The organism is Henriciella mobilis, from assembly GCF_003576315.1.
GTDB classification, from domain to species: domain Bacteria; phylum Pseudomonadota; class Alphaproteobacteria; order Caulobacterales; family Hyphomonadaceae; genus Henriciella; species Henriciella mobilis.
Window position 1 is genome coordinate 56645 of record NZ_QWFZ01000009.1, and the last position, 57671, is coordinate 114315.

Sequence of the window (57671 nt, forward strand, 5' to 3'; positions counted from 1 at the left end):
CATCGCCTCGGCCTCTTCATCGCCGGGGTTCTGGTCCGGATGGTATTTGAGGGCAAGTTTGCGGTAAGCGCTCTTCAGGGCTTTCGCGTCGACATCCTTCGCGACGCCCAGAATCTCATAGTAGTCCCGTTTGCTCATGGCAGTGGTTTGGTTTCCGCTGTTTGGCAGTTAGGGGGAAAGTTGGGTAGCGCCGCCCCCGGTTGCAAGGGCGGCGCTACAGGCAAGTCAGTCAGCTAGCTCGCTTTTGCAGCGGGTGCCTCGCCCAGGATCATGCTGGCCACTTCCTTGGGCACGATCAGCCAGGTGTCAGACAGGGTCTGATCCCAGTTCTCCAGCAATTTGGCGGCCCGCTTCGAGCCGGTGCGTTCTTCGTGCATTTCCAGCATCAGGCGGAAGCGTCCGACATGCTCTTCCGGCATGTCGCTCAGCGGGTACCAGTCGATGGAGTCGGGGTTGGCAACGCGCTCGAATCTCTTGCCCGGATCCCAGACCCAGGCGATGCCGCCGGTCATGCCGGCCCCGAAATTGTCGCCGACAGGACCGATGATCGCAACGCGGCCGCCCGTCATGTATTCGCAGCCATTCGCGCCGCAGCCCTCGACCACCGCTTCGGCGCCCGAATTGCGCACAGCGAAGCGCACGCCCGCCTGCCCGGCCGCATAAAGCCGGCCAGAGGTCGCGCCATAAAGGCAGGTATTGCCGATGATCGTGTTCTCCGACGCCTCAAGCTGGGAGCGCCGGCCCGGGCGCAGCTGGATCGTCGCGCCTGAGAGGCCCTTGCCGACATAGTCATTGGCATCGCCATAGACATCCAGCAGCAGGCCCTGGACCGAGAACGCCCCGAGCGACTGGCCCGCACTGCCCGTCAGGCGCACGCGCAGGCGGCCTTCCGGCAGGGCCTTCTCACCGAACTTGCGCACAATGGCCGAGCTGGACCGTGCGCCGATGGAGCGCTGGACGTTCTGGACATCATATTCCAGCTGCATCTTCTCGCCCCGCGTGAAGAAGGGCTCGCCGTCGCGCAGGATCTGCGCATCGAGCGTATCCCACACTTCGGTGCGGTGGCTCGGGCGGTAGACGACCGGCTTGGTCGTCTCGACTTTCACCAGAAGCGGATTGAGGTCGAGGTCGTCGAGGTGCGAGGCACCGCGGCTGACCTGGCTCAGGAGGTCGGTGCGGCCGATGGCTTCGTCGAGCGAGGTCAGGCCAAGGCTGGCCAGGATACGCCGGACGTCTTCGGCCAGGAAGGACATCAGGTTGACGACCTTTTCCGGCGTGCCGGTGAACTTCTTGCGGAGCGCTTCGTCCTGCACGCAGACGCCGACCGGGCAGGTGTTCGAGTGGCACTGGCGCACCATGATACAGCCCATCGCGACGAGCGAGGCCGTGCCGATGCCATACTCCTCGGCACCGAGCATCGCAGCGATGACGATGTCGCGGCCCGTCCGCAGCCCGCCATCGGTCCGCAGGGTGACCTTGTCGCGAAGATTGTTCAGCGACAGGACCTGGTGCGCTTCGGCAAGGCCCATCTCCCATGGCAGGCCGGCATACTTGATCGAGGTCTGCGGGCTGGCACCCGTGCCGCCGACACCGCCGGCGATCAGGATCACATCCGCCTTGGCCTTGGCCACACCGGCGGCCACCGTGCCGACACCGGACTGGGCGACGAGCTTCACGCAGACCCGGCAGTCCGGGTTGATCTGCTTCAGGTCGTAGATCAGCTGCGCCAGGTCCTCGATGGAATAGATATCGTGGTGCGGCGGCGGCGAGATGAGCGTCACGCCCGGCGTCGCATGCCGGTTCTTGGCGATCAGCTCGGTCACCTTGAAGCCGGGCAGCTGGCCGCCCTCGCCGGGCTTGGCGCCCTGCGCGATCTTGATCTCCACCTCGCGGCACTCATTGAGGTATTCCGCCGTCACGCCGAAGCGGCCCGAGGCGACCTGCTTGACGGCCGAATTCATGTTGTCGCCATTCGGCAGCGGGCGGTAGCGCTCGCGGATTTCGCCGCCTTCACCAGAAACCGACTTCGCGCCGATCCGGTTCATCGCGACATTCAGCGTGCCGTGGGCTTCCGGGCTGAGTGCGCCGAGCGACATGCCGGGCGTCACGAACCGCTTGCGAATCTCGTTGACCGACTGGACCTGTTCCAGCGGGATCGAGGTCTGCTGGTCGGTCTTGAAGTCGATCAGGTCGCGCAGCTGGATCGGGTCACGGCCGCTCAGCGCAGCGACGTATTTCTCATACAGCGTATACTCGCCCCGGTCGCAGGCAGCCTGCAGCATGTGGATCAAATTGCCGTCCAGCGCATGCGGCTCGCCGGAGGCGCGCAGGCGGTAGAACCCGCCAACCGGCAGCGAGATGACATCCTCGTCGAACGCCGTCTCGTGGCGCTCCACCGCATTGTCCTCAAGGCCAGCCAGGCCGATCCCGGAAATACGGCTGGTCATGCCGGGGAAGTAGTCGGCAACCAGCGCGCGCGACAGGCCGAGCGCCTCGAAATTGTAGCCGCCGCGATAGGAGGAGATCACCGAAATGCCCATCTTGGACATGATCTTCAGCAGGCCCGCCTCGATCGCCTTCTTGTAGTTGCGGACATAATGGCTGAGCGGCTCGTCACCGAGCAGGCCGCGCGCATGGCGATCAGCGATGGCTTCCTGCGCGAGATAGGCATTCACACAGGTCGCGCCGCAGCCGACGAGGACAGCGAAATAGTGCGTGTCCAGGCACTCTGCCGAGCGCACAGTCAGCGAACAGAAGGTTCGAAGGCCCTGCGAGACCAGGTGAGAGTGGACCGCGCCGGTCGCCAGGATCATCGGAATGCCGACATTGTCGGGATCCTGGTGCTCGTCGGTGAGAACGATGTGTTCCCGTCCGGCCCGGACAGCCTCTTCGGCTTCGGCCTGGATCCGCGCCAGCGCAGCCTTCAGGGCCCGGCCGTCGCGCATCACATCGTCCAGCTTGAAGGTACAGTCGATATGCTCGACGCCCTCGCCCAGCGTCTCCATCAGGCGCTGGTACATGCCGGTCGACAGGAAGGGGCTTTCCAGCACGAAGACGTTCTGCTGGGTCTCGTCCGTGGTCAGGATATTGCCGAGGTTCTTGAACCGCGTCTTCAGCGACATCAAGCGGTCTTCGCGCAGCGGATCGACCGGCGGGTTGGTCACCTGGCTGAAATTCTGGCGGAAAAAGTGCGACAGCGGACGGCACTCATTGGAGAGAACGGCCACCGGACTGTCATCGCCCATCGAGCCGATCGCTTCCTTGCCCGTCTCGGCCATCGGCGCGAGAATGAGTTCGGAGGTCTCCAGCGTGAAGCCCGCCACCATCTGGCGGCGCATCAGGGCTTCCTTGTCGTAAAGGCGCGGCTCCTCGCCCTGGATGATTTCCTCTTCCAGCTCCTTCACATTCTTCAGCCACTTGTCATACGGGTGCTCGCCAGCCAGTTCGTCGATGATCTGGTCGTGCTCGTAGAACCGGCCTTCCTCGAGATTGGCCGCGATCATGCCGCCGGCGCGCACATGGCCGCGGCGGACGACTTCATGGCCGGTCAGCGGGCACATGCCGGTTTCCGACCCGACCGCCAGGATGCCATCGGCCGTCAGCGCATAGCGCAGCGGGCGCAGGCCATTGCGGTCCAGCCCGGCAATCGCCCAGCGTCCATCATAGGCACAGATGGCCGCCGGACCGTCCCACGGCTCCATGACGGAGTTGCAGTAGGCATAAAGGGCGGCGTGATTGTCCGGAATGATCGAGGCGCGCTTCGACCAGGCTTCCGGGATCAGCAGCGCCTTTGTCATCGGCGCGGTGCGCCCGGCCTTGCAGAGGATTTCGAAGACGGCATCGAGGGCGCCAGAGTCCGACAGGCCCTTCGGCACGACGGGTTTGACGTCTTCCACATCATCGCCGAACGCGCCGGAGACCATCTTGATCTCGTGGCTCTTCATCCAGTTGAGGTTGCCGCGCAGCGTGTTGATCTCGCCATTATGGGCGAGCATGCGGAAAGGCTGCGCCAGCTCCCAGCGCGGGAAGGTGTTGGTCGAGTAGCGCTGGTGATAGATCGCGATCGGCGAGACGAAGCGTTCGTCCTGCAGGTCGAGATAGAAATTGTCGATGTCCTGGGCGAGGAACATGCCCTTGTAGATCAGCGACTTGTGGCTGAGCGAGCAGATATAGAAGCCCGGAATGCCGGCCTCGCGGGCCTTGCGCTCGATCCGGCGGCGGCAGAGATAGAGTGCGCGCTCCAACTCGTCCGGGGTGCGGCCCCGGCTGTCGCGGAACATGACCTGCTCGATCTCGGGCCGCGTGTCGGCCGCCTTCTGGCCGATCACGGTGATATCGACCGGGGGCTGGCGCCAGCCATAGATATAGAAGCCGAAGTGCAGGATCTCCGTCTCGACAATGGCGCGGGCGGCTTCCTGTTCGGCAAGGTTCGTGCGCGGCAGGAAGATCTGGCCGACACAGATCGGATCCTCGGTCGGATTGTGGCCGGTGCGCCGGGCCTGCTCACGGAAAAAGTCCTGCGGGACCTCGATCCGGATACCGGCGCCGTCACCTGTCTTGCCGTCGGCATCGACTGCGCCGCGGTGCCAGACATTCTTCAGCGCCTTGATGCCCATCTCGACGATTTCGCGCTTCGGCTTGCCATCAAGCGAGGCGACGAGACCGACGCCGCAGGCATCCTTCTCATGCTCTGGATCATAGGCATGCGCCTCGATCAGCTTCTGGCGCTCGATGAGATACTTGTCGATCGTGTCGGTCATGAATGTGCCCCCTTGAGGGATGTTTATCTTTGTAATCTGCAGCAGGCTGGCCGGGCTTATTCCGCCGCGACGGGCTCTCGGGCCGGCGCCTTGTCGCGGGCCATTTCGCGCATGCGCTTGTGCATCTGCTCGGCGGCGTCGCGGCCATCCTTGATCGCCCAGACGACGAGCGAGGCGCCGCGGACGATGTCACCGGCAGCGAACACGTTCGGCAGGCTGGTTTCGAGCGTCGCGAAGTCGACCCGGATCGCGCCCCAGCGGTTCACCTTGAGAGCCGCTTCACCGAACAGTTCCGGCAGGTCTTCCGGATCGAAGCCGAGCGCCTTGATGACCATGTCGGCCTTGATGTCGAACGTATCGCCGGTTTTCTCGGGCGACTGGCGGCCGGACGGGTCCGGCGGGCCAAGCCGCATGCGAGCGGCGCGAACCGCTTTCAACTTGCCGGCCTTGGTGTCGAGAATGGCTTCCGGGGAGGCCAGCCATTCGAAGACGACGCCCTCTTCCTCGGCATTGGCCACTTCGCGCTGCGAGCCCGGCATGTTGGCCCGGTCGCGGCGGTAAAGGCAGGTCACCGATTTGGCCCCCTGGCGAACGGCTGTGCGCACGCAGTCCATCGCCGTGTCGCCGCCGCCAATCACGACGACGCGCTTGCCCTCGGCATTGTGCGTGCCGTCATCGAAACTCGGCACCGCATCGCCAAGCCCGCGGCGGTTCGACGTGGTCAGGAAGTCGAGCGCCGGCAGGACGCCCTTTGTGCCCGAGCCCGGCACCATCAGGTCGCGCGCCTTGTAGACGCCTGTCGCGATCAGCAGCGTGTCATGCTTGTCGCGCAGCTTGGCGAGCGTCACATCCGTGCCGATATCAGTGTTGAACTTGAACGTCACGCCGCTGTCTTCGAGCCGCTTGATACGGCGCTCGACGATATGTTTCTCCAGCTTGAAGCCCGGAATGCCATAGATCAGCAGGCCGCCGCCGCGGTCGTAGCGGTCATAGACGGTGACCTTGTAGCCCTTGCGGCGCAGCTGTTCGGCCGCGGCGAGGCCGCCCGGACCCGCGCCGATGATGCCGGCGGACTGGTCTTTCTCGCGCGGCGGCTTGATCGGGGTGACCCAGCCCTGCTCCCAGGCATTGTCGGTGATGTGGCGCTCGATGGCACCGATGGTGACGGTGCCGTGGCCGGACTGCTCGACCGTGCAGATACCCTCGCACAGGCGGTCCTGCGGACAGATACGGCCGCAGATTTCCGGCATGTTATTGGTCGCCGACGAGACCTGGTAGGCTTCTTCCATCCGGTCTTCCGCAACAAGCTTCAGCCAGTCGGGGATGTTGTTCGAGAGCGGGCAGCCCTGCTGGCAGAAGGGGACGCCGCATTGCGAGCAGCGGCCCGCCTGGTCTTCAGCCGCTTTTTTGGCGTAGTCGGCATAGATTTCCTCGAAATCGTGCGCGCGCGCCTTTGCATCGCGCTTTTCCGGCATGGCGCGATCGATACTCGTGAATTTCAACATGCGACTGGCCATGGGGACGGTCCTCGGCTCTTAAAATTTTTTGCCTTATGAGCCGCAAATCTCGAAAGCGCAAGGTAAATTGCACCCCAAAGTATCAAAATGATATGCTTCTACGGCTATTTGTTCAATATATAGCAAATTTCGTGAACAGGCAAATCCACATCATATCATTATGATATATATTGATGGGCGTGCGTTCGCGGGCGAACCATGTCAGACAGTCGCCCACAGCCTTCAAATCTAGCGCGGACACGCGAAATGTCACTTTTCCAGCTTTTCATTATCGCGGCGATACAGGGCGTTACGGAGTGGCTGCCGATCTCTTCGTCGGCCCATGTGCTGCTATTGTCGGACACCTTCGGCGCCGTCGGTCGTGATGAGCTGCTGATCAATGCCGTCTCGAACCTCGGAACGCTGGCGGCCATGCTGCTCTATTTCCGCAAGGATGTCGCGAGCGCCCTGGTCGGCGGGGTCGAACTGGCCATGGTCCCGGTCACGAAGAAGGCGCTCTCGCCGGGCGCGCGGCTGGCGGCCTGCGTGATCGTGGCAACGCCGATCGCGCTGGTTGCAGCGATCGCCTACGAGGCGCTGCTGCCGCCGGGCGCACAGGACGCCCTTCGCAGCGTGCAGACCGTGGCCGGCGCCACGATCGTCTTCGGCATCCTGCTCTGGATCGCTGACGTGTACGGCCCGCGCACCCGCAAGGAGGAGGACATGACGCTCCTCCACGCCCTGATGATCGGCGCGACGCAGGCGGTGGCCGCGATCATCCCCGGCACCAGCCGTTCCGGCATCACGATGACGGCGGCCCGCGCGCTGGGCTATGACCGCACCGAAGCGGCGCGGTTCTCGATGCTGATCGGCGCGCCGATCCTCGCCGCGGCCGGCCTCTATGGCGCCTACGGGCTGCTTGAAGCCGACGCCAATGGCGACAATCTTCTCAGTTTCCAGGACGGCATGGTCGTTGCCCTTGTCGCCTTCATCACGGGCCTCGCCTCGATCTGGGGGCTGATGGCCCTTCTGAAACGGATGAGCTTCCTGCCTTTCGTGATCTACCGGCTCATTCTGGGTGTGGCACTGTTCGTGTTCATGCCGTTTCTTGCGGTAAGTTAAGGCGCCGCAGCGCGACAGGCCCGGAACTCTGAGATACAGCTAATCGTTTGCCGGTCTTTCCAGAAGGGAAAGGATGAGGTTCATGCAAAGACTTTTACTCGCGAGCGCAGCCATGATGCTGCCGATGATGATGGCAGCCTGCACCACGGCCACGCTGCCGCCCGAAAAGCAGGCGGCTGTCGACCAGAGCCAGGCGGTTCGCACGGAAATCGACGAGCTGAACCAGCTGACGAGAATCTATATCGACTCGGTCACGATCTATCAGGAAGCGGCGAACAAATCGAACGACCTGCACGGGCTGAAGCCGGCCGTCATCGAGATCGCCCAGGAACGCAATCGCCAGCGGGTCCAGTTGCAGGACCGCGTCATCGCCCTGGGTGGCTCCCCCGCGCAATACGGCGAAGCGTCGGGCACCGTCCGTCGCTCAATGTCGTCCATTCGCTCGATCCTGCAGGACGACAACAAGGTCGCGCTTGAAGAGGTCCTTCGCACCGAGCGCTATATCCTGCGCGAAGTGAATGAGGCCATGAGCAAGACCGTCACGGCACAATCGCGGCAATTGCTTGGGCAGCTGCGCACCGATGCGGACCAGCAGATCGCGCGCCTGGAGGCCATCGGGAATCCGGGCTGATCCGGTACCCTGCCCCCAATAGACGACGCGCGCAGTGAGCTGCCTGGCTCTCTCCGCACGCCGCCCTTCCCGCGTGTGCGTCCCATCGCCTGCGGAAAGCCCTCTTTCATGACTTTCTTGTCATGAAATGCGCCAGCAAGCCGCTCGCTTTGTGATCATTTGCGGGCGGTTTTGTTCATCTCCCGTTGGCAAGGCGAAAGGACGCCCGGACTCGCTGTCCGGACACGCTATCGCTGGCGTCCTCACGAAGGAGAGGTTTCAATCCCGGCAGGGCACTGCTCCACTTGGCAGCGCCGCAAATGTGCGAAACTCAAACGAGCGCGAGCGCCGGCAGCAGCCTCAGGCTTCGCCCTTCTGGTGGAATTCGCCATAGGCGCGGTACGGCCAGAGATAGGACGGCACGATCGACTCGACGCTCTCGATATCGTCGATGCCGAGATCGGCGAGCGTCAGGGCGTCATCGGCCACGACATTGTCGCTCTTCAGCATCTCGACCTGGTCGCCGGTGATCGGCGGGTCGCCGAAGAAGCCCCAGGCGAGCGGCGGAACGCGCCACAGCGCCCCGAAGGTCAGCCCCATCGGCTTGGCGATGAAGTTCGGGATCGGGAAGGCATAGCGCTTGCGGTCGATGGTCTCGCCGATGAAGTCGTAGAGTTCCTTGAACGTGTAGACGCGCGGGCCGCCAAGCTCGAACGTCTTGCCCTCGACATCGTCGCGGTTGACCGCAGCGGCGATGGCATCGGCGACATCACCGGCATAGACCGGCTGCAGCTGCGTCTTGCCGCCGCCAATCGCTGGCAGGAAAGGCAGCACGTTCGACACCGGGCTCGATGCCATGGCGGCGAACTTGTTGAAGAAACCGTCTTCCGGGCCGAACACGATGGACGGGCGCAGGATGACCGCTTCGGGGAAAACTTCGCGCGCGGCCTTTTCGGCTTCGGCCTTGGTGCGGGCATAGTCCGACTTCGAGTCTTCATCCGCGCCGATCGCCGAGATCTGGACGAGGCGCTTGACCCCGGCCTTCTTCGCCGCTTCGGCAACATTGATGGCGCCTTCGCGCTGGGCCGCCTCGAAATTCTGCGGGCCCTTCTCGAAGAGGATACCGACCAGGTTCACGACCGCGTCGGCGCCTTCGACAGCCCGCTCCACCGACATGCGGTTGCGGACATTGGCCTGGGCGAGGTCGACCCATCCGGGCGGGCCTGCCAGCTTTGCATCACCGGCAAGGTGCGGCTTGCGGACCGCGACTCGCACGCGCCAGCCATCGCGAACCAGCGCCCGCGCAGCATACCGCCCGATGAAGCCGGACCCGCCGAATATCGTAACCAGACCTTTGGACATGAAGCCTCAACCCCGCACTCGAAAGCCAAGCATGAATCGTCTGCGCGCCTTTCATCATGCCTTTCGCGGCTTGTCCATGCGACGAATGGCAAAAGCCGCAGCCAGACCGGCGGGCCGGTCAAATCCGATGCACGAAGGTAATTGCGTATTCATTCAAAGCCGGTAAGGCGTTCGCCATGAATAATATCAAGCTGCACAAGGGCGATCTGCCCGCCGATGTCGACCTCGGCCCGGAAATCGCGGTCGATACCGAGGCCATGGGCCTCAATCCCTTCCGTGACGCGCTGTGTGTGGTCCAGCTTTCAGCCGGCGATGGCAAGGCCCATGTCGTGCAGCTCGACCGCAGTTTCGACTGCCCGAACCTGAAAGCGCTCCTGGCTGACAAGAGCCGGCTCAAGATCTTCCATTTTGCCCGCTTCGATGTGGCGATGATGAAGCATTGGCTCGGCATCGACTGCACGCCGGTCTGGTGCACCAAGATCGCCTCGAAACTGGCGCGCACCTATACCGACCGCCATGGCCTGAAGGATGTCGCGCGCGAGGTCGCCTCGACCGACCTGTCCAAGACCCAGCAATCCTCGGACTGGGGCGCCGACACGCTGACCGACGCGCAGCTGCAATACTGCGCAAGCGACGTTCTCTACCTGCATGAGATCAAGGCCGGGCTCGAAGCGATGCTTGTCCGCGAGAACCGGCTGGAGCTGGCCCAGGCCTGTTTCGACTTCCTTCCGACGCGTGCCCAGCTCGACCTGGAAGGCTGGCCGGACACTGACATTTTCGCGCATAGCTGAGATTTCCCTGCTCCTGCCACAATTCGTCACTGAAAGAACATGGCCGGACAGCTATCTTTCGGGGCAATTCATACCTAAATAATTGCCCATGCCGATGGAAATCACCGCAGAAACTGAAAAGGCCCTGAGCCTGTGGGAGCCGCGTCGGCAGATGACGCTCGAGCAGGCCCGCCAGCGCTCATCCATGGTGTCCTTCCTGCGGCTTGCCTTTACCGCGGGTGCCGCCATCTCTGCGGGCATGATGATCGGCCACCTCGCAGCCAATGCGGTTTCGGCTTCCCCGTCCCAGATCGAACGCCTTTCGGGCGACGAAATCGTGACCATGGTCAATCCGCGCTTCACCGGGCGCGACATTGCCGGCAAGGCTTTCGTGATCACCGCCGACACCGCACAGAGACGGATTGGCGGCGGGGAAAAGATCGACCTCAAGAACCCCGAACTCATCAGCGAAGACGGCACGCGCGTTGCCGCGCCGGCCGGGCTTTACAACCAGGACGACCAGACGCTGGAGCTTTACGAGGCGGTCGAGGTCGAGAACGCCAAGGGCTACAAGTTCAACTCGACCTCGGCAAAAATGTTCATCGAAGAAGGCCGTGTCGAGGGAATTGACCCGCTTAGCGGTCGTGGCCCCCTTGGCGATGTGCGGTCTGACACGTATGAAATTGTGGACGAGGGGGATCGCGTACTGCTGAGCGGTCGCGTAGAAATGACAATTATTCCGGGCGGGCAAGATGGTGCCGGGACGGAAGCTGGCACGGACGCCGGCGACGAGGAGCTTGGTGGTGAGAATTAGGTGTTCGCTTGCTTTTGCAGTCCTGGGCATGTGCCTGGCCGGTCATGCTGCAGCACAGGTATCGGGACAGGGCGGCCCCATCCGCGTCAATGCAGACCGCAGCGAGGTCATCGAGCGCCAGCGCCAGGTCGTGCTGATCGACAATGTCGACATCATGCAGGGCGATGCCCGCCTGCGCGCCAATCGCGTGACGATCAACTATGCCGGCTCCGGCCAGACCGAGACCAGCGGCCTGACGGGCTTCGGCGACATTTCCAGCATGGAAGCGGTCGGCGAGGTCTATTACGTCACGCCCGAAATCAAGGCGACCGGCGACCGCGGCAATTATGACGCCGCCTCCGACACGATCACGCTGACCGGCGACGTCGTGCTGATCCGCGGCGAGGATGTCGCGACCGGCAAACGCCTGGTCATGAAGCTGTCGGAAGGGCGCACGGTCCTTGATGGCGGGGACGGCCAGGTCCAGATGCAGATCAATCCGAGCCAGAATAATGACGGTTCAGCCGGAAATGAGACAAATTGAACAGACCGTTCTAAACGGATTTTAAGCCTATTGCCCTAGCAACGGAAACGGGCAGCGCAAACCGCGCGAGTGGGAGGTTTTACAGGTATGACGGACACGGCCAGCGGCCTTGTAGCGACGGGACTAGCCAAGTCATTTGGCAAGCGCCAGGTCGTGAAAAACGTCTCCCTGTCGCTCCAGCGCGGTGAGGTGGTCGGTCTGCTCGGTCCCAACGGGGCCGGCAAGACGACCTGCTTCTACATGATCATGGGCCTTATCGGGGCAGACGCCGGAACCATCACGATCGATGGCGCCGATGTCACCGCCCTTCCCATGTATCAGCGTGCCCGTCTGGGTGTCGGCTATCTTCCGCAGGAAGCCTCGATCTTTCGGGGCATGACGGTGGAACAGAACATCCTGGCAGTCGTGGAACTTGTCGAAAAGAACAAGGACGCCCGCCAGGCCGAAGTTGATGCCCTTCTGGACGAGTTGCACATCTCGCACCTGCGCAAGCAGTCTGCGACATCCCTGTCCGGTGGCGAACGCCGCCGTGTGGAGATTGCCCGTGCCCTCGCCTCCAGACCTAGTTTCATGCTTCTGGACGAACCGTTTACCGGTATCGACCCACTCGCCGTTTCGGATATTTCCGATCTGGTTGGCTACCTGAAGCAGCGCGGCCTTGGCGTGCTGATCACGGACCACCAGGTGCGAGAGACACTCCAGATCGTTGATCGGGCATCCATCATCTATGATGGCGGCGTCCTCTTTGAGGGCGTACCGGACGATGTCCTGACCAATGAGGATGTGCGCAGGGTCTATCTCGGCGAGCGGTTCGCTGCGTAGAGAATAATGGCCATTTCACAACGCCTCGACATGCGCCAGGGAACGTCCCTGGTGATGACCCCACAGCTCCAGCAGGCCATCAAGCTGCTGCAGCTCTCCAATGTCGAACTGGCAGAGTTCATCGAGGCCGAGATCGAGCGCAATCCGCTCCTCTCGCGTGCCGAAGGCGGCGAGCGCGATGAGTATGCGCCCGAAGAAGTGGCCGCCCCCGCCAAGCGCGAGGAACTTTCCCTCGACGATACAAGCGGGATGAACGAAGCCCGCGAGGCCATGGATGCCTCGCATGAGGATCTCTACGAAAGCGGCACCAATTCCGACAGCGGCAAGACCGCCGACCAGATGGCCGGCCCGTCGGCCAAGACCGACTGGTCGCAGGCCGGCTCCGGCGGCAGCTTCTCCGGCGACGATTATGATTTCGAAGGCAGCGTCAGCAGCGAGAAGTCGCTGCACGAGCACCTGCACGACCAGCTGACCATGTCCGGCCTGTCCCTGGCCGACCAGCTGATCGGCGCGCGGCTGATCGACGAGACCGATGATGCCGGCTACTGCAAGGTCGACCTTGAAGAAGTCGCCAGCGCGCTTGGCGCCGATCCGGCCAATGTCGAGGCGGTGCTCCAGGTCTGCCAGGGCTTCGAGCCGACCGGGGTCATGGCCCGCGACGTCCAGGAATGCCTGGCGCTGCAGCTGAAGGAACAGAACCGGTTCGACCCGGCCATGGCGGCCCTGATCGAGAATCTCGACCTCGTGGCCAAGCATGACATCAACGGGCTGTGTGAGGCCTGCGGCGTCGACAAGGAAGATGTCCGCGACATGATCTCCGAGCTGCGCGCGCTGACGCCGCGCCCGGGATCGGCCTTTTCGAGCGGCACCACGATTGCGGTCGTGCCCGACGTCTTCGTGCGTGAATTGCCGAACGGCATGTTCGCGGTCGAGCTGAATTCGGACACGCTGCCGAAAGTGCTGATGGACAAGGCCTATTATGCCGAGGTCAGCACGCTCCCGATGCGCGCGAACGAGAAGGAATTCATCAGTGAGTGCGCCCAGAACGCATCTTGGCTGATCAAGTCGCTCGACCAGCGCGCGCGGACCATCCTGAAAGTCGCCAGCGAGATCGTGCGCCAGCAGGACGCCTTCTTCGCGCATGGCGTCGCGCATCTGCGCCCGCTGAACCTGAAACAGGTCGCCGACGCCATCCAGATGCACGAGTCCACGGTCAGCCGGGTGACGTCCAACAAGTATATGGGCACCCCACGCGGCCTGTTCGAACTCAAATATTTCTTCTCAGCCGCCATTCCGGGCACGGCGGGCGGCGACGCCCACTCGGCCGAGGCGGTCCGCTACCGCATCAAGCAGCTGGTCGACGACGAAGGTCAGAACGTGCTGTCCGACGATCAGATTGTGGAAATTCTGACCGAATTTGGCATAGAAATAGCAAGACGCACCGTAGCCAAGTACAGGGAAAGCCTGAACATTCCTTCGAGTGTGCAGCGGCGCCGGCGTCTCAAGGCGAGTGCGTAGGCCCTGCTGACGGGTTGTTGACTCAGCCCCACAGCATTTTAAGGAACCGCGGTCTCGATTTCCCCGCCCGGGGCGTTATAGTAAGAGCTCGTCAACGGAGAGTTCCGTGCAGATACAGATTGCAGGACGGAAGATGGATCTAGGCGATGCGCTTCGCACGCGTATCGAGGAAGGTCTGGAAGCTGCCGTCACAAAATACTTCGACAGGGAATTTGATGGTCATGTGACTGTCTCTCCCAACGGCCATGAAACCGAGATCGACTGCAACGTACATTTGCCATCAGGCATTATCCTGCAGTCGACGGGCAAGGCGGACGACCCCTATGTGGCGCTCGACGAAGCCTTGCAGAAGATGGAAAAGCGGGTCCGCCGGTACAAGCGGCGCCTGAAGGACCATCACAAGAACGGCCGGGATCCATTCCCGAGCGAACCGGCTGCATCCTTCGTCCTGAAGTCCACCCCGGAAGATGACGAGCCTTCGCAGACCGGTGAATCCGGCGAAGCGCCTGTAATCGTGGCAGAAACTGCTTCTCAAATTCGCACGATGACTGTTTCCGAGGCTGTTCTTCAACTCGAACTTGCCGACTCACCTGCCCTCATGTTTCGCAATGCGAAGCATAAGGGATTGAACATGGTGTATCGGCGCGCAGACGGAAACATTGGCTGGGTCGACCCGGCTACTGACAGCAAATCCTCCTGACGAAACTTTGGCAGGCTCATGGCGACTGATTTAACAAGCCTTCTTGGCGAAGGCGTCATCCTCGATCCTGTTTCGGTCGAGAACCGGAAGCAGGCGCTGACAACCCTTGCTGGCGCGCTGGCGGAAAAGACCCGCCTCGACGCACGCGACATCTTTGATGCCGTGATGGAACGCGAGCGACTTGGGTCGACCGGCGTTGGCGAAGGCGTTGCCATTCCGCACGCCCGGATCGACAAGCTGTCCAATCCGATTGGCGGCTTCGTCCGCCTGCGCGACGGCGTGGACTTCGATGCCGTCGATGACCGGCCCTGCGACCTCATCTTCATGCTGATCGCGCCTGTCGGCTCCGGCGCAGACCATCTGCGCGCGCTGGCCCAGGTCAGCCGCACGCTCCGCCAGCCTGACCTGCGCAGTGCCCTGCGCAAGGCCGAAACGGCGAGCGAAATGAAGGTCATCCTGTGCCCTGAAGCGGCCAACGCGTCAGCCGCCTGACCGGATTTCAGGCTTAGAAGATTTCCAGTTCTAACGGATTGTCCGCGGCCCGAGAGGCTCAGCGCGGACGCATGCCGCCGCCGGTCACCTGGTTCGAGGCGGGCACTTCGGTGAGCGCCGGGCCATCGGCCGATCCACCAGCCCCTTCAGCGGCGCCCGCCACCTTCTGGTCGAGGAAGGCCTGCAGGTCGGCAACGCTCTCCTGCCAGACTTCTTCCTGCGGCAAGTGCCCTGCATCGGGATAGATGATGGCCACTGCGTTCGGGATGGCCTCCTCGAAGCGCGCAGCGTCCGAGACCGGGATGATGCGATCCTGCTCTCCCCAGAGGATGAGTGTCGGCACACTGATGGCTTCCAGTTTCGCCTTGCTGGCCTTTTCGCGCTGCGGGCTGCCCGCCAACAGGCTCAGCAGCGCATCGCGGTGTCCGGGCGCACGCGACAGCGCCGCATAGCGCTCTGCCATGTCCGTGCTCACGAAAAGCGGGTCCGCCACCGACTTCCTCAACCCGTCCTCGATCAGGCCCGACAGGTCGAGGTCCCTGATCAGCGTGCGGGCCACGGGAATGCGCAGCAGACGGAAAATGAGCGGCCGCTCCTCAGCCTCGCTCTCCGGCCAGCCGGCGGCATCGACAAGGATCAGGCTGTCGAGCTGTCCGGGATGGGCGAGCGCATACTCCCATGCGACCTGGCCGCCCATCGACGAGCCGGCCAGCGAAACACTGGAGATGTTCAGTTTCGACAGCAGCGCGTCAACGGCGTCGACATAATAGTCGATCGATACGTCTCCGTTTTCCGGCACGCGCGAGAGGCCATGTCCCGGCAGGTCAAGCGTGATCACACGATAGGTATCGTCCAGCTCCCTGACCCAATGCTTCCATGTGTGGAGCGAGGCGGCAAAGCCGTGAACCAGCACAATGACCGGCGCATCGCGCGGTCCGGTATCGGTATAGTGGAGCTTGAGATCGTCGCGCACCGTCAGGAAGCGCGAGTCCTGCAGCGCATAGGTCGATTCCAGCGTTTCATAGGGAATGTCGGGACGGCGAAGCGCCAGCCATCCAGCCGCCAGAACGGCGACCGTCGTCAGAAGTATCGCAGCAAATTTGCGAAGCATCTGCCCTCACCGATCACTCAACACGCCTGTCGTAAAACCGTCAAAGCGCGGCCATGTCAAAGGAAAGATTCAGGCAGAGCAGACAGGACAGTCCGTGTCCTGACGAAGTTTCACGGCACGCGATACACCGCTCAGCCCGTCGAGGATCAGGACCTGCCCCATCAGCGGCCGGCCAGCCCCTGTAATGATCTTCATGGCTTCGAGTGCCATGTGGCTCGCAACGATGCCGGTGACGGGGCCGACAACGCCGACATCCTCGCACGCTTCCGCCATGGGCGGGGCTTCGGGAACAAAACATTGATAGCAGGGCTGGCCGGTCTCCACACCCGATGCAAAGACCGAGACCTGGCCGGACCAGCGCGTCGCCGCGCCGGATACAAGCGGCCGGCCGCTGGCATGCGCGACACGGTTCAGCGCGAACCGCGTCTCGAAATTATCGGTGCCGTCGATGAGGACGTCGCCGGACAGGGCATCGGCCTCGCTCCAGCGCCTGGCCTGCCGGATGATCCTGCAGTCAGGCGCTGATGCGTTGAGCCGCTCGGCCAGCCGGTCGACCTTGAGGTGGCCGGTATCGGCTTCTGTAAACTGCACCTGGCGCTGGAGGTTGGAGCGGTCGACGGTGTCAGCGTCCCACAGCTCGATTTCCCCGACGCCGGCGGCGGCAAGATACATCGCACACGGACCGCCCAGCGCACCGGCGCCGACTATCGATACCCGCGCCGCCGCGAGCTTCTGTACGCCCGGCCCGCCAATCTCCTTGAGGAGAATATGGCGCGACTGGCGCTCAAGCTGTTCAGGGGTCAGGGCCATGCTCTCGCTTAGCAGGGCGGATGCGGTTAAGGCTACAGGCAATGAGCGACTCGGTTCCATCCAACGTGCCCGACACGATCTATGCCGCCCCGGCCGAATGGGTCGCGAAAGGGGCTGGCGCCCAGGGCAATCTCTTCCTCACAGGCCGCGCCGGTACGGGCAAGACGACGATGCTGCGCCGCTTCCTGGCCGAGGCCGGCGAGAACACCGTCGTGCTGGCGCCGACCGGGGTCGCGGCAATGAATGCCGGTGGTCAGACGATCCACTCCTTCTTCAAGCTGCCCCCGCGCCTCATCGAGCCGGCAGACATCAAGCGCCTGCGCGGGGTGCGCCTGATCAAGGCGATCGAGACGATGATCATCGACGAGATCTCGATGGTGCGCTCGGACATGCTGGACGCGATCGACAAGAGCCTGCGCCTCAATCGTGGCTCGAAACGCCCATTTGGCGGTGTGCGGATGATCCTGTCGGGCGACCTGCACCAGCTGCCGCCTGTGGCGCGCGGGCCGGAAGCGGAAATCCTGAATGAGCGTTATGGCGGGCATTATTTCTTCAACGCGCCCGGCTTCAAGGAAGCCGAGTTTGCCCTGCTCGCCCTGAAGCATGTCTTCCGCCAGGCCGATCCGCGCTTCCTGGCCCTGCTTGGCGCCATGCGGCAGGGTCGCCTGACGCCGCCGGATGAGCGCCTGCTGCAGACACTCGTCAGCAAGCGAACAGCCGTCGAGGCGAGCGCGACCCATGTCGTGCTGACGCCGAACAATGCCAATGCCTTCCGCATCAACCAGGCGCGCCTCGATGACCTGCCGGGCAAGCCGAGGACGCTGCCCGCCAAGGTGCAGGGCGACTTCGACGAGAAGTCCTATCCCACAGAAGCCGACCTTGAACTGAAGGAAGGCGCCCGTGTGATGCTGATCAAGAACGATCCGGAAGGCCGCTGGGTCAACGGATCGCTCGCCACGGTCGATGGCTTCAAGGGCGACAATGTCCTCGTCGAGCTGGACGGCCACATCTACGAGATCGAGCCGGCGGCCTGGGAGAAGTACAAGTACGACCTGGACCCGGAGACCAAAAAAGTGTCGCGCGAAGTGGTCGGGACCTTCAAGCAGGTGCCTTTGCGGCTCGCCTATGCGGTCACGATCCACAAGGCGCAGGGCCTGACCCTGGACAAGGTCTTCATCGATTTCGACAGGGGGATGTTCGCCCACGGACAGGCTTATGTGGCCTTCTCGCGGGCACGCTCACTGGAGGGGCTGGAAATCTCGCGGGCGCTGCGCCCGCGTGACCTCGTCATCGACCGCAGCGCCTTCGCCTTCGGGGAGCTGGAGACGATCGAGAATACGGACGCGTACCTGCTGGCCCGGTTCGCGAAAGGGGAGGATGTGCTGCTCTAGGCCAGCCGGCGGAATTCCTCGCGCAGGCGTTCGTCCTTGTCGGTCGCAATAGTCTCCAGGACGCCCACGCGTTCGGTCAGGCGCTCCACTTCGCGGCGCATCTTCTCGAGTTCGGCCCTCGTCTCGGCATGGGCCTTCGCCTCGGCATCAGATGCTTCCCGGTTGCCTTGCGTCTTGATCCAGTTGTTGAAGACGCCCGCACCCACGGCAATCAGCACGATGAAGACGACCATGGTGAATGGACTATCGATTTCGAACATAGGACCCTCGGCTTGTTATCGTAAATCGATAATAAGGCCTCGCCGGTCAAAATACAAGGGAAATCCGTTCATCGTCCCGTGGAGCCGAATCCGCCCTCGCCGCGAACCGTCTCCGGCAGCGTGTCGACCGCGACCCAGCCGATACGCGTCACCGGTGCCAGGACCATCTGACCGATGCGCTCTCCGCGCGCGATGGTGAAAGTCTCCTGACCATGATTGATCAGGATCACCTTCAGCTCGCCGCGATAGTCGCTGTCGATCGTGCCGGGCGTATTGAGGCAGGTAATGCCATGCTTGGCGGCAAGACCTGAGCGCGGGCGCATCTGGATTTCATAACCTTCAGGGATCGCGACAGAGAGCCCGGTCGGCACCATGGCCCGCTCGCCAGGCTTCAGCGAGAGGGGCTCGCCATCGGGCACAGCGGCGCGGACATCCATGCCGGCGGCGCCATCCGTCTCATAAGCGGGCAGCGGCAGGCCTTCGAAATGCGGGAGCGTTTTAACGGCAACATCAACGGTGGTCATGCCCGCCTATGCGCGGGAGTCGGTGGCCGGTGTCAACTTGAAAAAGGCCTCAGGCGCCGGACTGGGCGAGCTGGGCTTCCTTTGCGCCGGCTGCGGCGTCGCCCTCTGCCGCATTGGCCTGGCTGCCAACCCCGGCAAGGCCGATGACGAGAACGCAAACGAAGGCGAAATATCCAATGATCAGGCGCATGGGCAGGTTCCGTTCCTGAGCGGACATATAGCTAAAGCTGAAATTGCAAACAAAGTGTTCAAATCTGTTAATTTTAACAAAGCCGATCATGACCGGAAGTTCCGGCAGGAATGTGACCGGGATGCGGCCTTATCTGTAAATCGCAATGAAGATCGAGGCCGCTGACACCACCAGCGACAGTCCGGCCAGCCGCGTCGAGACGATAAAACGTTTCCGTTCATCCTGAAGGTCCGACAGGACCGAGGCGAGCAGCGGGAAGTTCACGCAGTGCCGATCCCCGCCAATCCGCATCGAGAAGAAGTTCACCTGGTCGCCGGAGCCCGTGTGCGAGCCGTACTTGGCGTTCATGTGATAGTAGAGCCGCCCGAAGATCAGGTCCTCATCGCACCGGAATCGCTTGGCGAGCGCCATGGTGTCGATCGGCACCCAGACCTTGGCAGACCGCGTCTTGTTCTCGTCAGAATACTCGGAGAATGGACGCAGATAGCGCTTGTAGATCTCGCGCAGCAGCCTCTCATCGGTTGGAATAACGGCCACCCTCTGTCCTCCCACCTGCTGAAAGCAGGCCAAGGATTGGCCGAACGGGCCTCAAGGTCAATGTCGGCGAGGGCAGGTTCGGGCGATTTCGCCTATTCAGCCGCCAGCTGGTTCTTGCCGGGATGGCCGATAGTCTGGGCGATGCGGTCGGCAAGCTGGCGGGCAACGGCGAGCTTGTCCATGCGCGGCCAGCGTTCGATCTCGTCCTTGGTGACAAGCGCGATCTCGTTTTCCGAACCACCCATCACATCGCCGGACACATCGTTCGCCACGATCCAGTCGCAGCCCTTCCGCTTCATCTTGGCGCGGGCCAGCTCTTCGACGTCATGGGTCTCGGCGGCAAAGCCGATCACCAGGCCGGGGCGGTTCTTCCGCTTCTTCGACAGCGTGGCAAGGATGTCCGGATTTTCCGACAGGGTCAGGGAGGGCAGCGTCTCGCCAGCATCCTTGAGCTTGAGTTTCTTCGAAGAGGAAATGGCCGGGCGCCAGTCGGCCACGGCAGCAACCGAAATGAAGACATCGGCCGGCAGGGCGGTCTCGCAGGCCTTCAGCATGTCGCGTGCGGTCTCCACCGGAACCATGTCGACCCCGCGCGGCGGCGCGATCGAAACCGGTCCGGAGACCAGGGTCACGCGCGCGCCAAGATCGGCGAGCGCACCAGCTATCGCATAGCCCTGCTTGCCGGAGGAATGATTGGACAGGAAACGCACCGGATCGAGCGGCTCACGTGTCGGGCCGGCCGTGACAAGCACATGGGCGCCCGTCAGCGGCTTCGGGCCGGAATGCCGGTCCAGCTGGGCCTCGATTTCATCAGCAATCGCGAGCACCTCCGGCAGGCGGCCGGGGCCAAACTCGCCGCATGCCATCGCGCCTTCATCGGGCTCCATGACGGCGGCGCCATCGGCCCGCAGCGTGGCGACATTGCGCTTCGTGGCCGCATGCTCCCACATGCGCACATTCATGGCCGGGACCATCAGGACCGGCTTGTCGGTCGCCATCAGCGTCGTCGAGGCGAGGTCATTGGCATGGCCGTGCGCGGCCTTGGCGAGCAGGTCGGCCGTTGCCGGACACACGACGACAAGGTCGGCGGAGCGCGACAGCTGGATATGGCCCATCTCGGCTTCGTCATCGAGGCTGAAGAGGTCGGTGAAGCATTTCTCGCCCGACAGGGCCGAGACCGACAAGGGGGTCACAAACTCCGCACCGGCCTTGGTCAGGATGCACCGGCTGGCGATTCCACGGCGCGCCAGCTCGCGGATCAGCTCAAGCGATTTGTACGCCGCGATCCCGCCGCCAATGATCAGGAGAATGCGTTTGCTGTTCATGAGCCCCTGTTTACACAGAAAGTGTTGAGAAATCGACGACACGAGCGTGTGAACCGCAGCAAAAAATAGAGCCGGGCATAGCTGCTAGCTGCAGCCACACCCGGCTCCTCGCAGGTCCCTGTCCCCGTGGCGCTTTCAAAAGCGCCGGGAGCCTACGAATATCTGCGGTCCCCTGCCGATCGCCGCCTGGTGAAAATCCACCAGTGCCGGCAAGCCGGACTCGTAAATCGCGACATCGACAGCCTGTGCCTCGCAACCTGCGTGCCGCAAGCCGCCGCCATATCCAGCGCGCGATCCGCAGGCCCGCGCAGCGGCCTCTTCAATCCGGTCATAAAGCAGCGAAACGCGCTTGCCCTGGACCGGCTGGAGGTCGCGGTAGCACACTTCCACACGGCCGGATTCGCCCGTCATAGCTGGGGTTGCGCGAATCCTGACAGCGCAATTCCCCTGCACGGCGCCAGCAACGGTGAGCACCGAGTCAGACCGCGCCGGAGCGCTGTCTGCGGAGGCTGCACCCCATCCCCCGGCGAGCTCCGAGCCCCAGCCCTGCTGGCAGGCAGCATAGACGGTGACCCCGCTTTGGGTGGTCCGCATGCCACAATTCTGTGCCGTTCCGGGACGGCTGCCGCGAAACACGCTGACGCCGTTCATCATTGAAACAGCCGATGCGCCTGCAGCGTCTGACGGCGCAGCACCTTGCGGCTTAACCATGCGCGGCTTGTCTGCGATGGCCGGCGCCGCGCCAGCCGGGACACGGCGGCTTTGCAGGCTGGCGCGCAGGATTTGCGACTGGGCATAGCGGTCGGCATGGCTGAAGCCATCCGGCTCCATCACGAACGACGACTGCGCACGCGCGCTTCCGGCACCAATGGTGAGAAGAACGGCGCAGATGGACAACAAAACCGCGGACAATCTCACGGATGGGGCTCCAGGTTGCCAAGTCTGCCTTGGATTAAGCAAAAATTAACCTAGCAAGCGCGTGGCCGCTCCGATAGCAGATTCCCGTGTCAGGCGAATTGCGCGACGGTGACGCCCGCAATGGCGGCAAGAACAATCACCAGTCCGAACCAGGCCCACCAGGGCGGCCCGGTCCGCTTGGGCTCGGCCTTCTGCCTGGCGTCCTGTTCCAGGCTCGCCTCGAACCGGTCCATGACCTCGGGCAGCCGTTTCAGCCGGTCGGCCACCTCGCGGATATTCTTCACCGCCAGTTTCGCCGCCCCGGCCGGGCCGAAATTCTCCGCGATCCAGGTTTTGACGATCGGCTCGGCCGCCTTCCAGATGTCATGTTTGGGATCGATGGCCCGCGCGACGCCTTCAACCTGCACCATGGTTTTCTGGAGCAGGACGAGCTCCGGGCGCAGATGCATGCCGAAGGTCCGTGTATAGTCCAGCAGCTGCAGCAGGATGCGCCCCATATAGACATCCTCGGCCGACTTGCCGTGGATCGGCTCGCCCACCGAGCGCAGCGCCTGGGCGAACTCGCCGACCGACTGGTCAGCCGGGACATAGCCCGCCTCGAAGTGAACCTCGGCGATGCGCTGATAGTCGCGGCGGATGAAGCCCCAGAGGATCTCAGCCAGGAAACGCCGCTCTTCCATGCCGATGCGTCCGATCAGGCCGAAATCGACAAGCGCGATGCGATTGTCCGGCGTGATCAGGATGTTGCCCTCATGCATGTCGGCATGGAAAACGCCATGCCCGATCGCCTGGTTGAGGAAGCCGCGCGTGATGGCGGTCGCGAGTTCTGCCCGGTCGAGGCCCGGCTGGTCCAGCGCCTTCGGATCCGTCAGCGGGATACCGTCGACCCAATCTGTCGTCAGCACGCGCTGCGAGGTCCGGTCCCAGTCGACGGCCGGGATCACGAACCAGTCATGCTTGTCCGAAATCGACTTGATCTGGTCCGCCCCGCCTGCTTCGAGGCGCAGGTCCAGCTCCTTCATCATCGCGTCGGCGACCGTGTTGGTGAAGGCCACCGGCTCAAGCCGCCGGCTTTCCGCGGAGGCGCGCTCGATGGTCCGCGCGGCCCGTTTCATGGCGCGCAGCTCACGCGCGATCATCTGCTCGACACCGGGCCGAAGGATCTTGACCGCGCGCGTGCCGTCCGGCGTTTCCATCTTGTGGACCTGCGCCAGCGACGCAGCCGCAACCGGCTCGCCAAGCTCGGGGAAGAGCGTCTGCGCGACCTCCTCGCCGAACTCCTTGTCGAGGATCTGCCGCGCCTGCTTCACTGGAAATGGCGGCAGCTTGTCTTTCAGGCGCGAGAGGTCGCTGGCGACTTCGGTGCCGAACACATCAGGGCGCGTGGCAAGCAGCTGGCCGAGCTTGATATAGGCCGGTCCAAGCTTCTCCAATGCGGCGGCAAAGCGCTCGCCCGGCCGGCCTTTGGCGCCGCCGCCGAAGATGCGCAGGAAACGTCCGGCAACGCGCGCCGGCAGCGGCAGGCGCGTCTGGTACTCACCCGGCAGGATCACATCATGCCGGACCAGCGCCGTGCCGACCCGCATCAGCCGTCCATAGTCAGATAGCGCCTTCAGCACGTCGCGCGTCTCCCCATCATCCGCCCCATCGTCAGGCCGCCCAGCCGAAATGGAGCGCGGCAATGCCGCCGGAGAAATTCGTGACCGAAACGCCGGAGAACCCGGCCGCCTCGACCTCGTCGCGGAAGTCTTCCTGTTTCGGGAACTTGCGGATGGATTCGACAAGATACTGGTAGCTCGCCCGGTCGGAAGCGACGATCTCGCCCATCCGGGGGATCACGTTGAAACTGTAGGTATCGTAGAGCTTCTGCAGCATCGGGACGGTCATGTGGCTGAATTCCAGCACGGCCAGGCGCCCGCCCGGCTTCAGCACGCGGCGAAACTCCGACAGGGCCTGCGCGCGGTCGGCGACATTGCGAATGCCGAAGGCGATGGTCAGCGCGTCGAAGGTGCGGTCCTCGAAGGGCAGCGCCTGCGCATCCCCGCAGACCCAGCCGATGCGGCTGTCATAGGCGGCCATGTCAGATCGGGCGCGGCCGGCGTCCAGCATGGCGTCATTGATGTCGCAGACAATGGCGCTGGCCTCGCCAGCCTTGCCCCGCCGGCGCGCGACCTTGTCCGCCCGGTCGACAAAGGCCTTGGACAGGTCGCCCGTGCCGCCCGCCACGTCGAGCAGGCGCTCGCCCGGCTGCGGGTTGAGCTTGGCAATCGTGTCATGCTTCCAGAGCCGGTGGACGCCTGCCGACATCAGGTCGTTCATGACGTCATAGCGGCTGGCCACCGAGCGGAACACGCCCTTGACGCGGCTCACCTTTTCCTCAGGTGAGACCTCTTCGAAGCCGAAGCTGACCGTCTTTGCTGTATCTGTCTCTTTTGTCATGCGCCGGGACCATAGTGGCATGAAAATCTAAACGCTATATGCGGAGACCATGCCTGAATTACCTGAAGTCGAGACAGTTCGCCGCGGCCTTGCTCCCGTCATGGAGGGCAAGGCCATCCTGTCGGTGATCCTCAACCGACCGGACCTTCGCTTTCCGCTGCCTGCCCGCTTTGCCGATCGGGTGTCGGGGACACGGATCGAGAAGTTGTCGCGGCGGGCAAAGTTCCTTGTGGCGGAGCTGTCATCGGGAGATGCGCTGATCATGCATCTCGGCATGTCCGGCCGCTTCACGATCAGTGACGGCACCCGGCCGGGCGACTTCCATCACGAGATCCCGCCGAACCCGAAGCATGACCATGTCATCTTCCACGTCGAGGGCGGGAAAGTCGTCACCTATAATGATCCGCGCCGCTTCGGCTTCATGGAGCTGTGGCCGCTGCAGCAGATGGCGCAATATCCGCGCCTGTCAGGCTATGGGCCCGAGCCGCTGTCGAACACCTTCTCGCATGCCTGGCTGAACGAGGCGCTGAAGGGCAAGAGCGGGCCGATCAAGTCGGTTCTGCTCGACCAGCGGGTGATTGCGGGCCTTGGCAACATCTATGTCTGCGAAGCGCTCTACCGCGCCGGGATCAGTCCGCGGCGGCGGGCCTCGACCGTTCCCGGCCAGCGGGCAGCGAAGCTGGCGGTCGCGATCAACGATGTCATCCGCGAAGCGATTGCTGCTGGCGGCTCGTCCATCTCGGACTTCAAGGCCGCAACCGGCGAGCTTGGCTACTTCCAGCACACTTTCTCGGTCTATGACCGCGAGGGCAAGCCCTGCAAAAGCTGCGGCGCCCCGATCAGACGCATCGTCCAGTCGGGGCGCTCGAGTTTCTATTGCGGGACTTGCCAGCGTTAGTTTCCGAACATTTCACGGGTTCGGGGGCATGGCTGCCCCACCCCGACCCTCCCCAGAGGGGAGGGGGCGTCAGCTGCTGACCTTCCAGCGCCGGCCGATGGACGATACCGTCGATCTCCCTCCCCGCATGCGGGGAGGGTCGGGGTGGGGCCAGGTCTCTTACCCATTCCCCCAGAGGCGTTGCCACCAGGGTTTCTTGTCCTTGGGCTCGAGGTCGATATTGATCGCGGCCTCGGAATAGCCGCCGGCGGCCATCTTCTCCTTGATCTCGGCCTCGTCCCAGCCGGTCAGCTTGGCGAGGTTTTCGGCTTCCTGATCCCAGCGGCTGACGAGCTCATCGGCATAGTCGCGCGCTTCCTCGCACTTGTTGAAGTCGCCGCGCCAGGGGTGGCGCAGGACATAGCGGCCCTGGTAATTGTCGCGGTCACCCGTGACCTGGAAGGTCAGGTCCTGCGGAAAGGTCTTCGCGTCATAGCGCACATGCAGGCGGGTGACGAAGACATCGACCGGCTGCGGGCCAGGCCGGAAGCCGGGCTGCGGCTGGTCCTGCCCGCCTTCATCCAGCCACATCACGCCCAGCTCCTGCAGCTCCGAGCGTGACAGCGGCTCAGCCGCGCACGGGTCGCACCAGCTCATGTCCCAGGCATATTCCATGAAGACGGCCTTGCCATTCTCCTTCTCGACCTGGTGGGCGAACATGTCCTTGTAGAAGTCGCCGAACTCATCCTTCACGAAGATCGGGACATCCATGTTGGAGGGCAGTTTCACGGTCTTGTAATTGGTCGTCTCGACGCGGCCCTTGCGGGTCATGGCGAAGATGAAAAGCTCCTGCTTGCCCTCGGCATTCACCGTGCCGAGACGGATCGGCAGCATGAAGTCCTCATCCTCATAGGCGACCTGGATCGGGCGCAGGAAACCGGCGCCGTCATGGCGTTCGAGGTTCACCTTCGCCACGAAGAATTTCATGCCCTGCTTGAGATAGGAGCCGACCACTTCCTCGGCGCCATCGGGAATGCGGTAGCCATTCTGGTTCAGCCATGTGATCAGGCCGTCGGACTCCTCGGCCGAGAGGATCAGGATGTCATATTCGCCGACCTCGTATTCGGCTTCGATGGTGACGCCGAGTTCCTCGGCTTCCTCCGCCATGGCATCCATGGCCGCGCCAGCTTGTGGCGCAGCCATGGCAAGGGTCTCACGATACTGAATGCGGTTGCACGGATCCTCGTCATGATACTCGACCAGGCGCGGCGCGGTATACTCGTCCAGGTGCTCGATCAGGCCGGGATTGGCGACATTGATCTGCTCACGTTCGGGCACATCGACGACCGGGATGACCATGGCGAACTCCGACGGCTCGCCGCGATAGTCGGACGCCATGGTGATGACCGTCCGCTCCCCGTCGCGCACCAACGCAACCTTCGAGGCATCGTTGAAAAGATCGGTATCGGCTTTCGCGACGAAGAAGCCGCAGAAGGCATTTGCCGGCGCGCTAAGGCCGAGCGAGGCGAGCCCCAGCGTGGCGGCTCCCAACAGGTGTCTGAGTTTCATGGTCGCGTCCCTCCTTGGACATTGATGCTTTGCCCCACTGAAACCGGTTCGCAGGCAGGAACCGGTCGAGAAATGGTGTCATGACCGACAGCGCCGCCAGCGCCATGAGCGGCGCGGCGCGGACATTCGGCCCGATGATGAACCAGGCCGTCAGGCTGGCCACGCAGGCGGCAAAGACGAGCCGCCCGGCGCGGGAATCCGGGGTCGAGCGCGGATCGGTGATCATGAAGAACGTAAACACCAGAAGCGTGCCCGATGAAAGCTGGTGGATCGGGATCGCCATCGGATCCCCGAGCCACAGCGCGCGTCCGAACAGGATCGCGGCAAACGTCCCGATGAAGCCGAAGGCGATGTCGAGCCGCTTTGCGCTGGACAGCACCAGCGCCGCCAGCGCGACGGCCCAGCCGGCAATCAGCGGCGCCTGCCCCCATTGTCCGGGCGAGACCCAGACATCGCGTCCGAAGACGAGGCACATGACGACAATACCGATACAGGCCGGGTTGAAGACGTGCTTGCTTCTGTAGCGCACGGCGAATTTCAGTCCGATGCCGATCACGCCGGCGGCGAACCACATCCACGGATCGACCGCGCGCATCAGGATGGAGAGCGACAGCGAGGTGATCGCAGCCGACTTCCATTCGAACCGCGTTTTCACGAGAAGGCTGGCCAGCGCCTGCGCACTCATCGCGCCAGTAAAGGCCGACAGCAGATGCATCGGCCGGGCGCCGAAATCGGTGGTGTAGACCGAGATGAGGAATAGGCCCGACAGCGCGAGCAGCTGCCAGTGGCGCGCATCGCGGTTGACCGCACGCACCAAGCCGATTGTTGCGTCCCTCACATCCATGCCCGCCAGACAATACACGAAAAGCGGGGAAAATTGGGCGCTCGTTTGCAAAATGAAAAATTCGCCTATTTCGCGAACTGAAGATCGATTTTCCCTCTTTCCAGGAAATTTCACTTGTTGTATATCGATAAACGATGCGGGGGCCGGCCGCAGATTGTACCCACAATCGACGCTGGTCCGGCCATCAACCGGCGTTCATAGATATGAGACGTCAAATGATCCGCAGGATCTTTCTTACAACATGCCTGGCGGGCCTGGCGGCCTGCTCCCTCGAAACCTCGGCCGATGTGGTGACCGAAACCGCCTCGGCGCCGCACATCGTCGCCGCAAACCAGGTCGAAGCCGGCCGCTACCTCGTCGAACTCGGCGGCTGCCAGGATTGCCATACCGCCGGCTGGCCCGAAAGCGGCGGGCAGATCGCCGCAGACGACCAGCTGCTCGGTGTTCCCGTCGGCTTCAAGGGGCCGTGGGGCGTTTCCTACGCCAACAATCTGCGCCTTGTTGCCGCCGCCTATACGCCGGAAGAATGGGTCGAGATGATGCATACCCGCCAGGGCCTGCCGCCCATGCCCTGGACGACCGTCAACCGGATGAGCGATTCCGATCTTCTGGCCGTGCATGCCTATCTCGTCTCGCTGGGCGAAAAAGGCGAAGCCATGCCAGGGACGGTGCCGCCCGGTGTCGAACCGGCGACGCCGTATATCTACTTCATGCCGGTCGGCCCGGACGTCCAGACGGGCTGAGCGGGCCCGCAAAGACCTCTCCCGAGCAGCCATCGCGGCGGCTCGGGGGTTGGAGGTCTGAAGCGATTGGGCTAGGCGAAGCTCGTCAACTCAACTCTGCCAGAGACCCGCCATGTCCAAGAATTCGGTTCCGCAGGAAGACGCCGTCCGCACGGTCGCGATAGAGGTCTTCGAAACCGAGATGACCGGCATGCGCGAACTGGTAAAGGCGCTGGACGATGCGGATGCGCCGCTGGCGCGGGCGGTGCGCGAGAGCGTTGAGCTGTGCGCCAATGTCCGCGGCCGCGTGATCGTCACCGGCATGGGCAAGTCCGGCCATGTCGCGCGCAAGATCGCCGCGACGCTGGCCTCGACCGGCACCAAGGCGAGCTATGTCCACCCTGCCGAAGCCAGCCATGGCGACCTCGGCATGATCTCGACCGACGACGTGGTCCTCGCCCTCTCGAATTCCGGCGAGACCGCCGAGCTGGGCGACATTCTCGGCTATGCGGGCCGGTTCGACATTCCGCTCATCGCGATGACGGCGAATGCAAACTCGACGCTCGCGCGGGCCGGCGATGTCTGCCTGATCATCCCGAAGGCCGCCGAGGCCTGCATGGTCACGCAGGCGCCGACCACATCGACCACGCTGATGATGGCGCTCGGCGATGCCCTGGCAGTCTGCATCCTGCGCAGCAAGGGCTTCACCGCGGACGACTTCCACACCTTCCATCCGGGCGGCAAGCTCGGCGCGTCGCTGAAACGGGTCACCGACCTGATGCACCATACCGAAATGCCGCTCTGCGGGCCCGATGCACGGGTCGAGGACGCTGTCGACATCATCACGACCTCCGGCTTTGGCTGTGTCGGCGTGATCGGCGATGATGGCCGCCTTGTCGGCATCGTGACGGACGGGGACCTTCGCCGTCATTTCCGCGAGTCGGTGAATGAGAAGTCAGTGGACAGCATCATGACGCGCAATCCGCGCGTGGTGTCTCACCAGGCGCTCGCGGCCGAAGCGCTGTCGATGATGAGTACGCACCGGATCACCGCGCTGTTCATTGTCGACGACACCGGCAAGCCGCTCGGCCTGCTGCATGTGCATGACTGCCTCGCGAGCGGCGTGATCTGACCGGTCCGGGCGGCCTACGAGGCCGAGCGGGCAATTTTCTCCAGATAGGCGCCATAGCTGGTGTTCTTGAGCGCCCGGGCCTGCCGCAATAGCTGCGCGTCGGAGATAAGGCCGAGCCGGTAGCCGATCTCTTCGAGGCAGGCGATCTTCATGCCCTGTCGCTCCTCGATCGAGGCGATGAACTGGCCGGCCTCCAGCAGGGAGTCGTGAGAGCCGGCATCGAGCCAGGCATAGCCGCGCCCCATCAGATTGGCCTTCAGCGTGCCTTCCTCGAGATAGAGCTTGTTGAGGTCCGTAATCTCAAGCTCGCCGCGCGCCGAAGGCTTCAGCGACTTTGCCTTCGAGACGGCCGAGCTGTCATAGAAGTACAGCCCGGTGACCACATAGTCCGATTGCGGCTTGCGCGGCTTCTCCTCGATGCTGAGCACCTGTCCGTCGGCGGTGAAAGACACCACGCCATACTGCGTCGGGTCCGCCACCTGGTAAGCGAAGATCTCCGCCCCGGTCTCCAGCCGCGTCGCCTTCGCCAGCAGCTCCGGAAGGCCGTGGCCGTAGAAAATGTTGTCGCCAAGGATCAGCGCGAAGGGTGAATTGTCGAGAAACTCTTCGGCCACGATCAGCGCATGGGCGAGGCCGCGCGGCTTGTCCTGTATGGCATAGGTAAAACGCACGCCGAACTCGGAGCCGTCACCGAGAAGGCGTTTGAAGGCCGACTGGTCTTCCTCCTTGGTCACGATCAGGATGTCGGTAATGCCGGCCAGCATCAGGACGCTGATCGGATAGTAGATCATCGGCTTGTCATAGACCGGCATCAGCTGCTTCGAGACGCTACGCGTGAGGGGGTGGAGCCGGGTCCCGTTTCCGCCCGCCAGGACAATGCCCTTCAAACCAGGCCTCCCTTGATAACGCCAAGGCGCTGCCCGGCCTGGCCGGAGGCCGCCAGCCGGTTCAACCAGTCGCGATTGGCCATATACCAGTCAACGGTGACGGCCAGCCCGCGCTCCAGGTCGCTGGCCGGCTGCCAGCCCAGCTCGCGGGTGATCTTGCCATGGTCGATGGCATAGCGCCTGTCATGCCCGGGCCGGTCATCGACAAAGGTGATCAGCTCCCGGCTCGGCTTGCCAGCGGCGCCCGCACCATGCCGGTCAACCAGGTCGCAGACGAGACGCGCCAGCTCGACATTGGGCATGGTTGTCCCGCCGCCAACACAGTAGACCTCGCCTGTGCGCCCCGTCTCCCCGGCGAGGAGCAGCGCTTCGGCATGATCGTTGACGAACAGCCAGTCGCGCACCTGCTGCCCGTCGCCATAGACGGGAACAGGTTCGCCGCGGACAGCCTTTGAAATGATGGTCGGGATGAATTTCTCGGGAAACTGCCAGGGCCCGTAATTGTTCGAGCAATTGGTGATGATCGCGGGGAAATCGAATGTCTTCGTCCAGGCCTGCACCAGCATGTCCGCCGACGCTTTCGAGGCCGAATAGGGCGAGCTCGGGCGGTAGGGCGAGGTCTCGTCGAAGCAGCCGGACTCAATCGAGCCGAACACTTCGTCGGTCGACACCTGCACGAAGCGGAAGGTTCCCGGCAGGCGCGCGGCCGCCATCGCCTCCCGGCAGACTTCCAGCAGCGTATGCACGCCGCCAATATTGGTGCGGATAAAATCATCCGGCCCGTCAATCGACCGGTCGACATGGGTTTCCGCCGCAAGGTTGAAAACGATATCGGGCTGGAAGTCGGCAATCGCCCTGCGCATCACGGGTCCGTCGCAGATATCGGCCTGCAGGAAACGGTAGCGCGAATCGTCGCGCACGCTGGCGAGACTGTTGAGATTGGACGCATAGGTCAGCTTGTCGACGTTGAGCACGTCGTGGCCGCAGGCGATTGCGTGCCGAACAAGCGCGGATCCGATGAATCCGGCTCCACCAGTGATCAGCAGCTTCATACGCGACCTTCCCGTCAGGCCTTCACCTGATCAGTTTCAACTTCACCGCTATTCCCCGGAGAGGAAAAGCCGACCGCTACGGCGTAGCGCCGATTGTCAGGCCTTCGCAAGCGCTTTTACAGACTGGACGGAATTCATGTCGCAGATCATGAAATCATCCGCCGTTGCAACCATGACGGTACTGTCCTGCCCGGCGACGGAAATCGTCCTGTTTTCAGCGCGGATATAGCAGTTGCGGCAATCGACGGCGGTGACATTCCCGATGATGACATTGCCATTTTCATCCTTCGGCGAGCGTTCCCACAGGGCACGGAAATCGCCAATATCGCTCCAGCCCATATCGACGGGAACCACTTTCAGGTCGCGGTGGTGCTCGATGATGGCATAGTCGATGGATTCCGACCGGCAGGTGTCGAACGCGGCCTGTCCAAGCGTCCCTTTGCGCGCATCCGACCGGCCATTGAACGCGTCCGGCATGGCTGCTTTCACGCTGGCCAGTATGTCCGGGGCATGGGCCTCGAAAGCCGCCAGCATGTCGCCCGCCCGGAACAGGAATATGCCGGCATTCCAGAAAAACTTGCCGGAGGCGACATAGGTCTCGGCGGTCGGGCGGTCGGGCTTCTCGACAAAGCGGACAACATCGATGACCGCGCCGTCGCTGCTCGCCGCCTCGATATAGCCATAGCCCGTCTCCGGTGTCGCCGCGATGATCCCGAACGTGACGACCGAGCCGTCGCTGGCGGCGGCGGCGCCCTTGCTCAGCGCCTGATGAAAGGCATCGACGTCGGCAATGTCATGATCGGCCGGGAGGACCAGGAGCAGCTCGTCCGGCTGGCTTGCGAACGCGGCGGCCGCAACCGGCGCGGCCGAATTCCGCCCCATCGGTTCAAGCAGGATCTCGGCGCTGCTTGCCAGTTTGTCGATAAGGTCGCCATGGCGCTGCGAGCCGATCACGAGCGGGGTCGAAAAAGACAGGCCATCCAGCGCGCTTTGCCGGACGCGGTCGAGTGTCATGCCAAGCATGGTCTCTTCGCCGAGAAGGCTCAAAAACTGCTTGGGATGATCGGGCTTTGACAACGGCCACAGCCGGGTGCCGCTGCCACCACAAAGAACCACGGGCTTGATTTCTACTGACATGAACAAGGATTCCCAATTCGGCCTAGACCAGCCTTTAGCGAGATCGCGCCGCCTATTGCAACCTGCCATTGACCTGATGAGAGCGTAAGGCAATCAAGCGACATGCCAATCGAATCTGTCGAGACATTTTCCATCCCCGGTCCGGCCCTGGTCACGGTCAAGCGTTCGGGCGACGAGCGGGGCTGGTTCAGCGAAACCTGGAGCTTGCGGGACTGGGAAAAGGCGGGGCTTCCTGCCGAAACCTGGGTGCAGGACAACCAGGCCTTCTCAGCCGCCCCCGGCACAACGCGCGGCCTGCATTTCCAGGCGCCGCCGAACGGGCAGGCCAAGCTGGTACAGGTCCTCCGGGGGGAGATATTCGATGCCTTTGTCGATATCCGCAAAGGCTCGCCCACCTATGGGCAGAGCGCCTCTGTGCGCCTCAGCGCCAATGTCAGCCATCTGCTCTATGTGCCGGCGGGGTTCGCCCATGGCTACCAGACGCTGACCACCAACACGCTGGTATCCTACAAGGTGACGGCCCATTACGCGCCAGAAAGCGAGGGCGGGCTGTTATGGTGCGATACAGCCCTCGCCATCGCCTGGCCCCGGCCCGACGATGTCGTGATGTCAGGGCGGGACTTCACCTGGCCCGGCCTTGCAAAACTCGAAACGCCTTTCACCTACCAGCCATGATCGAGCCAGACCGCATACTCGTCGCCGGTGGCCAGGGGCGGCTCGGCAAGGCGCTCGGCGCGCTTGGGTGCACCGCGCCCGGCCGTGACAGGCTGGACATCACCGACGCGGCGAAGACGGCCGGCGCCATCGAAAAAATGATGCCCCGCCTGATCATAAACACGGCAGGGTTCACGAATGTCGATGCCGCCGAGTCCGAGCCGGAGCTTGCCCGGCGGATCAATGCCGACGGCGCCGGCCTGCTGGCCCGGCTCGCTGCCGTCTCGGGCATTCCGCTGATCCATGTCTCGACCGACCTCGTCTTCAGCAAGGGCGATCCATCGAAGCCGGTCCGGGAAAAGGCGGCCACCGCGCCGGTGTCGGTCTATGGTGAAACCAAGCTCGAAGGCGAGATCCAGGTGCGCGCGGCCGGCGGGCGCCACCTTGTCACCCGCGTCAGCTGGCTGTTCGGCAATGACAGCATGAGCTTCGTCGCGAAGATCCTGAAACTCGGCCGCGAACATGAGACGCTCCGTCTCGTCAACGATGAGTATGGCCGCCCGACCCCGTTCGACGCGCTGGCCCGGAAGCTGGTCCAGCTGGCCGGCATGATGGCCGAGGGCCGCGACCTGCCGAGCGTCCTGCACCTTGGATCGCCCGGCCCGGTCAACCGGCTGGAATGGGCCGAGCAGATTTTCGCGGCTTCGGCCAGGCTGGGCGGGCCGGCCCCGAAGATGGAACCGGTGCCGGGCTCAGCGTTCAAGACTCCGGCCCGGCGCGCCAATGGCGTCGTGCTGGACACAAGCCTTGCAGACGAGCTGACCGGGCCGATGCCGGACTGGCGCCCGGCCTGCGATGCATCGGTCAGAAGCCTGCTGCAAGCCTAGCCGAGCGCGGCTTCGTAAATGCGCTCATAGTCTTCCTTGGTTGCGGGCTTGGCATTGGTCCGGTGGGCCAGGTCAGCGAGTGCATATTCCACCACGCCCGGCCCGTCGGAGGCTTCAAGGCCGATCTCCTTGAGCGTCGACGGGATGCCGATATCGCTGTTCAGGCGCTGGATGGCGTCGGCAAGGCTCGCGCCTTCCTTGAGGCCCATGGCAAAGCGCAGGCGGGCATACTTGTCATCCGCCGCGCCCTCGTTGAAGCGCAGGAGGTGCGGCAGGAAGATCGCGTTCAGCGTGCCGTGGTGCAGGCGTTTTTCATGCAGGCGTCCGGCCGCGTGCGACAGGGCGTGGACACTGCCCAGCCCCTTGGTGAAGGCCAGCGCGCCCTCATAGGATGCCATCATCATGTTCCAGCGCGCATCCGGATCGGACCCGTCCTCGACGGCGCGGCGCAGCCAGCCATCACCGACCGCACGGGTCAGGCCATCATAGCCGATGCCCTCGGCAGGCGGGTTCGACATTGGCACGAGGACGGCCTCGATGCAGTGGGTCACCGCGTCCATGCCGGTCGCCGCCGTCATCATTTTCGGCAGGCCGAAAGTCAGGTCCGGGTCGCAGATCGCGACGGTGGGGACAAGGTTGGGAGAGGCGAAGGTTTCCTTGCGGCCATTGTTCAGCGTCGTGATCATGCCGATCGAGACTTCAGAGCCGGTGCCGGCGGTGGTCGGAACGGCGATCAGCGGCGGCAGTTTCTTGATCAGCTTGGCTCCGCCGATCACGGCCGCATAGGTCTCGAGTTTCCCGCCATGGCTCGCCAGCAGGCCAACCGCCTTGGCGAGGTCCATGCTCGACCCGCCGCCCAGCGCGATGATGCCATCCGCGCCGGCGTCCTTGTAGCGCTCGGTCACGTCGATCGCCTGATCCTCGGTCGGATTGGCCACCGTGTCGGAGAAAACCCCGCCCGGCTCACTGCCGATCGCGCCGAGGACCGTCGCCAGAATGCCCGCATCCTTGATACCCGGATCTGTAATGATGAAGGGCTTGCTGACGCCATTGGCCCGCAGCACGCCTGGCAGCTTCTGGATCGCGCCATGGTCGAAGATGCAGGTGTTCAGAAAGTTCATTACGGGCATGGGATCCTCGCCTTGGTCTGCTGGTTAGTCACTCAGTAGGATGGCAGGGAGGCGGAAAGCAAGCGTGACGCGTGCGTCAACTTGCCATTACCCTGTGCGGTGTGTTCAGGTTCGCCGAGATCAGCGATATTCCGGCCAGGACCGCCCGCCCATGTCCCCGACTCTCAGAATAGGCCTTCTCGGCGCAGCCCGCATCACGCCCAAGGCGGTCTGCCGGCCGGCGCATATTGTCGGGCGATGCTCACTGCGCGGCCTTGCCGCCCGCGACCGCGCACGCGCCAGCCAGTTCGCCGGCGCGCATGGCGTGGAAGAAGTCTTCGACAGCTATGAGAGCCTGATCGCGAGCGACGAGATCGATCTCATTTACAATCCGCTGCCGATCAATCTCCATGCCGAGTGGACGATCAAGGCGCTGGAAGCGGGCAAGCATGTCCTGTGCGAGAAACCCTTCGCGATGAACGCCGACGAAGCGCGGGCCATGCTTGCGGCCGCTGATAAGAGCGGAAAGCGCGTCATCGAAGCGTTCCACTATCGCTACCACCCGGCCTTCCAGCAATGCCTGGACTGGATCGCCGAAGGACGGATCGGGGACATCAAGGCGGTCGACGCGGAATTTTCCGTGGCCATTCGCGACAGCGATAACGAAATCCGACAGCTGCCGGACACCGGTGGCGGCGCGATGATGGATCTCGGCTGCTATCCGCTGAACTGGTTGCTGAACCTTGTCGGGGGCAATATTGAGCCCATCGATGCCGAGGCTGTGCTGACCCGGCGCGGCGTCGATGAGCGGCTGACAGCGACCCTGGATGCCGGCGGCGCCCGCATCTCCATCACGACAAGCATGGCAGGCGGCCAGCCATTCGAGGCCCATCTCGATATCCAGGGCAGCAAGGGGTACATCCGCTTCAACAATCCGCTCGCCCCACATACAGGCGGGTCGCTGAAACTGCTCGATGCCGACAACAGGCTGAAGGAAGACGCCCCGATCAGCCCGATCTCGACCTATACTTGGCAGCTCGCCGCCATCGTCGAAGCGCTGGAAACCGGCGCGCCGCTGCCGACGGAAGGTGACATCATCCTGCGCCAGCAGAAGGCGATCGACGCGATCTATGAAAGTGCCGGCCTGCGCGGCCTTCGCTACCGGTGACTGGTGCTGCCTGTTGACTTGGCCCGGCCTGTCGGGCCCGATACCGGCTGGAATTCTTCAACGACAACAGGATCATCCCAATTGAGCGACCCAATCCTTTCCGTCCGAGACCTGAAGATCGATTTCGACACGCCGGACGGCACCGTGAATGCGGTCAAGGGGACGAGTTTCGATGTCTCGCCAGGCGAGTGCCTTGGCATTGTGGGCGAGTCCGGGTCGGGCAAGAGCCAGTCGGCGCTCGCGGCCATGGGGCTGATCGCCGACAACGGCACCGTCACCGGATCGATCAAGTTCAATGGCGTGGAGATGGTCGGCGCCAAGCCATCGGTCCTGCGCAAGGTGCGCGGCGCGCAGATGTCGATGATCTTCCAGGATCCGCTGACCTCGCTGACGCCGCACCTGACCGTCGGCGCGCAGATGCGCGAAGTGCTGGCGCTGCACCGGGACCTCAAGGGCGAGGCAGCGACCAAGCGCTGCATCGACTGGCTGGAACAGGTGCGCATCCCGGAAGCGCGCCGCCGGCTTGAACAGTTCCCGCACGAGCTGTCCGGCGGCATGCGCCAGCGCGTCATGGTCGCCATCGCCATGCTCTGCGACCCGAAACTGCTGCTCGCCGACGAGCCGACAACCGCGCTCGATGTGACCGTCCAGGCGCAGGTGCTCGACCTGATGTTCGAACTGAAGAAAGAGACCGGCACCGGCATCATCCTGATCACCCACGATATGGGCGTCGTTGCGCGCATGTGCGACCGCGTCGTCGTCATGAAGGATGGCGAGATCGTCGAGACCGGCACCAGCGACACCATCTTCTACAAGCCGAGCCACGACTACACGAAGATGCTGCTCAACGCCGTGCCGCGCATCGACCAGCCAAACCGCGAGGGCCGCCCGCAACTCGGCCCGGCGCCGGACGACTCCGTCGAGCCCATCGTCAAGGCGCGCGACGTGAAGGTGACCTTCCCGGTCAATGTCGGCGGCGGGCTGTTCGGCAAGACGAAGATGCTGCGCGCCGTCGATGGCGTGTCCTTCGACCTGCGCCCCGGCGAGACGCTGGGCGTTGTCGGCGAGTCGGGCTGCGGCAAGTCCACGCTGGCGCGTGCCGTGCTGAAGCTCGTCCCGCAATCGGCCGGCAGCGTCGCCTGGATGGGACGCGACATCACGCATGCGGACCGCAAGGAAATGAACAGCCTGCGCGACGATCTCCAGATCGTCTTCCAGGACCCGCTCGCCTCGCTCGATCCGCGCATGACCATCGGCCAGTCCATCGCCGAACCGCTCACCGTGCACAAGCCGGAGCTGGACAAGGCGGCGCGCGAGAAGCTGGTGAAGGAATTCCTGCCGCGGGTCGGCCTGTCACCGGGGCTGATCAACCGCTATCCGCACGAGCTGTCCGGCGGCCAGAACCAGCGCGTCGGCATCGCCCGCGCCATGATCCTGCGCCCCAAACTCCTCATCTGCGACGAGGCGGTCTCCGCGCTCGACGTGTCGGTCCAGGCGCAGGTGGTCGACCTGCTGATCGAGCTGCAGAAGGAGTTCGGCCTCGCCATGATCTTCATCAGCCACGACCTGTCGGTGGTTCGCGAGATCAGCCACCGCGTCATGGTGCTCTATCTCGGCAAGGTGGTGGAAGTCGCCGGGCGCACCGCGATCTATGAGGATGCCCGCCACCCCTATACCAAGGCGCTGATATCGGCGGTGCCGACACCGGACCCGGAATTCGAGCGCGGCAAGGAGCGCATCAAGCTGCGCGGCGACCTGCCCTCCCCGCTCGACCGGCGCTCGCCGCTGCGCTTCCTGAAATCGGTGATCATCGACGATCCGGACGCCGAGCAATACGACCCCAAACTCATCACCGTCGCCCCCGGCCATATCGTCGCCGAGCACGACGCCTATGAAGGGGTTGAGGCGCTAAGGGCAACCGAAACGGAAGTGGCTTAGGCAGGCCACTTCCCCGCAGGGGTCTGCGGTCAGCTTGGTTCACTTGGAAACGAAATTGTTGTCCGTCATCCCGGTTTTCGCAAAGCGAAAGACCGGGACCCAGCGCAGGATCGAGCCGGTATTTTCTGGATCCCGGATCGCTTCGCGTCCGGGAAGACGACAGGAGTGTCGCCTCCTCTCCGCAGGTGCCTGCGAAAGTAGGCACCCAGAGTGCTACCTCGCAGGTAGTGCTAAATGCAGTTCCCAGAAGGCCCTGTCCCGTTCACGAGGTATAAGAAAAAGTGCGAGTTGGACGACGCCTTAAAGTGCCGGAGTCATTTACTTTCAATAGCAGCGTAGAGTTTGTCACGAAAATCCAATGTGTCTAAACCGTAGTGCGCTCTCCGGTGGTCGTTCGGACAAAGGGCTATCACATTGGATAAGGTGTCTGCCCCCCCTTCGGCTAAAGGCTGAATATGATGGGTTTCCAGATACAAAGCTCCGCTCGGCGTCTTGAAGCCTTGACTGCCGCAATTCTCGCAACGACCTTGCGCTCTTCTTAAACAATCGCGCCTCACCTGCGGGTCTCGAACGAATGCAGACGTTGTAACATCCCGTCGATCTGGACTACCTTTGTCGATCTGATCGATGGAAAATTGATCTACAAACTTGTCAGTTGTGATGCCCCTAGCGATTGTGTTTTCGCCAGTGGCGAAATCATAGCTGGTAATCGTCCAAAGTTCGGGATCAAGCTGGCGGAAAGTTACTTCTGAACGCGTCGCGTCGGCATCAAGGCGGTCCCGCATTTTCCCATCAAGTAAGATTACGCGCACTGGCAGGTTGTCTGATACCGCCTGCTGAAGCGCGTCATCTATTTTTCGGGCGCGCTTTGCCCACACGCCTTTGCCCCAGGAGCGATAATTGGCTTCATCTCGCCGGAAATTATTTTTCTGAATTACACGACCGTCAACGAGTTGGTTGTTGGTGTGCCATAAGTTGAGTACGACCACTCGGCTTGGTTCGATAAATGCCCATTCGTAGCAGTATTTTGGATTTACAGCTGCCTTGGCATTGCCGCCCTTGAAGTTAGCCCAATCAGAAACATCAACGCCTGCCGTCCGGACGGCATCCATCACACGCTCTTTCTTTGAGGGAGCGATGGCGTTCAACTCTGCCATATCAACGTCCTTATTGCCCAGTGAAGCAACTTAAGGATGATGAGTTTCAAACGGGTTAGGTTGCGAGCCGAGAGTCGCTAGAACGAATTAACTCAACTGACCCATGCGCTTGGTATCGTCCGTTTTTTCCCTATCACCCTGTTCACGGGGGCTGAACGACCCAGCATGGCCTGACCATGAACACCATCCATCCCACCCTCAGACACCCCGCCCTATACTTCCCGCCATGAACCGGATGGGTGGATTTTGCGGGGAGGGGCTGGAGGCGGCTTCGGAGTTGCTGGCTGACGCGGCTGCGCGTGCGAAGCTTCATCTGCGGCCCGAGACGATCACCCGCACAGCGGCCCGCAAGCTCCGGGCGAGCCTTGCCTTCGCCGAGCGGCTCATCCGGCGGCTGCTTGTCCTGCTCGCGCTTGAGGTCGAGCTTGCGCCCGCCGCCGCGCCCGCGCCACGAGACCAGGAGACCCGCACGGGTCTGCGCGCGCCTCGCGGCTTCCAATACCTGCCGGCTGAGTGCGCGCCGTCCGGCTTTCTCGACCCATGGGTGGACAGGCCGGAAAGCCAGGCCCGGAATCAGACTGAAATCATACCGCTTCTATACCGCTGGAAGACCCTCATGGCACTTCTGGAGGATCCGGAGCGCGCGGCCCGTCATATGGCAAGGCGCCTGCGGGCGGCGCGAAAATCTGGGGAGCTGGCGCCCTTCTGCTGGCCGGAAGACCGGCTGCACCGGCAGCCCGCACGGGCCGCGCTCGTCGCGGGCGCCCTGCCAGACCTGCTGAACCCGGCGCTCAAGGCCTGGTTCGATTCCAGCTGATCGCTTCGACAATCACACCGCACTTGCCGCACTTCCGGAAGGGTGTGCGGCCGCAGGCGCTGGTTCTAGGCGCGGATGGCCTGGTGAATCGTCTTTAGTGTGCGCAGCAGCGGCTCGGCGCCCTCAAGCGGCAGGCAGCTCGGACCATCGCAGAGGGCCTTGTCCGGGTCGGGGTGGAATTCGAGGAAGACCCCGTCAGCGCCGGCGGCCACGGCTGACTTGGCAATGACCGCCACGCCCTCGCGCCGTCCGCCTGTCGATCCGCCAGCCGTGCGCGGGTCGGCGCCCGGCAGCTGGACCGCATGGGTCGCATCGATGGTGACCGGAACGCCGAGCTGTTTCATCACCGGGATGCCCAGCATGTCGACGACGAGATTGTTGTACCCGAAAGAGGCGCCGCGTTCGCAAAGAATGGTCGGGTTTTTCGGCCCGGTGACCTCGCCGACCTTGGTGATGATGTTCTTGCAGTCCCAGGGCGCGAGGAACTGCGCCTTCTTGACGTGCAGCCAGCCATCGCGCGCTTTCACCGCCTCGGCCCCGGCCACGACAAGGTCGGTCTGGCGACAGAGAAAGGCCGGCACCTGGATGATCTCGGCGACCTCGGCCACCGGGGCGGCCTGTTCGGGCGTATGATAGTCGGTGATCACAGGCACGCCGAATTCGGCTTTCACGTCGGCGAGGATTTTCAGCCCCTCCTCGAGGCCCGGCCCGCGATAGGAACTGATCGAGGAGCGGTTCGCCTTGTCGAAGCTCGCCTTGAAGACGTAGGGCAGGCCAAGCTTGTCGCAGACGCCCTTCAGATGCTCGCAGATGCGCAGGGCCAGATCGCGGCTTTCCAGAACGTTCATCCCTGCCATGACGACCATCGGGTGACCTTCGCCAATCGACATTCCGTAGGGGGCGAGCTTGAGATCCGACATGGGCTGAGTCCTGTTGTTTCGCGTGCCTCGCGAATAGACAAGAGCGCCTCCCGCAGCAAGTCCACAACTACCGCTTGCCCTTGGGAACCGGGCTCAATAGGGTGCGCCGCGATCAACACGGGACCTCTGCGCGATGAGCGAAAAACTGCCGATAAGCCTGGACGATGTCCGCGATGCCGCACGCGTCCTGGAAGGGCAGGTCGAGCGCACGCCGCTGCGCAAGTCGCGCACCTTGTCGGAGATCACCGGCGCCGAGGTCTGGATCAAGTTCGAGAACCTGCAGTTCACCGCCTCCTTCAAGGAACGCGGCGCGTTGAACAAGCTTTCGCGCCTGACCGATGCGGAAAAGGCGGCCGGGGTTATCGCAGCCTCTGCCGGCAACCATTCGCAAGGGGTCGCCTATCATGGCCGGCGCCTCGGCATTCCGGTTACCATTACGATGCCCGTCACCACGCCGTTCAACAAGGTCGAGCACACCCGCGCCTTCGGGGCCCGCGTCCTGCTGGAGGGCAATACGTTCGACGAGGCGAAGGCCTATGCCGAAACCGTTCGCCAGCGCGAGGGCCTGACCTTCATCCATCCCTTTGACGATCCGCACATAATGGCCGGGCAGGGCACGGCGGCCCTCGAAATGTTCGAGGATGGGCCGGATCTCGACATGCTCGTCGTGCCGATCGGCGGGGGCGGCCTGATTTCAGGCAGCGCCACCGTCGCAAAAGCGCTGAAGCCGGACATCAAGGTGATCGGCGTTCAGGCCGCGATGTATCCAAGCATGTATGCTGCCATAAAGGGCAGCGAAACGAAGTCCGGCGGCGCATCCATCGCCGAGGGCATCGCCGTAAAGCAGCCCGGCCACCTGACGGAAAAGGTCGTTCGTGCGCTTGTCGACGAAATTGTGCTGGCCGAGGAAGAGCACCTTGAGCGCGCGATCACCCTGTTTGCAGACGTCGAGAAGACGATCGCCGAAGGCGCTGGTGCCGCGGGCCTTGCCGCTATGCTGGCGCACCCGGCGAAGTTCACCGGCAAACGCGTCGGCCTAATCCTCTGTGGCGGCAATATCGATACCCGCCTGCTCGCCTCTGTTCTGACGCGCGCGCTGGTGCGGGAAAAGCGCCTGTCCAATATCCGCATCATCGGCGACGACCGCCCTGGCCTGCTGGCACTGGTCTCGAAGATCATCGGCGACAATGGCGCAAACATCATGGAAGTCGCCCATAACAGGATCGCGCTCGATGTGCCCGCCAAAGGTGCCGAGTTCGACATCCTGATGGAAACGCGAGATGCCCAGCACACGCAGGAAATCATCGACGCGCTGGCCCAGGCCGGCTATCCGCCGAGACGAAACTGACCCCCAAGACGCGGCTATCACAGGACCTCACTATGAAAGCTCTCCGCACGTTCGCCCTCGCCCTGACCGCCGCGACGCTCGCTGCCTGCGGTGGTTCACCGAGCACTGATTTCGACAGCTTCTTCCCATGGGATCCCGATCGCGCGGATGTCCAGGAGGCGAAGAACGGCCTGCAATACGTCGTGGTCGAGGAAGGCCCGGAAGATGGCGCATCGCCCGGCATATCCTCAACGGTCCAGGTTTTCTATGAAGGCCGGCTTACGGATGGCACCGTGTTCGATGGAAACTTCGGAACCGGCCAGCCGGCCATTTTCGGTGTCGGCCAGGTTATCCCCGGCTGGACGCAGGGCCTGCAGCTGATGTCCGAGGGCGATGAGTATGTGTTCTACATTCCCTCCGAGATCGGCTACGGCCAGAACCCGCGCCCAGGCAGCAAGATCAAGCCGGGCGACGACCTCATCTTCCGGGTGAAGCTGGAAAAGGTGTTTGTACCAAAGCCCGCCGATGAGGCGGCCTGGGACAAGTACACGCCTTGGGACTCCAGCCATGAAGACGTGCAGAAAACCGATTCAGGCCTCGAATACGTTGTCCTCGAAAGCGGCCCGGAGGACGGCGCAAAACCGCTCCCGAGTGATACAGTTGTGGTCCTCTATGAGGGCCGGTTTGCCGAGTCCGGCGAGGTTTTCGACAGCGCCTACCAGCGCGGCGAGCCGATCATGTTCTCGGCCAGCGGGGTCATCCCCGGCTGGAAGGAAGCGCTTTCGATGATGCGGCCCGGCGATCACTGGCTGCTGCATGTGCCGTCCGATATCGCCTACGGGGAACGCGGGCACCCGGCCGGCATACCGCCGAATGCTGACCTGAATTTCGAGGTGGAACTGATCGATGTTCTCTCGTCCAACTAGTTTTTGAAGGCGGCGACGTCCTGGACGATTCGGTCTTGGTCGACCTCCGAGAGATAGTGATGCACCGACAGGGACATCATGGCGCTTGCAAGCTTCTCCGTTTTGGGCAGGCCGCCTGGACCGGTCGGGAAGTCGCGATAAGCGACATTGGTGTGCATCGGCAAAGGATACTAGACCGCGCTCGGAACGCCCTAGCCTCTCAGATGCGCCAGCAGGCCGTCGAGGTTGGCATGCTCAATCGTTTGCTGCGCCCAGGTGCACATAATGCTGTCGTCCAAGTTGGGCAACAAGATGACATACGGCGCGAGCAGCTCATTGTAGCGCGCGGCAATCGCGTTCCGCTTCTCGATCTCGTTGGCAAGGATAGCGAGCTTCTCAATCAGGGTCGCTGCATAAATCGAGTAGACGCGAATTAATGCCGACGCGCATATTCAGATACTTCGGCTTATGCTCGAAGCTCGCGCCGTCCTTGTCGGAAGCGGTCGCCTTGCCGTGGACGCACAGGGAAGCGATTCGTTCGGCAAGCTCAGCATTATTGGTGACGACAGCCCCCCATCACCATAGCCAAGCGGCTTAGCCGGGAAAAAACTAGTGGTGACGATGTCGGCCCAGTCTGACGGGTGCTTGCCGCCGATTGTCGTGCCGAAGCCTTGCGCGCTGTCGGCGACAAGCTTCAGGCCGTATTTGTCAGCAATCTTACGCAGGCGCGGATGTTCCGCCGCCTAGCCAAACAGGTCGACCGCAATGATGACTTTCGGGGCGAGCTTGCGCTCGTTGATGACCTGTTCGATCGAGGTTTCGAGATGGTCGGCATCCAGGTTGAACGTGTCCGGCTCGACATCGACGAAGAACGGGGTGGCGCCGAGACACGGAATGACTTCGGCGGTCGCGCAGAAGGTACAGGACGGGCAGAGCACTGCATCGCCCGCACGATGCCCCCCAAGCCAGCAGCGACAGAGCCAGCGCGTCTGTGCCGTTGGCGCCGCCACGCGCATGTTTCGCGCCTGAGAACTCAACCAGCTGCTTCTCGAAGGTCGCGACCTCCGGGCCCATAACGAATATGCCCGACTCGAGCACGCCCGCAATGGGGCATTTAGCTTGTCACCGATCCGCGCGCGCTGAGCCTGAAGGTCGATGAATTGCATAATCGGATATTCCGTTTGGGCTACGAATCTGGATTCGTCGGGGTGCTGTCTCACAGATGGCCAGCCACACGGACAATTCACAAATTCACTTCGCTTGTTTCATCAAACGGACCGGAAGCCGACCTATGATAGAAGTCCGCTTCTCTTACTTGTAGAACCTCAGCACCAATTGATCGATTCTCCCCGGCCCCAGTGTCTTTCGTGTGTAATCGGTTGACACTGAAATAATTTTTAGCGCTTCTGGTATTGATCCGAACAATGCGACGTTGATTGGCATTCCCGGCTATTAATCGCTTTAAAACTTTGTCTGCCCTTGGTAAACACGAAGCGTGAGGCGCAATTCCAGTACCCGGGGGCAATGGAGAAATGGCTGCACAGAAATGCTTTGAGATATTTCACCACTATTTGAAGACCGGCGACGCCACGCAGATGCTTTCGCTCGCCGACAGCGTTGAAATCTTCGGGTCTAGCAGTATCGGAGATGGAAAGACGTATATCGGACATCGAGCGCCGGACAAGTTCCGGGAGTGCCTCAACGGCGCCGGACAAAGGCGGATCGCTCAGGACATCAATATCTGCCATGCCGATATTGAGAGCAATCGCGGTACTTATGTCTTCGAGATCGGCCGCGGACGTTCGAGGAAACGGCACATTCTCGTTTTGGGCACAAAATCCGGGAAACTGACGACATTCCACGAGGCTCCGGTCAGCTTTTGAGAATGTCGGGTCAGGGATCACTATCGCGATCAGCCTTTTGCTGCAGCCGCCTGGTCAGCTTGAATGCGCTCGAAATGGCCCCTGACCGTTTGGGCGACCCGGGAGATTGAGTATTCACGCTCGATAAAGGCTTTCGCAATTTTCGCCTTACCTTGAGCGTCTTTCTGATTGGTGTAGACGTGGCGCATGAGTTCGGCGGCGTGACCAAGATCGGGATCCGCCCAGACCTGATCCTCCGACTGTGGATACTCTCCTGGTCGAACCGGAATGAGCTCATACTTTACAGGATAGCCGTATTCTGGCTTGAGGTAGTCGCGATTTCCGGAATAGTCGGTTGCGATAACCGGTTTTGCCAGCTGCATGCACTCAGCAATGTTCATGCCGAAGCCTTCCGAGCGATGTAGCGAAACATAGGCGTCGCACAGGCGCTGCAGGGCGGCATACCGCTCATTGCTCAACGGGACATCGATCAGGATGACGCGTTCGTCCACCTGCAGCTGGGTGACCAGCTGGCGTTCGGCTTCGTTCTGCTCCAGCCCGCTATGCAGCTTCACCACGAGACGCGGACCGCTGCGGGCGTCGGTATCGGGAAAGGCCCTTCGAAACGCTTCATAGGCGGCAAGCGGATTTTTTCGCGCCATGAAGGATTTCAGATCTAGGGAACACAGGAACAGGAATTGGTCTGCGGGCAAGCTGAAGCCGACGCGGCTCTCTCCGGAGTCACGCCGCTTCGGAATCGGGTGTGGCACGACATTCACCGGCTTCGTTGTCTTCGCCGCAACGGACTGTTTCACAAACTCCGACGGCACCCAGACTTCATGGACATAGTCGAGCGCCGTGCGCCATGTGTCCGGGAACTTCGCCAGCTCCCACGCCCAATAGCCAATCCGGTAGCGTCCACGCAGCCATTCTGCGGGCTGTTCGTCGAGCTTCACCTGGATCTGGTCGGCATTCACGTGGAAGAGAAGGCAGTTGAAAGGTGACGCGCCGTGCGTGACGTCACCCGGAAGGACCGCCGCCTCGGACGCATGGCCATTCGTTCTTAAGGGATGCAACGTCGTTTTGATGCCGGCTTCATCGAGAACGCGCGCCATGCGGCGTGCGCCTTCGCCGACACCGCTGACCGCGCTGAAGTACCCGAAAAGGCCAAGGCCGGGTTGCAGCGACCTGTCAGTCCGCTCGCCCGCCGCGATTTGCGCGCCCCGGGCAGCGTGACCCGAGGCCTTTCGGATCAACACGTCGCGGATTCTGACGCGCACGTCGTGTGGAAGCTTGCGGTAAGCTGTCCTCAGACGGCTCTGCTGCCCGATTACAGCTCGTGCAAACCAGCGTGTTACCGATGAGCTTTCAGCACCATTCGCCGCCAACGCATGATCGGCAGAGATAGCCGTTCGAACGGACTCGTAGGCGGCTGGAGGCAGTCCGTACTCGCGCTCAGCAGCACTCAGAAACCAGACGCAAAACGCCCGCCGCCCCGCGGCGTCAGCGATGCTGAATGAACGGCTGAGATCCGGCCTTTCCTTCCAGATACGGCTCATCGCGCGACTGATTGGCAGGCGACCGCCCTGCATGTCATCGGCCGGCTCTTCCAGCAGACTGAAGTCTGGAGCAAATGCAATGTCGCGTTCGACGGCTGACGGCGGAAGAGCGTCGGCATACACTCTGCGAGCCAGGCCGGGAATCGGCTGACCGTCGGTGTAGGTGGCGTAACTGTAGGGCAGATCCTTGAATTCATTGTGTCCGTGCTCTGCCAATTTGCCCAGATAGGTCTCGAGCAGGTCCTTCAGGTCCCCGATATCGTCGACCCCGAAGCGGTTCTGGTGTTTAGAGAAAACTGTGGGGTCACCTGGCACGACACCGCTGAAGTGAAAGAAGTGTAGATCGCCGCCCTTCACAACCCATTTGCCACCCGCATGCGATACAGGCCGAGAGGGCAGGTTCCAGTAGGCAACATTGTATCCGGGGTGCCTCAGGATCGTGGTCCGGTCCGCATAGCTTGGCGCCAGGTCCATGAACTTCTGGTCCACGAACAACCCATTCTCAAGATCGACCCGGCAATCTGCCAGCATGCGGCGGTGCCACCACTCCAGAAGCCTGCGAGAGGACGTCGCCGATGAGAACGACCCAAAGCCGAGATTGTAGGCACCTGTCCGCATCAGCCGCAGGTCGTCCGGGTCAAGCCCGTCCTCAAGCGGCACCGTTGAATGAGGCGTCAGCACAACATCGGCGCCGTCATCGTGAGCCTTGCAAACGTGTTTGAGGGGTTTGACAACAAAAATGTCCGGATCGAGATATGTCACGCGATCGAAGCCGCGCTCCATCAGATGAAGGATGGCGGCCGGCTTTACGGCGGTGTTGAGCTCCATCACCGAATAGCGGAAGGCCATGTCCCAGAATTCCGGAATACCAAGATCGCTGGCTAGAATGACCGGAAACTCAAGCGAAGCAGCCACATCATCGGGCAGCTGGTCATCAACAAGAACGAGAAAGAAGCACTTGCCGGCCCTTGGGTCCGCCGTATTGAGAGAGGCGAACAAGGTTTTCGCATAAGCGAGATAGTTCGCGGAGCAGATTGTAAACCAGGCATGCTTGACTGATGGCATCAATTCACTCAACGGCTGAAGAGACAGGTTAGCTGATCGACGCGATCATGCTCGCGACTGAAGCGCAGCATTAGCCAGTGAGATGCGCGCTTGCAACTCGGTAACTGGACTGGAACGCCTTCGCTAAAGATACCCGTAGCGCACAAAGTCTTCCACGAAATACTTCCGCAGCTGGGCTCCAACGGGGTCAGTGGCGAACTCTTCAAGCGTCGGCTCAACCACCTTGAAATGGGCACTCCGGCGCACCGGGATACCTGCATCGAATATTGAGATGGCCGGGCGTGGCGCGATAACGGTCTTGGCGTGATGGTGCCGCGATTCAAACATCTCAGCCTTGCCAGCGGAAGATTGCAGTCCGAACTCCGCCTCCAGGGCATTCATGCCTTGCTGGCCGGCCTCGATCTGATGGACGCGAACATCGAAGTTCGTCTCAGACGTCATGAATTGCTGGCGCAGATGCAGATCAAGCGTGTTCTGGCGCTGCGCCACAAGCCAATCAACGAACTGCCGGAATGTGAAAGTGTACTCCACTTCCTGCGCGTACCCGGTGACATATTCCACGACAAGCTTGCGGTAAATCCGCGTCCAGTGATGAGGTTCCTTGACAATCTTCGGATTGCACAATTCGAGATAACCACTGAATGCTCGGCGGTAGGGATTTCGCACAAACTTGATGACGGGTTTTCCCTCGGCGATTGCGTCCAGACATCCCTTCAAATAGCCGCGGCGCGCCTTGAACTTCTCATTCTCATAATTGTGGACCCAAGGATGATAGGCCGTCGCTTCCTCAAGCAGCCCGACCTGCCAGAAAAACCACTTCGCAAGCGATGTGCAGCCTGACTTTTCAGACCACATGATCACGAATGGAAAATCGTTATGATACAGCGGAATTCGGTAGGGTATTTTGATCTGGTCGGCTGCTTCCTGGTTCGCCGGATCAGCGTCAGTTTCAGCAGACATACGATACCTTTGCCACGAATTGCGAAATCTACTCAGTGCCTGTAGGACGGAGCAGTAAAGCGTGCTTCAAAGGAGCGCAAGAGCGAACACCGGTGCAGGCGTCAGTGAGGGAATGGCGTCCGGCGTTCAATTTGGGTAATCTGGGCGATGAGGAATTTCGGAATGCTGGCAGACAGATTGAGGGCGGTGGGACGTGCTACTCGGTTTCGCGTCCTTCCGGACAGGGAACTTATCGACCTAGCCGCCAGCCTTCTCGATGAAGCATGGTACAACGCGCTTTATCCTGACGTCGAAAAATCGGGCATGGCTGCGCGAGAGCACTTTGCCAACACCGGTTACGCCGAGAACCGGTCGCCGCATCCCATGTTCGACCCGGCATACTATTTCGAAATCTATCCCGACGTCCGTGACAGCGGCATGCCCGCTATCCTGCACTATCTCCGATCTGGCGGCCTCGAATGGCGCCGGCCTTGCGCCTGGGTCGACCTCGACCGCTACTATGAAAGCCACGCACTGACCGTGTCTGATCAGCTGCATCAGACGGTGCTGGAAGACTTCGTCAACAGTGATGACAGGCTGAACGCCTTCCAGTTTTTCGATGCTGGCTACTATGTCAGCCAGGCAAAGGACGCAAAGTCGCTGAAACCGAATGACCAGTTGCTGCACTTCTTCAGAGAGGGCATAATGCAGGATTGTGATCCGCATCCTCTGATCAAGATGAAGAATGTGCGCGTACCTGGTGACTCGCTGGCCGGCACAATTGGCATGTTTGGCCTGCTCTTCAAGGAAGACACGCTGCTAACCCACGAATCCATTGACGGCATAAGCGACCCGGAATTCTACATACGCAAGCATGGCCGCCCAAAGGTCCACCCGGTCATCGACTATATCCGCAAGTACGACAAGCAGGATCTGTGGCCGCACCCGCTGTTTGACGCCGGCTACTACATTCGGGCCAACAAGCTCGAAAAGGGCGTCGAGCCCCTGACCCACTACCTCTCGAAAGGAAAAGCCAAAGGCGCGCGCCCGAACCGCTTCTTCGACCCGCTGACCTATCGTCGCCGGTACGCAAAAGACATCCGTGAAGGGCAGGATGAAATCCAGCACTACATGGCGATGGGCCATATGGTCTGGTTCGAACCGAGCGACGAGTTTGGCCAACGCTATTATCTGAGCCGCTATCCGGACGTTTCCGAACGCCGCGAAGTCCCGCTCGTCGACTTCCTTCATGGCGGCATGACACGCGGGCGCTCGCCCCTTCCACCAAAACCCTTCTTCGACAAGACGGCCAATCTTTCGCGGGAACAGATCGTGGAAATGATCGTCCGGTCAGCCGGGAAAAAAGTGGCCAAGCCGAAAGTCTCGGTAATCGTGCCCGCATATAAGAGTGTCGAGTATACCTTGCGCTGCGTACTCACGATGCTCGAATCCAGCGACGAAACATCATTCGAGATCATCGTTGCCGACGATCAGTCTCCCGACAAATCGGGAGACTTCCTCGCCGGAAATCTCGACAATGTCGGACCGATCCGCGTCCACATAAACGAGGAAAACCTCGGCTTCCTGAAGTCGTGCAATAATGCCGCCAAGCTTGCGAAGGGGGAGTACCTGTTCTTCCTGAACAATGACACCGCCGTCGTGAACGGATGGCTGGATGAGCTCATCGCGACGTTCGAGCGGTGCCCTGAAGCTGGGCTTGTCGGGTCAAAGCTGGTCTATCCGAACGGTCTGCTTCAGGAAGCCGGCGGCATCATCTGGGACGATGGCAGTGGCGCGAATTATGGGCGGCTCGAAGATCCGATGAAGCCGGATTACAATTTCCAGCGCGATGCCGACTACATTTCCGGCGCCGCGATTGCGATCCCGAAAGACCTCTGGAAGAAGCTCGGCGGTTTTTCGGAAGAACTCGCGCCCGCCTATTACGAGGATACGGATTTCGCGATGAAGGTCAGGGACGCGGGTCGCCGGGTCATCTACCAGCCGCTATCGACTGTGATTCACTTCGAAGGCATCTCGTCCGGCACCGACATTACGTCGGGCGTCAAGAAATACCAGGCCATCAACCAGAAGGCTTTTGCCAAGAAGTGGCAGGAGACCCTTAAGGAATTCGGCAAAAAGGGAGATTTCTCCAAGGCCTGCACGAACAGGCGGTCGAAGGTCCGTATCCTCATCTTTGACGCTGAGGTGCCCAAGCCGGACAAGGATAGCGGTTCTGTCACAGCGTACCAGTATATCAGCATTTTGTGCGAACTTGGTTACAGCGTCACGTTCGTTCCAGCCAACCTGAAATGGGAAGGCCGCTACTGCCGCGAACTTCAGAAGCTTGGAGCGGAAGTCATTTACGCTCCCTATGTCACCGACGCGCACGGCTTCATGTTAGATAATGGCGGGGACTTTGACCTGGTCATCATGTCCCGTGTCACTACCGGCGGCCAGTTCTTCACTGCGTTCAAGGAGCGCTATCAGGAAATACCGGTCATCTTCGACACAGTCGATATTCATCACCTTCGCCTGCAGCGCGAGAGTGAACTGAATGGAAGCGAGGAAACCGCCCGGCTGGCTGAGGACCTGAAGCAGCTGGAGCTTCAGTGCATCCAAAGGGCCGACGCCACCATTGTCGTTTCGGATTATGAGGTCGAATACCTGCGCAACGAAGTGGGCCCGTTCCCGGACGTCGTTATTCCGTTGATCTACGAGCCGTTCGAGCGCACGACCGGTTTCGCTGACCGAATGGACGTGGCGTTTGTCGGTGGTTATCGACACCCGCCGAACATCGATGCGGTCCACTATTTGGTCGAGGATATCTGGCCCAAGGTTCGCGCGCTTGAGATCGGCGCGACGCTCCACATTATCGGCAGCCACATGCCCGCCGACTTCAACGAGTTGTCCGCACCCGATATCAGCATTGTCGGGTTTGTGGATGATCTGGAATCCTACCTGTCCAATATCCGCCTGACAGTCGCACCGCTTCGCTATGGCGCCGGTGTCAAGGGCAAGGTCGGCAACTCGCTGCGCATGGGTGTTCCGGTGGTTGCATCGGGAGTCGCGGCTGAAGGGATGGGCCTGCGCAACAAGCAACACGCCGCAATCGAGAATGGGGCCGCCGCGATCGCGCGTGCGATTGCCCGGGTTTACCAGGACGAGGAAGAATGGGAAGCGCTGTCCCGGGCAGGACAGGCCTATGTCCAGGAGCTTTTCGGACGCGAGGCTGCCAAGCGCAAACTTCAAGAATTGGTAAGGGGACTCGTCACCGTTTCGCACTAATATCCATATCTGGAACGCGGACCGTCTCACTCCGTCGCAAGGTAAAGTAATGCTAGAAAACAAGACGGCATATTTTGTCGTTGGTATGCACCGTTCAGGCACATCGGCGGTTTCCGGTGCCCTTCAGTATCTCGGCGGGAGCCATGGGCAGAACCTGCTCGAGCCCGCCGAAGACAATCCCAAGGGCTTTTGGGAAGCGCGCAGCGTCGTTAACATGAACGAACGGATCCTGAACGCGCTTGGTGCGCGCTGGGACTCCATTCCCAGCTGGGTCGATGGGATCAGCTACGCCCCCGCTGACGCCGTAGACTGGGCGCGCAACACCTTTCTGCGCGAAGTCGAGAATGCATGGGAACGGGAGTTTCCGGACGCTGAAGGCTCACCGGTGATCAAGGACCCGCGGCTATGTTTCACCCTTCCACTCTGGGAAGACGTGGCACGAGCCAAGGGATTTAATGTCCGTCACCTCTTCGTGCTGCGCGAAGCGCGCGGCGTCGCGCGTTCACTCTGGCAACGCAACCGCCTGCCAGACAGCGCAGCAGAACGGCTCTGGCTCCAATACAACCACGCCGCATTGTCGAACCTGCCAGAGGGCACACCGATCCTCAACTTCGACGATTTCACGTCCGCGCCGGCGGACCAGCTCGCAATGGCCGGCTTTGATATGCCGGGCGATGCGGCCGAGGACATCAACGCCTTCGCAACACGCCTGGATACAGACTTCACTGAAGGATTCAAGACCCGGCCCCGTCACCGGCCAACACTTGTGCGCCAGACCATGTCTGTCGTTGAAGACCGGGCGCAACTGGCGGACCCCGAGGCTATCAAGCAGGACCTTGACCGTATCGGCTTTCTCCAGCGGGTCGGCGATGAAATGAGCGGACGCATATTCCGGCTCGGTCCGCCGACCCGGTCGCGCCCGGCTGCGCGCCACGGAGAGCGGACGGCCATTCTCCACTGTCACCTGTTCAAGAACGCGGGCACGTCGGTCGATCACATCCTGAAGACCGCATTTGGCGACAATTGGACAGACCATGAGTTCCCGGACGGCGATGTGGAATCGAATTCAGACCTCGTTCTATCCCACATCATTGCGAATTCGGCGTTCGACGTGTTTTCCACGCATACCGGGAACTGGTATCTGGATTACGAGACAGACCGGCTGACCGTGCTGCCGATCATCTTCCTGCGTCATCCGATCCTCAGGATACAGTCGGCGTACCAGTTCGAACGCAAGCAGACGGCCGAAACAGCTGGCTCCAAGCTCGCCAAGTCAACCGATCTTGCGGGCTATATCACGAACCGGCTGTCGGAAGACCTCGACTATTCGATAAAGAACTTCCAGGCCCGCCGGCTCGCAGCCTTTGTAGCCCGCCGGACGATCGACATCGAGAGCCAGGCCAATGAAGCCTTCGACCGGCTACCCTTTATTGGGCTTGTCGAGGACTTCGAGGCATCCTGCGAGCGTCTCGAGGCCTACCTGAAGCCCCATTTCCCGGACTTCGAGGCCTTCAGCACTAAGAAGAATGTGACCAGCCACGAAAAGACGACCACCGAAGAGCGCGTGACCTCCATCCGCGAAGAAGTCGGAGAGTCCCTGTTCAACCGGCTCGTAGAGGCCAATCGCATCGACCTTGCCTTGTTTGAGAGGCTACAGGCGTCTTACCTGGCTCACTCCTAAAGCCGGGCGAATGACCGGTTCAGGACCGCTGATCCGGCAAAGGCCTTGCGGCCGGAGGCCTAGCACTTCGCGAGCAGTTCCCGTTCAATCGATCCATCCGGATCGATGACTATGCGTGCCTTCAGCTTTCGCGCCGGCACCCCTGAATTGACAGTCCAGGCTTCAAGCGACCGGTTGACCAGCGACAGCGCTCCCACACTTGCCCCTTCGCCAACCGTGACACTCGGGAGGATGACGCTACCCGCTCCAATGATTACATGTTTCTCCAGCCGAACAGGCCCCGAAATCAATTTGAGATGGGCAGCAGGCACTGTCGGGTTTGTGAAACTCCCGCCAGCATAATTGTCAGTCACCGAATAAATCCGAACGCCTTGCGAGAGGCCGCTAAAATCGGCCATGCTGATACCATCGCGACCCGCGAGATGACACCCGCCGCCAATGTGAACATAGTTGCCAATCGACACACCGGCCTTTCCCGCAACAATGACTGTCGGCCCGTCAATCCGCGTATTCGAACCCAGCTGAATGTGCTCGCGTCCGATCACGGTACAGTTTCGCGCCAGCATTGTGTTCTTGCCAACCCCGGCAAACCCCAGATCGAGCAGTTCCTGTGCCGAAAAGTATCCCGTATTCAAAGGGTCATTCATAGCTAATTCCTTGTATCCGTGAATCTTTCCGACGTTGCCGCATGGCAGTCAAATCATTGCCAATCGTTGCCGACGGGCCTCAATAGACAGTTATTATCAAGGGTGCTACGAGGAGGTCAAACTGACCGTGAGCGCCGACTAAATGCTTTTTCCTTATCTGAAACCGGAGATACCGAAACCCGAACAATGGGTTCATCACCTCCAAGTCTCCTATCAGGCGCGTTACTTCTCGAATTTTGGCCCTCTGGCCCAAAAACTCGAGGAAGACGTCAGCAAAAACTACCTTGTCGAGGGCTATGCCGGTGTCCTCTGTTCGAGCAACACGTCCGGCCTGCTCGCCGCGCTCAATGCGATCGATGTTTACGGCAAGAAAGTCATCCTGCCGGACTTCACATTTGCGGCGACGCCGCAAGCGATTTTCGCTGCCGGAGCAACGCCGGTCATCTGTGACATCGATGAACGCGTCTGGGAACTGGATCCTGAAAGCGTGGAAAAGGCGCTGCATGCACACACCGATGTTGCCGCCATCATCCACGTCCGACCGTTTGGGCTCGTGCGCGATATCAGTGCGACACGCGAGTTGAGCGTCAAGTACCAGATACCGCTCATCGTCGACGCCGCCGCCGGTCTGGGCCGCACGGACTCTGATGCCACATTCGGGTCGGACACGGGCGAGATCGAAGTCTTCTCCATGCACGCGACCAAAGTCTTCGCGATTGGCGAAGGCGGCTTTGTGGCGGCGCCAGAGCCAATGGTCGGTCCCATCAAGAGAGCCCTGAATTTCGGCTTCGACCGCGACCGGACATATGGTGACGGCTTCAATGGCAAGATCGACGAGTTTCGTTGCGCCATCGGGCTGACAACACTCGATCTCATCGATGACTGGATCGATGTGCGGACGCGGCATGCGGATTTCTACGAGACCTTCTTCTCTCGCTTCAACACGTTGACCCGGCCCGTCGAACCCGGCAACACGCCCTGGGCGCAATATCCGGTCCTTTTTGACCGGGACGTCGACAATTCGATGATCGGGGTCTTCGCGGACAAGGGCATCGAGATCAAAAAGTATTACTGGCCTGGCGTGAAGCGGGCCTATACCGGCCGCCGCCCCATCGATGCCATGCCCATCCCTGTCTCGGAGTCGCTCCAGAACCGCTTCGCCTGCTTCCCCGTCTACTCCGACTTCACACCCGAACTCGGCTCAATGCTGAAACAGCGCCTGGAAGGCGCCTTGGAAGTGGTTCTCGGATCATAAGCCCGCGCGGCGCGGATTCGACCGCCCTAGTAGAGCGAATAGCCATGTCGACTTTTGAATTAGAATCATTCGACCTAGGTGTTCTGGCTTCGAAACTCATTCAGTATGCTGAACATAAGCCAACCCTGTATCGGGCATCGGTGAACCGGATACATGAACTCGAAGGTTCCGAACGGCTGGAGGTACCGCATGATCGACTGGTTGAGGTGCTCACCGAAGCGACGATCGACCCAGAGGTGGCTTTCGAACTGTCTACCGTCACCGCTAAAGCGACGGGCGACAGTGAACTACCTGTCGAAATCCTTTCATCGCTTGCCGAGGAGGCACTGAAAACCCGCGGCTATGGGGCTCTTCGCCAGATCGACGCCATTCTGACTTACGCCACGCTCAACCAAGTTTACCGGTTTGTATACAGCGGGCCTAGATCGCGTGCTCTAGGAAACCAAGTGAGGGTGCGCGCACGCGCTGCGCTTCGAAGTGCGGCGGCTGCGGAGCTCTCGGCAGCAATGAGTCGTTGTCCGCCCGTCGTCTCGGACAATGATGAAGAGTTGCGAGTACTGATGGCAGTTGCTTGGGTGCCGGCTCGCCCAGACTCCGGTGCTCATTTGCGGCAAATTTCGAACTACGCGAACGCAATTCTCGCTGCAGCTGCCGACCGGGGACAAACATGTTCAATAAAAGTGATATTCACGTTCGACCATTCGATTATTAAACTTTGGCGTAACTTCCAGGCAGACAATCCGAACACACGAAAAGTCATTGATGAAGCGCTGACGAGCCGTTTGCCCTCGGGATGCGAGGGACGTCTGTCCGTCGACTTCCACAACCCGAGTGCTTTTTCCGATTTTGGCGATTATCTCGATTCTGTTGCCGGATGCATCGCAGCTTTCAATCCAAGCTGCGTAATGAAATGGTATGGCTTTTATCAATCGATCTATTTTGCATCAGGCTTGTTCGAACATTTTCCTGTAATCGGTCTGCAGTTCAACGCCGGTAACCCAATTGATATGCACGCCGACCTTCTCTTGGCCCAAGGTGATACCCGCTCGAAGGCGCTGGACTTGGTCGGCGGCAATCGCTGGCGAGATCATGTAATTCCGCTAGATGTGTTCGAACGCCGCGAAATCCTTACTCGCGCGGACGCACAAATGGGCAAAGACGACGTCGTGATGGTCAGCGCCATGACCGGTGGGCGACTTGATCAGGCCATCGCCGAGTTGACTGCTGATGAGGCCCGCGATCTTTCCGAACTGTTTGAGCGCCACCCGAACCTGCACTGGCACCTTGTTGCGGCTCAGGACCCTGATCGGATAAAACAGTGTCGACCGGAACTTGCAATGCCGATGAACCAGGGACGCATTCACTTCGTTCCACTACTACCGGACCTGAGGGCCTACATCGCCATCGCAGATCTATACCTTCAGCTGCCAGGCATGCGCGGCGGAGGCATGTCGGCCGCAATGGCCGTCGTCGAAGATAAACCATTGATTGCCTTTTCCGGCACCGATCCTTGCAACTTCCTGCCGGATGAAACAATTTTCGACGCTTGGCCGGACTACGTGTCAACGCTGTCCAAGTGCTTGACAGATCCGCAGTTTTCCGAGAATTTCGCGCGGCAACAGCGACGCTATCTGACCGAATGCCACAGCAGCAAAGTCGTTGGCCGGTCTTTGCTGGCGCATATTGCGGAAGCAACTGAGATCGCGAAGATTCGGCGCTTTCAGATGCTCTGATCAGCGTCTTGGCAAGCCACGAGTAGTGCCAATGCCGAAGGAACCTCTC

Annotated in this window: 50 protein-coding genes and 1 pseudogene (1 of these 51 cut by a window edge); 25 read left to right on the forward strand and 26 right to left on the reverse strand. The window is 61.7% G+C overall.

What is annotated here, in order from left to right; all coding sequences use genetic code 11:
- The 3 genes from dnaJ to D1227_RS07100 form a co-directional block, all read right to left on the reverse strand.
- Positions 1-138, reverse strand: partial view of a molecular chaperone DnaJ gene (dnaJ, locus tag D1227_RS07090; protein ID WP_119404356.1) — the 5' end (the start) only. It extends 1029 nt beyond the left edge of the window; only the first 138 of its 1167 coding nucleotides appear in the window; its start codon is at positions 136-138; its stop codon lies off the left edge, out of view.
- A gap of 95 nt (positions 139-233) precedes the next feature.
- A complete protein-coding gene (gene gltB, locus D1227_RS07095) occupies positions 234-4760 on the reverse strand; it encodes a glutamate synthase large subunit (protein WP_119404357.1) in 4527 nt (1508 codons plus the stop codon).
- Between the two features lie 56 nt (positions 4761-4816).
- On the reverse strand, positions 4817-6277 hold the full coding sequence (locus tag D1227_RS07100) for an NAD(P)-dependent oxidoreductase (protein WP_119404358.1): 1461 nt from the start codon (positions 6275-6277) through the stop codon (positions 4817-4819).
- Between the two features lie 246 nt (positions 6278-6523).
- Here D1227_RS07100 and D1227_RS07105 point away from each other — a divergent pair, with 246 nt between their 5' ends.
- Positions 6524-7378 (forward strand): undecaprenyl-diphosphate phosphatase, encoded by an 855-nt coding sequence (locus D1227_RS07105; protein ID WP_119404359.1) that lies wholly within the window; start codon positions 6524-6526, stop codon positions 7376-7378.
- An 82-nt stretch (positions 7379-7460) separates the two neighbouring features.
- Positions 7461-8009 carry a PA2169 family four-helix-bundle protein gene (locus D1227_RS07110; protein ID WP_158586593.1) on the forward strand — a complete coding sequence of 183 codons (549 nt, stop codon included), beginning with the start codon at positions 7461-7463 and terminating at the stop codon, positions 8007-8009.
- A gap of 339 nt (positions 8010-8348) precedes the next feature.
- Here the strand turns inward: D1227_RS07110 and D1227_RS07115 are convergent, their stop codons facing one another.
- Complete coding sequence (locus D1227_RS07115; RefSeq protein WP_119404361.1) at positions 8349-9350, reverse strand: complex I NDUFA9 subunit family protein; 1002 nt, start codon at positions 9348-9350, stop codon at positions 8349-8351.
- 176 nt (positions 9351-9526) lie between these two features.
- Here D1227_RS07115 and D1227_RS07120 point away from each other — a divergent pair, with 176 nt between their 5' ends.
- The 7 genes from D1227_RS07120 to D1227_RS07150 all read left to right on the forward strand — a co-directional run bounded on the left by D1227_RS07120 (position 9527) and on the right by D1227_RS07150 (position 14989).
- Entirely contained in the window at positions 9527-10141 is a 615-nt protein-coding gene (locus D1227_RS07120) for a ribonuclease D (RefSeq protein WP_119374441.1), read from the forward strand.
- Positions 10142-10292: 151 nt separating this feature from the next.
- Positions 10293-10934, forward strand: coding sequence for an LPS export ABC transporter periplasmic protein LptC (lptC, locus tag D1227_RS07125; protein WP_233349650.1), 642 nt, complete (start codon positions 10293-10295; stop codon positions 10932-10934).
- Positions 10924-11457, forward strand: a complete 534-nt coding sequence (locus D1227_RS07130; protein WP_233349652.1) for an LptA/OstA family protein — start codon at positions 10924-10926, stop codon at positions 11455-11457. The genes lptC and D1227_RS07130 overlap by 11 nt, the downstream gene beginning before the upstream one ends.
- An 87-nt stretch (positions 11458-11544) precedes the next feature.
- Complete coding sequence (lptB, locus tag D1227_RS07135; protein ID WP_119374439.1) at positions 11545-12279, forward strand: LPS export ABC transporter ATP-binding protein; 735 nt, start codon at positions 11545-11547, stop codon at positions 12277-12279.
- A gap of 6 nt (positions 12280-12285) precedes the next feature.
- Positions 12286-13797: an RNA polymerase factor sigma-54 gene (rpoN, locus tag D1227_RS07140; RefSeq protein ID WP_119374438.1), complete on the forward strand. Its 1512-nt coding sequence runs from the start codon at positions 12286-12288 to the stop codon at positions 13795-13797.
- 106 nt (positions 13798-13903) lie between these two features.
- Positions 13904-14497, forward strand: a complete 594-nt coding sequence (gene hpf, locus D1227_RS07145; protein ID WP_119374437.1) for a ribosome hibernation-promoting factor, HPF/YfiA family — start codon at positions 13904-13906, stop codon at positions 14495-14497.
- 18 nt (positions 14498-14515) lie between these two features.
- Positions 14516-14989 (forward strand): PTS sugar transporter subunit IIA, encoded by a 474-nt coding sequence (locus D1227_RS07150; protein WP_119374436.1) that lies wholly within the window; start codon positions 14516-14518, stop codon positions 14987-14989.
- 58 nt (positions 14990-15047) lie between these two features.
- On the opposite strand, the gene D1227_RS07155 is transcribed toward D1227_RS07150, so the two are convergent.
- Positions 15048-16100 carry an alpha/beta fold hydrolase gene (locus tag D1227_RS07155; RefSeq protein ID WP_119404362.1) on the reverse strand — a complete coding sequence of 351 codons (1053 nt, stop codon included), beginning with the start codon at positions 16098-16100 and terminating at the stop codon, positions 15048-15050.
- A gap of 69 nt (positions 16101-16169) precedes the next feature.
- Positions 16170-16910, reverse strand: coding sequence for a HesA/MoeB/ThiF family protein (locus tag D1227_RS07160; protein ID WP_119404363.1), 741 nt, complete (start codon positions 16908-16910; stop codon positions 16170-16172).
- 41 nt (positions 16911-16951) lie between these two features.
- On the opposite strand from D1227_RS07160, the gene D1227_RS07165 reads away from it, so the two are divergent.
- Complete coding sequence (locus D1227_RS07165) at positions 16952-18301, forward strand: ATP-dependent DNA helicase (RefSeq protein WP_119404364.1); 1350 nt, start codon at positions 16952-16954, stop codon at positions 18299-18301.
- Here D1227_RS07165 and D1227_RS07170 read toward each other — a convergent pair.
- From D1227_RS07170 to ubiE, 8 genes are all read right to left on the reverse strand, one after another.
- Positions 18298-18561 (reverse strand): guided entry of tail-anchored proteins factor 1, encoded by a 264-nt coding sequence (locus D1227_RS07170; protein WP_233349654.1) that lies wholly within the window; start codon positions 18559-18561, stop codon positions 18298-18300. The two genes, D1227_RS07165 and D1227_RS07170, sit on opposite strands and share 4 nt — an antisense overlap.
- Positions 18562-18629: 68 nt before the next feature.
- A complete protein-coding gene (gene dut, locus D1227_RS07175) occupies positions 18630-19085 on the reverse strand; it encodes a dUTP diphosphatase (protein ID WP_119404365.1) in 456 nt (151 codons plus the stop codon).
- Between the two features lie 49 nt (positions 19086-19134).
- A complete protein-coding gene (locus D1227_RS19915; protein WP_158586594.1) occupies positions 19135-19275 on the reverse strand; it encodes a hypothetical protein in 141 nt (46 codons plus the stop codon).
- Positions 19276-19404: 129 nt separating this feature from the next.
- Positions 19405-19812: a hypothetical protein gene (locus D1227_RS07180; protein WP_119404366.1), complete on the reverse strand. Its 408-nt coding sequence runs from the start codon at positions 19810-19812 to the stop codon at positions 19405-19407.
- Between the two features lie 92 nt (positions 19813-19904).
- Entirely contained in the window at positions 19905-21137 is a 1233-nt protein-coding gene (gene coaBC, locus D1227_RS07185; protein ID WP_119404367.1) for a bifunctional phosphopantothenoylcysteine decarboxylase/phosphopantothenate--cysteine ligase CoaBC, read from the reverse strand.
- 135 nt (positions 21138-21272) lie between these two features.
- Positions 21273-22055, reverse strand: a complete 783-nt coding sequence (locus tag D1227_RS07190) for a hypothetical protein (RefSeq protein ID WP_147373278.1) — start codon at positions 22053-22055, stop codon at positions 21273-21275.
- Between the two features lie 89 nt (positions 22056-22144).
- Positions 22145-23674 carry a 2-polyprenylphenol 6-hydroxylase gene (gene ubiB / locus D1227_RS07195; protein WP_119404396.1) on the reverse strand — a complete coding sequence of 510 codons (1530 nt, stop codon included), beginning with the start codon at positions 23672-23674 and terminating at the stop codon, positions 22145-22147.
- Between the two features lie 31 nt (positions 23675-23705).
- The gene (ubiE, locus tag D1227_RS07200) at positions 23706-24494 is read right to left on the reverse strand and encodes a bifunctional demethylmenaquinone methyltransferase/2-methoxy-6-polyprenyl-1,4-benzoquinol methylase UbiE (protein WP_119374428.1); all 789 of its coding nucleotides are present in this window, start codon (positions 24492-24494) and stop codon (positions 23706-23708) included.
- A 49-nt stretch (positions 24495-24543) separates the two neighbouring features.
- Between ubiE and mutM the strand changes: the two genes are divergently transcribed.
- Positions 24544-25392: a bifunctional DNA-formamidopyrimidine glycosylase/DNA-(apurinic or apyrimidinic site) lyase gene (gene mutM, locus D1227_RS07205; RefSeq protein ID WP_119404369.1), complete on the forward strand. Its 849-nt coding sequence runs from the start codon at positions 24544-24546 to the stop codon at positions 25390-25392.
- A 159-nt stretch (positions 25393-25551) separates the two neighbouring features.
- Here mutM and D1227_RS07210 read toward each other — a convergent pair whose 3' ends face one another.
- Both D1227_RS07210 and D1227_RS07215 read right to left on the reverse strand, forming a co-directional pair.
- Positions 25552-26940 (reverse strand): DUF2330 domain-containing protein, encoded by a 1389-nt coding sequence (locus tag D1227_RS07210; protein ID WP_119404370.1) that lies wholly within the window; start codon positions 26938-26940, stop codon positions 25552-25554.
- Complete coding sequence (locus D1227_RS07215) at positions 26882-27778, reverse strand: RnfABCDGE type electron transport complex subunit D (protein WP_233349656.1); 897 nt, start codon at positions 27776-27778, stop codon at positions 26882-26884. The genes D1227_RS07210 and D1227_RS07215 overlap by 59 nt, the downstream gene beginning before the upstream one ends.
- 221 nt (positions 27779-27999) lie before the next feature.
- On the opposite strand from D1227_RS07215, the gene D1227_RS07220 reads away from it, so the two are divergent.
- Entirely contained in the window at positions 28000-28527 is a 528-nt protein-coding gene (locus D1227_RS07220; protein WP_119404372.1) for a cytochrome C, read from the forward strand.
- Positions 28528-28639: 112 nt separating this feature from the next.
- Positions 28640-29638 (forward strand): KpsF/GutQ family sugar-phosphate isomerase, encoded by a 999-nt coding sequence (locus tag D1227_RS07225; RefSeq protein ID WP_119404373.1) that lies wholly within the window; start codon positions 28640-28642, stop codon positions 29636-29638.
- 14 nt (positions 29639-29652) lie between these two features.
- Here the strand turns inward: D1227_RS07225 and rfbA are convergent, their stop codons facing one another.
- From rfbA to D1227_RS07240, 3 genes are all read right to left on the reverse strand, one after another.
- Positions 29653-30525, reverse strand: a complete 873-nt coding sequence (gene rfbA / locus D1227_RS07230) for a glucose-1-phosphate thymidylyltransferase RfbA (RefSeq protein WP_119404374.1) — start codon at positions 30523-30525, stop codon at positions 29653-29655.
- Positions 30522-31577 carry a dTDP-glucose 4,6-dehydratase gene (rfbB, locus tag D1227_RS07235; RefSeq protein WP_119404375.1) on the reverse strand — a complete coding sequence of 352 codons (1056 nt, stop codon included), beginning with the start codon at positions 31575-31577 and terminating at the stop codon, positions 30522-30524. Before rfbB ends, rfbA begins: the two co-directional genes overlap by 4 nt.
- Before the next feature lie 96 nt (positions 31578-31673).
- Entirely contained in the window at positions 31674-32714 is a 1041-nt protein-coding gene (locus D1227_RS07240) for a mannose-1-phosphate guanylyltransferase (protein WP_158586595.1), read from the reverse strand.
- Between the two features lie 102 nt (positions 32715-32816).
- Here D1227_RS07240 and rfbC point away from each other — a divergent pair, with 102 nt between their 5' ends.
- Both rfbC and D1227_RS07250 read left to right on the forward strand, forming a co-directional pair.
- Complete coding sequence (rfbC, locus tag D1227_RS07245; protein WP_119404377.1) at positions 32817-33389, forward strand: dTDP-4-dehydrorhamnose 3,5-epimerase; 573 nt, start codon at positions 32817-32819, stop codon at positions 33387-33389.
- Positions 33386-34255 carry an SDR family oxidoreductase gene (locus tag D1227_RS07250; protein WP_158586596.1) on the forward strand — a complete coding sequence of 290 codons (870 nt, stop codon included), beginning with the start codon at positions 33386-33388 and terminating at the stop codon, positions 34253-34255. The genes rfbC and D1227_RS07250 overlap by 4 nt, the downstream gene beginning before the upstream one ends.
- Here the strand turns inward: D1227_RS07250 and D1227_RS07255 are convergent.
- A complete protein-coding gene (locus D1227_RS07255; RefSeq protein WP_119404379.1) occupies positions 34252-35376 on the reverse strand; it encodes an iron-containing alcohol dehydrogenase in 1125 nt (374 codons plus the stop codon). The two genes, D1227_RS07250 and D1227_RS07255, sit on opposite strands and share 4 nt — an antisense overlap.
- Before the next feature lie 160 nt (positions 35377-35536).
- On the opposite strand from D1227_RS07255, the gene D1227_RS07260 reads away from it, so the two are divergent.
- A complete protein-coding gene (locus D1227_RS07260) occupies positions 35537-36532 on the forward strand; it encodes a Gfo/Idh/MocA family protein (protein WP_158586597.1) in 996 nt (331 codons plus the stop codon).
- A gap of 81 nt (positions 36533-36613) precedes the next feature.
- Positions 36614-38470: an ABC transporter ATP-binding protein gene (locus tag D1227_RS07265; RefSeq protein WP_233349657.1), complete on the forward strand. Its 1857-nt coding sequence runs from the start codon at positions 36614-36616 to the stop codon at positions 38468-38470.
- 314 nt (positions 38471-38784) lie between these two features.
- Here the strand turns inward: D1227_RS07265 and D1227_RS07270 are convergent, their stop codons facing one another.
- Positions 38785-39627 carry an HNH endonuclease gene (locus D1227_RS07270; RefSeq protein ID WP_119404381.1) on the reverse strand — a complete coding sequence of 281 codons (843 nt, stop codon included), beginning with the start codon at positions 39625-39627 and terminating at the stop codon, positions 38785-38787.
- A gap of 226 nt (positions 39628-39853) precedes the next feature.
- Between D1227_RS07270 and D1227_RS07275 the strand changes: the two genes are divergently transcribed.
- A complete protein-coding gene (locus D1227_RS07275; protein WP_147373279.1) occupies positions 39854-40444 on the forward strand; it encodes a hypothetical protein in 591 nt (196 codons plus the stop codon).
- 65 nt (positions 40445-40509) lie between these two features.
- On the opposite strand, the gene kdsA is transcribed toward D1227_RS07275, so the two are convergent.
- Positions 40510-41364, reverse strand: coding sequence for a 3-deoxy-8-phosphooctulonate synthase (kdsA, locus tag D1227_RS07280; RefSeq protein WP_119404383.1), 855 nt, complete (start codon positions 41362-41364; stop codon positions 40510-40512).
- A gap of 133 nt (positions 41365-41497) precedes the next feature.
- Here kdsA and D1227_RS07285 point away from each other — a divergent pair, with 133 nt between their 5' ends.
- Positions 41498-42712 (forward strand): threonine ammonia-lyase, encoded by a 1215-nt coding sequence (locus D1227_RS07285; protein ID WP_119404384.1) that lies wholly within the window; start codon positions 41498-41500, stop codon positions 42710-42712.
- A 32-nt stretch (positions 42713-42744) separates the two neighbouring features.
- The gene (locus tag D1227_RS07290; RefSeq protein WP_119404385.1) at positions 42745-43617 is read left to right on the forward strand and encodes an FKBP-type peptidyl-prolyl cis-trans isomerase; all 873 of its coding nucleotides are present in this window, start codon (positions 42745-42747) and stop codon (positions 43615-43617) included.
- On the opposite strand, the pseudogene D1227_RS20455 reads toward D1227_RS07290, so the two are convergent.
- Positions 43614-44762, reverse strand: a pseudogene (locus D1227_RS20455) (DegT/DnrJ/EryC1/StrS family aminotransferase). The gene D1227_RS07290 and the pseudogene D1227_RS20455 overlap by 4 nt on opposite strands.
- Before the next feature lie 366 nt (positions 44763-45128).
- On the opposite strand from D1227_RS20455, the gene D1227_RS07300 reads away from it, so the two are divergent.
- Complete coding sequence (locus D1227_RS07300; RefSeq protein ID WP_119404386.1) at positions 45129-45479, forward strand: hypothetical protein; 351 nt, start codon at positions 45129-45131, stop codon at positions 45477-45479.
- A 29-nt stretch (positions 45480-45508) separates the two neighbouring features.
- Here the strand turns inward: D1227_RS07300 and D1227_RS07305 are convergent, their stop codons facing one another.
- Together D1227_RS07305 and D1227_RS07310 are read right to left on the reverse strand one after the other, a co-directional pair.
- Positions 45509-48082 carry a glycosyltransferase family 4 protein gene (locus D1227_RS07305; protein WP_119404387.1) on the reverse strand — a complete coding sequence of 858 codons (2574 nt, stop codon included), beginning with the start codon at positions 48080-48082 and terminating at the stop codon, positions 45509-45511.
- A 123-nt stretch (positions 48083-48205) separates the two neighbouring features.
- On the reverse strand, positions 48206-49042 hold the full coding sequence (locus D1227_RS07310; RefSeq protein WP_119404388.1) for a sulfotransferase family 2 domain-containing protein: 837 nt from the start codon (positions 49040-49042) through the stop codon (positions 48206-48208).
- Between the two features lie 162 nt (positions 49043-49204).
- Between D1227_RS07310 and D1227_RS07315 the strand changes: the two genes are divergently transcribed.
- Both D1227_RS07315 and D1227_RS07320 read left to right on the forward strand, forming a co-directional pair.
- On the forward strand, positions 49205-52306 hold the full coding sequence (locus tag D1227_RS07315) for a glycosyltransferase (protein WP_158586598.1): 3102 nt from the start codon (positions 49205-49207) through the stop codon (positions 52304-52306).
- A gap of 49 nt (positions 52307-52355) precedes the next feature.
- Positions 52356-53987 (forward strand): sulfotransferase family protein, encoded by a 1632-nt coding sequence (locus tag D1227_RS07320; protein WP_119404390.1) that lies wholly within the window; start codon positions 52356-52358, stop codon positions 53985-53987.
- Between the two features lie 59 nt (positions 53988-54046).
- Here the strand turns inward: D1227_RS07320 and D1227_RS07325 are convergent, their stop codons facing one another.
- Entirely contained in the window at positions 54047-54634 is a 588-nt protein-coding gene (locus D1227_RS07325; protein WP_119404391.1) for an acyltransferase, read from the reverse strand.
- Between the two features lie 142 nt (positions 54635-54776).
- Between D1227_RS07325 and D1227_RS07330 the strand changes: the two genes are divergently transcribed.
- Positions 54777-55889 carry a DegT/DnrJ/EryC1/StrS family aminotransferase gene (locus D1227_RS07330; RefSeq protein WP_119404392.1) on the forward strand — a complete coding sequence of 371 codons (1113 nt, stop codon included), beginning with the start codon at positions 54777-54779 and terminating at the stop codon, positions 55887-55889.
- Between the two features lie 44 nt (positions 55890-55933).
- Entirely contained in the window at positions 55934-57622 is a 1689-nt protein-coding gene (locus D1227_RS19775; RefSeq protein ID WP_147373280.1) for a glycosyltransferase family protein, read from the forward strand.
- The last annotated feature ends 49 nt before the right edge of the window (positions 57623-57671 follow it).

Coding starts and splice junctions, on each gene's coding strand:
- D1227_RS07240 (WP_158586595.1), bottom strand. CDS start 32,714: ATGTCAGTAGAAATCAAGCCCGTGGTTCTTTGTGGTGGCAGCGGCACC.
- kdsA (WP_119404383.1), bottom strand. CDS start 41,364: ATGTCGGATCTCAAGCTCGCCCCCTACGGAATGTCGATTGGCGAAGGT.
- D1227_RS07285 (WP_119404384.1), top strand. CDS start 41,498: ATGAGCGAAAAACTGCCGATAAGCCTGGACGATGTCCGCGATGCCGCA.
- D1227_RS07255 (WP_119404379.1), bottom strand. CDS start 35,376: ATGAACTTTCTGAACACCTGCATCTTCGACCATGGCGCGATCCAGAAG.
- D1227_RS07320 (WP_119404390.1), top strand. CDS start 52,356: ATGCTAGAAAACAAGACGGCATATTTTGTCGTTGGTATGCACCGTTCA.
- D1227_RS07290 (WP_119404385.1), top strand. CDS start 42,745: ATGAAAGCTCTCCGCACGTTCGCCCTCGCCCTGACCGCCGCGACGCTC.
- dut (WP_119404365.1), bottom strand. CDS start 19,085: ATGACCACCGTTGATGTTGCCGTTAAAACGCTCCCGCATTTCGAAGGC.
- D1227_RS07115 (WP_119404361.1), bottom strand. CDS start 9,350: ATGTCCAAAGGTCTGGTTACGATATTCGGCGGGTCCGGCTTCATCGGG.
- D1227_RS19775 (WP_147373280.1), top strand. CDS start 55,934: ATGTCGACTTTTGAATTAGAATCATTCGACCTAGGTGTTCTGGCTTCG.
- D1227_RS07100 (WP_119404358.1), bottom strand. CDS start 6,277: ATGGCCAGTCGCATGTTGAAATTCACGAGTATCGATCGCGCCATGCCG.
- D1227_RS07315 (WP_158586598.1), top strand. CDS start 49,205: ATGCTGGCAGACAGATTGAGGGCGGTGGGACGTGCTACTCGGTTTCGC.
- D1227_RS07310 (WP_119404388.1), bottom strand. CDS start 49,042: ATGTCTGCTGAAACTGACGCTGATCCGGCGAACCAGGAAGCAGCCGAC.
- rpoN (WP_119374438.1), top strand. CDS start 12,286: ATGGCCATTTCACAACGCCTCGACATGCGCCAGGGAACGTCCCTGGTG.
- D1227_RS07160 (WP_119404363.1), bottom strand. CDS start 16,910: ATGGCCCTGACCCCTGAACAGCTTGAGCGCCAGTCGCGCCATATTCTC.
- rfbB (WP_119404375.1), bottom strand. CDS start 31,577: ATGAAGCTGCTGATCACTGGTGGAGCCGGATTCATCGGATCCGCGCTT.
- coaBC (WP_119404367.1), bottom strand. CDS start 21,137: ATGAACAGCAAACGCATTCTCCTGATCATTGGCGGCGGGATCGCGGCG.
- D1227_RS07150 (WP_119374436.1), top strand. CDS start 14,516: ATGGCGACTGATTTAACAAGCCTTCTTGGCGAAGGCGTCATCCTCGAT.
- D1227_RS07305 (WP_119404387.1), bottom strand. CDS start 48,082: ATGCCATCAGTCAAGCATGCCTGGTTTACAATCTGCTCCGCGAACTAT.
- D1227_RS07260 (WP_158586597.1), top strand. CDS start 35,537: ATGTCCCCGACTCTCAGAATAGGCCTTCTCGGCGCAGCCCGCATCACG.
- rfbC (WP_119404377.1), top strand. CDS start 32,817: ATGCCAATCGAATCTGTCGAGACATTTTCCATCCCCGGTCCGGCCCTG.
- D1227_RS07300 (WP_119404386.1), top strand. CDS start 45,129: ATGGCTGCACAGAAATGCTTTGAGATATTTCACCACTATTTGAAGACC.
- D1227_RS19915 (WP_158586594.1), bottom strand. CDS start 19,275: ATGCGCCTGATCATTGGATATTTCGCCTTCGTTTGCGTTCTCGTCATC.
- D1227_RS07275 (WP_147373279.1), top strand. CDS start 39,854: ATGAACCGGATGGGTGGATTTTGCGGGGAGGGGCTGGAGGCGGCTTCG.
- D1227_RS07225 (WP_119404373.1), top strand. CDS start 28,640: ATGTCCAAGAATTCGGTTCCGCAGGAAGACGCCGTCCGCACGGTCGCG.
- D1227_RS07165 (WP_119404364.1), top strand. CDS start 16,952: ATGAGCGACTCGGTTCCATCCAACGTGCCCGACACGATCTATGCCGCC.
- D1227_RS07220 (WP_119404372.1), top strand. CDS start 28,000: ATGATCCGCAGGATCTTTCTTACAACATGCCTGGCGGGCCTGGCGGCC.
- ubiE (WP_119374428.1), bottom strand. CDS start 24,494: ATGACAAAAGAGACAGATACAGCAAAGACGGTCAGCTTCGGCTTCGAA.
- D1227_RS07330 (WP_119404392.1), top strand. CDS start 54,777: ATGCTTTTTCCTTATCTGAAACCGGAGATACCGAAACCCGAACAATGG.
- mutM (WP_119404369.1), top strand. CDS start 24,544: ATGCCTGAATTACCTGAAGTCGAGACAGTTCGCCGCGGCCTTGCTCCC.
- D1227_RS07120 (WP_119374441.1), top strand. CDS start 9,527: ATGAATAATATCAAGCTGCACAAGGGCGATCTGCCCGCCGATGTCGAC.
- D1227_RS07170 (WP_233349654.1), bottom strand. CDS start 18,561: ATGTTCGAAATCGATAGTCCATTCACCATGGTCGTCTTCATCGTGCTG.
- gltB (WP_119404357.1), bottom strand. CDS start 4,760: ATGACCGACACGATCGACAAGTATCTCATCGAGCGCCAGAAGCTGATC.
- D1227_RS07110 (WP_158586593.1), top strand. CDS start 7,461: ATGCAAAGACTTTTACTCGCGAGCGCAGCCATGATGCTGCCGATGATG.
- lptC (WP_233349650.1), top strand. CDS start 10,293: ATGACGCTCGAGCAGGCCCGCCAGCGCTCATCCATGGTGTCCTTCCTG.
- D1227_RS07270 (WP_119404381.1), bottom strand. CDS start 39,627: ATGGCAGAGTTGAACGCCATCGCTCCCTCAAAGAAAGAGCGTGTGATG.
- D1227_RS07325 (WP_119404391.1), bottom strand. CDS start 54,634: ATGAATGACCCTTTGAATACGGGATACTTTTCGGCACAGGAACTGCTC.
- D1227_RS07210 (WP_119404370.1), bottom strand. CDS start 26,940: ATGAAACTCAGACACCTGTTGGGAGCCGCCACGCTGGGGCTCGCCTCG.
- D1227_RS07155 (WP_119404362.1), bottom strand. CDS start 16,100: ATGCTTCGCAAATTTGCTGCGATACTTCTGACGACGGTCGCCGTTCTG.
- D1227_RS07105 (WP_119404359.1), top strand. CDS start 6,524: ATGTCACTTTTCCAGCTTTTCATTATCGCGGCGATACAGGGCGTTACG.
- lptB (WP_119374439.1), top strand. CDS start 11,545: ATGACGGACACGGCCAGCGGCCTTGTAGCGACGGGACTAGCCAAGTCA.
- D1227_RS07250 (WP_158586596.1), top strand. CDS start 33,386: ATGATCGAGCCAGACCGCATACTCGTCGCCGGTGGCCAGGGGCGGCTC.